Here is a 57671-nt window from a genome sequence, read left to right on the forward strand (position 1 = left end):
GTTGTATCTGTAAGTGAAATGAGTCCCAGTGTTGCAGTTGCTAAGCTGGTTACTAAAATTTTTTTTGATTTTTTCATCAAAAATCTCCTTTAAATTTTTATTGTTTACGGTTACATTATAACACAAATATGTATTAATATATACTAAAAGCTATTAATAGATAAAACTCACAACACTATCACTTCCAACTCATACAAGCCTCTGACTGCATTACAGCCATAGATAGTTTCCGCTTGGTTCAAGTCTGCCAAAGTCAAAACTTTTTCCTCTACCTGTCCTCTTTCTAGCAAATGTTGACGATAAATTCCTGGCAAAATTCCTAGACTGGTAGGCGGTGTGTAAAGTTTTCCAGCAATTTTCAGAACTAGATTCCCGATAGAGGTTTCTAATAGCTCTCCTGCCACATTATGGTAAATGATTTCCTGTTCCCCTAAGCTCAAGTGCGGTCTGTGAGTGGTTTTGAAGTAGGTAAATGGCGTTTGCAAATCTGCTTCCTGAAGGCAAAGTTTTGCTTTGCAGAAGCTTGGACTGAGGGGTGTTAAGATCTGGCGACTGAGTTCCATATCTCCAGACTTGCTGAGGCTAATACGCAAGCGGTAGTCTTGGTGGGAATCACAAGCTTGACACTCTTTCTCTATCTTTTGTTTCAATTTTTCTGGATCAAAAGGATAGGCAAAATAACGACTCGCTTTTGTCAATCTTTCCAGATGTTGATCTTCAAATAGCAGGCTCTTCTGACTGATTTTCCCAGTAGTAATCAGTTTGAAACGAGCTTGTTTACGATAGAGAACAGCCGCCTTTTGATGAACTTCTCGGTATTCAGATTCCCAAGTACTATCCCATGTAATCCCTCCGCCAACTCCATAGATGGCTTTCCCTTGATGCAGTTGGATAGTCCGAATGGCGACATTGAAAATTCGTCGCCCATTTGGAAGCAAAAGACCAATCGTTCCGCAATAGACTCCTCTGGGTTGTGGCTCCAAGTCCCTGATGATTTCCATCGTCGCTATCTTGGGTGCTCCTGTAATGGAGCCACATGGAAAGAGCGAACGGAAGATTTCAACTAGGTCAACATCTGGTCGTAACTGACTCTTGATAGTTGAAGTCATCTGCCAAACTGTAGAATACTGCTCTACTTGGCATAAACGCTCCACATGCTCACTACCAACCTCAGAAATACGGTTCATGTCATTGCGCAAGAGATCCACAATCATCATATTTTCAGAGCGATTTTTAGGATCCTGCTCCAACCAAGCCGCCTCTTTCAAATCTTCATCGTCAGTCAGACCACGTTTAGTTGTTCCCTTCATTGGACGAGTCGTTAATTCTCGGTCATTTTGCTCAAAAAAGAGCTCTGGGCTCATGGAAATCACTGCCATCTCATCATGTTCAACATAGGCATTGTAACCCGCCTCCTGTTCTACCACCATGCGATTGTAGATGGCAAAAGGATTGGCACTTAAGTCTTGCTTGAGTTGGACGGTGTAGTTGACCTGATAGGTGTCTCCCTGACGCAAATGATGGTGAATCTGAGCAATCGCCTTTTCATAGTCCTCTGCAGATGTTAGTTCAATCCAATTTGAAGGCAGATCTACTTCCTCATAAGTCAGAGGAATAGGGGATGTTTCCACCTTATCGTGAACGGTAAAGTAAAGCAAATACTCGCCTAGTGGAGAAGTCTTGTGAACTGCTAGTTTTTCCTCAAAAGCAGGTGCAGCCTCATAACTGACGTAGCCCACGACATAATATCCTTGCTCTTGGTAGCTTTCCACTTGCGCCAGCAAGTCTGCTACTTCTGCTAAATCTCTCGTTTTTAACTCTTTGATCGGCTGGGTAAAGGTGTATCTCTCCCCCAAAGCTCTAAAATCAATCACTGTTTTTCTATGCATATCTTAAGTATAGCACAAAAAAGCCGACCTAGAACAGCTAAATCCAGCTTTGTTTACTGATTTCTATAACGTAAAGTCTTTTCTAAGTTGCTTTTTCCTACTTTTGGCAATTCTCCATCAGATAGCATCCCTTCTTCTTTTAAAAACTGGTCTTATTTGGAGCACTTTACACAAAAATTCAACAAAAAAGAACAGAGGAAGTAATGGTTTCTATACCCTTACTCTCTCTGTCTTTTACTGTTCAGAAATTAAAAATTGATTTGAAGTTTTAATGATGCCTACCGTTTCTTTGACATCTAAATCATCCGTATACAGAAAATGACGTTTCTTACTATTCTTAGCTAAGAAGTCATTTCTCGCTTGGATTGATAAATCGCCTGTTCTCTCAATTTCTTTCCGAGAAGAATCCCTATCTTTCAAGGTTTCTTCTTCTGCTATTAGGACACAATATTTTAGCTTAATTTGTTTTTCTTTTAAGAAGGCTGCAATTTTCTTCAGTTGATCTTCAAATATGACATACTCTATCACGACAGTAATGCCACTGTTCAAGAAATTATTGGTCAGACTGATGATATTATCCCAGAACAAATCCATATAAAATCCATCATCTTCCCAAGGAGCTACGAGACCACTTTTTATCATTAAGTAAATCATATCCCCCTCTATAACTGCACTTTTGTCAAAAGAATAGGCCAACTCTTTGCTGACAGTACTCTTTCCAACACCTGGGGGACCCGAAATAATATAAACACAATTTTCCATATTTAACCTCTATATACTTGAACTATCTCTCTAACTTATGATCATTCTCCGCCCACTTATGACTTTCTTATGAAGTCTTCTGGATAATGCGCACGCGCACCTCCGATTAGTTTGGGACGACTTGCAAGAGCCGTTACATGGGCATGCCCAATTTCTCTCAAAAGAGGGCGAATCGGAACTTGAACATGCTTAACATGCATGCCAATCGCAGTATCTCCGATATCCAATCCAGCATGAGCCTTGATGAATTCCACTTCGACAGGGTCTGTCATAAACTTGAAGGCTGCCAACTGACCCGAACCTCCAGCATGAAGAGTCGGAAGTACACTGACGATTTCCAGACCAAACTGCTCTGCCACCTGACGTTCAACGACGAGGGCTCGATTGACATGTTCACAACCTTGAACAGCTAGATGAATTCCTTTATCCTCTAGGATATCTAGGATGGTTTTCACAATGATTTCCCCAATTTCTTGACTGGATTCCTTGCCAATCTGACCACCTATCACCTCACTAGAAGAAAGGCCCAAAACAAAGATAGCTCCTTGCTTCAAATTAGCCTTGTCTATTACATCTTCTACAATCTGGCTTGTTGCTCTTTGAATGTCTTTTTCCTTCATACTTGATACCTCTTTTGTCATTATCTATCATATCGTTTTTTCTACGTTTTAGCAAGATAGACAACCTAGAAAGCTTGCCCAATTACGCATAAAACTCCCAGAATTGACTGGGAGTTAGCTAGTTTCTATTCCATTTATGTATATTTCAACTGTCGTACCTTTTGAGGAAATAGAATCAATCTTCATTTGGTAATCTTCTCCAAAATGAAGTTTGAGCCGTTGGTCAACATTTTGAAGACCAACTCCCCCACGTTTGAGCTGACTTTGACTACTATCGCTAGTAGCTTGGAAACCAACACCATCATCCTCAATGCGGATGATTAGTCCTGAATCCTTTTTCTGGACGGAAACTTTAATATGTCCCTGTCCATCTTTCTCCTTGATGCCGTGATAAAGGGCATTTTCTACAAGGGGTTGTAGCACCAGTTTAGGCAAGACTAAATTATCAAAGTCAGGATCTTCAGCAATTTCATACTCCAACTTTTCCCCATAACGTTGTTTCTGGATAAAGAGGTACTGGCGAACATGATTGATTTCATCAGACAGGCAAATCAAGTCCTTGCCTTGATTGAGCGCCAAGCGGAAATAGGTTGCCAAGGACTTGGTCACCTGAACCACTCGCTGACTATCCTGAAATTCAGCCATCCAGATGATAGTGTCCAAAGTATTATAGAGAAAATGCGGATTAATCTGGCTCGATAAAGCTTGAAGTTCATACTGACGGGTCGTTTCTTCCTGCCTGCGAATAGCTGCCATCAACTGATCAATCTGATCCAACATAGCATTGAACTGGCGAGTCACTTCTCTCAGTTCATGGGCACCAGTTTCCTTGGCACGCAGATTCTGATCACCAGAAGCAATTTCCAGCATGGTTTCTCTCAAATCCTTCAAAGGAGCAATCCAGCGTTTGAGACTGAACCACACCAAGCAGAGACAGGCAAGAAGAGATGTAACACTAGCAGCAAGCAAGGTCCACATGAGTTGACTCCGAACCTGATCTAACTTCTCCAACGAAGACACGCCTATAACCGTCCAATCTGTTCCTGCAATCTGTTCCTGACTGACATAGGATTGGTGATCCAGCGTATAGCCCTGCCCCGTCTCAATGTAGGGTTTCATGGCCTCCATTTCGCTAGATGAGCTATAAACTGTGTGTTGCGGATGATAAACAAATTCATGCTTTTCATTGATAATAAAGGCAAAACCCTGCTGGCCCAACTGGAGTTGGTTGAGATAGGCTTCCAGCGTTTCATAAGAAATATCCAAGCGAAGCACGCCCAAATTAGCTCCCTTTGCATCAACCAGTTCTTGAGTGACAGAAATAACCCACTGACTATCCGATTTACGAGCTGGGGTTAAAACTGGCTTAGCCCCCTGATGAATGGCCTTTTGGTACCAATCCTCAGCCATCATATCTGAGGAAGTTTTCATCTGCACACTATCATCTGTAGAAATAACCTGACCGGATTTGGTGACCAGTGCCACCGTTTTCAAGTCCTGGTCTGCCTTTAAGATCGTCAAAAACAGATCTCGGATTCCCTTGACTTGGTCTTGGTTAGGATTCTCAGCATAGGCTAGGACATCCTTCTGCTGGGTCAAACTGGTAGAGGTGGTTTCTAATTTTTTGATATAAGACTGAATAAAGTGGCTAGTTTGGCTGATGGTCGTTTGACTATTGCCTTCAATGGTGGCCTCAATGGCTGAAGAACTAGATTGATAGTAGAAAGTCCCAACCACAGCTAGGAGAATGAGAAAGACCAGAAAGATAGAAATAACCATTCTAACTAGGAGAGAAGAACGTTTCATTGACCTTCTCCCTTCTTAAACTGACGAGGGGTCACACCTGCAATCTGTTTAAAACGTTGAGTAAAATAGTTCATATCTTCAAAACCAACCTTTTCGGCTATCTGGTAAATCTTTAAATCCGTTGTCAAGAGCAAGAGCTTGGCTTGTTTGACACGCTCTCGCACCAAATAATCCTGAAAAGGTAGGCCCAACTCTTTCTTAATCAAGGAGCTCAGATAAGTCGAACTAAAGCCCAATTCACTGGCCAAAGACTTTAAACTAAATTGGCTGTCAGCTAGATGAGACTGGATCTTCTGGGCTATGTTTCCTTCAAACTTATCGGTCAATAAATCTTGTAAATGCTCTTCTTTTTCTTCCTTGTCTAGTTTTTGCTTGATTTTCCCCAACATTTCCTCGATATCCTGACGAGAAAAGGGTTTGAGCAGGTAGTCATCCACACCGAGTTTGACAGCAGACAAGGCATAATCAAAATCATCGTAGCCCGTTAAAAATACCAAATGCACCTGTGGATAGGTTTCTCGGACCAGACTGGCCAACTGGATGCCATTTAGCTGAGGCATATTGATATCGGTTAAAATGATATCCGGCACTTGTTGTTGAATCAAATCCCAAGCCTGTCTTCCATTTTCAGCTTGACCGATGATTTCCATATCGTAGGCTGCTACATTAACCAGTTTGGTCAAGCCTTGTCTAACCAGATATTCATCTTCTACGATTAAGATTGTGTAGATCATGCTCTGCTCCTTTGTCACTTACTAGTATCAGTATAGCAAAATTCTCCTCTAACTGCTTAGGAAAGCCTTCTTAATCAACATAATCTAGTAAATAAGCATAACCTTTTTCTTCCATTTGGGCTTTAGGAATAAAGCGAATGGAAAGACTATTGATACAGTAGCGCAAGCCCCCCTTATCCTGTGGTCCATCCGTAAAGACATGGCCAAGGTGAGAATCTCCAACTCGACTTCTTACTTCCGTGCGTGTCATATTGTAAGACTTATCTTCCTTGTAAGTGGCAACATCTGGGCTGATAGGTTGAGTAAAACTAGGCCAGCCACAACCAGACTCAAACTTGTCCTTTGATGAAAAGAGGGGTTCTCCAGTTGCCACATCCACATAGATACCAGATTCAAATTTATCCCAGTAGCGGTTTGAAAAAGCTCGTTCTGTTTGATTTTTCTGGGTAACTGCATACTCCTCAGGTGACAAGGTCTTTTTCAATTCTTCATCGCTTGGTTTGGGATATTTACTGGCATCGATGACAGGGTAGGCAGCCTGATTGACATTGATATGACAGTAGCCATTTGGATTTTTCTTGAGGTAGTCTTGGTGGTAATCCTCAGCGACTACAAAATTCTTCAAGTTTTCCTTTTCAACTGCCAGAGGTTGGTCGTATTTCTTAGCAACTTCATCAAAGACTTGGTTGATTACTTCCAAATCCTTGTCATCTGTGTAATAAACGCCGGTACGATACTGAGTCCCCACATCATTTCCTTGTTTATTTTTGCTGGTTGGATTGATAATGCGGAAGTAATGAAGCAGGATTTCCTTGAGGGAAATTTGATTAGCATCATAGGTGACATGGACGGTTTCTGCATGTCCTGTTTGGTTAATCAATTCGTACTTGGTTGTTTCCCCTCTACCATTTGCATAGCCTGAAACGGCATCTGTCACTCCAGGAACGCGTGAGAAGTATTCCTCCACTCCCCAGAAACATCCCCCTGCTAGATAAATTTCGTGCAAGTCTGCGTCTTTACTCACTTCTGTTTTTTTCACTGTTTTTCCTCCTTGGCTAACTGATGCTTTCTCAATTTGCGAGCTATCTGTCTGCCCTGCATTTCGCATCAATAGAAAATAGAAACCAGTTATGGCTAGGAGAATGACCCCTGCCAAGACAAACAATTTTACTTTATCATTCATAGCCTTTCTCTACCCCATTTCTTTCAATTCTTTTAAAATCATTTCCTTATCCATAAAACCTGGTTGCGTTTTGACCAGCTTGCCTTCCTTGTCTATAAAGGCTTGAGTTGGGTAAGAACGGACACCATAACTTTCCAAAAGTTTGCCTGACGGATCAATTAAAACCGGTAAATTTTTATAATCTAATCCCTTGTACCAGTTCTTAAAGTCTGCTTCCGCTTGTTCTCCCTTGTGACCAGGAGACACCACTGTCAAGACCACATAGTCATCACCTGCATCCTTAGCAATTTCATCCGTATCTGGAAGACTGGCTAAACAGATAGAACACCAAGAAGCCCAGAATTTAAGATAGATTTTCTTGCCTTTGTAGTCAGATAAACGATAGGTCTTACCATCTACTCCTGTTAGTTCAAAATCAGCAACCGCCTGACCTTTAGTCGCAGTTTGTGAACTGACTTGTTCTGTTTTGGTTTGCTCCTTCATAGTAGCTTCGTCTGACATGTTTTTAGCCGAACAAGCTGCCAAGCAACAGACTGAGCCTACTCCAAGGAGACATGTTTGCCATTTTTTCATTTCTTCTTCCTCTCTATTCAAATAATCTTGTCAAAATAGACGCATTTCCCAACAGCACCAAGATTCCCATTACGATAATGAGGAAACCACCCACTTTTTTGAGGGTTCCGAGGTAAGGATGGAGTTTTCGGAAATGTTTCAAAACATAGCTGGAGGCGAGAGCTAGAACCAAAAATGGTAGCGCCAATCCCAGCGTGTAAACCAACATGAGACCAGCTCCCTGCCAAGCTCCTGAACCACCTGAAGCCGCTAAGGCTAAAACAGAGCCCAAAACCGGCCCTACACATGGAGTCCAAGCAAAACTAAAGGTCAACCCCAGTAAAAATGCCTGACTATAGCCGTTACCCTTTTGCCCTTGTCTCTTTAATTGTAGCCTTCTTTCCTTGTAGAGTCCCTGCAAATGTAAGACTTCCATCTGGTGCAAGCCCAAGAGAATGATAATCGCACCCGTCACATACTGAAACCAAGAAGCATACAGCAAATTACCTAAAAAACCAGCTCCATAGCCCAGTAAGATAAAGATAAAAGAAATCCCTGCTATAAAGGCCAAAGTTCGCAATAAACTAACAACTGAGATTGAAAATTTTCCACTAGAAGCCTGAGCATCATTCTTATCATCCAACAAGACCCCTGCATAGACTGGCAACAAGGGTAAGATACAAGGAGAAAAGAAGGAAAGAATTCCAGCAAGAAAAACACTGATAAAAAAGATTGCATTGTCCATTGCCTCCCTCCATTCTTTGATTTGATAGGACTATTATAGCTCCAAAACTCCAGAAAAAACAGGGACAATGATAGGGAAAAATAGGAATTTAATCAGTTTATTCAGAAATCTGGCACAAAAAAAGTCAGACAATGTCTGACTTTGATAGAAACAGAAAAGAAAATTACCGGTCTTCCCTACTCATCTGGTAATAAATAAGGTCCGCAACATAGTCTTTTCTCTCCACACCATTGGCAATGGTTTTTAGATAAGACATTCCCGCTTTTTCCATGACACGGCCTGAAGCTAGGTTGAGACTAGCGTAACGAGCTCTGACTTTTTGAAAGCCTGCTTGAGTAAAACAAAAGTCTAACACAGCTTTCAAGGCCTCCGTCATCATACCACGGCCCCAATAATTTTTTCCTAAAATATACCCAATTTCACAGCTAGAGTCAATCTCATCCATTTCAATGATACTGATATCTCCTATCACATAATCAGGATCTTCTTTGAGACAAATGGCCCATTTGTAATAGTTGGGATTGGGATAGGATGCAACCCAATTTCGAATCGAGTTCCGAGTAACCTCGACATCAGGATGGGGATCCCAAGTGACATAGACAAGATTCTCAGCAGATGAAGCCCAATTTTGAAACATGGCTTCCGCATCACTCTCCACAAATCTTCTCAAAATCAAACGTTCTGTCTGTAACATTTGCGTACCGATAGCTTTCATAATGTTACCTCGCTTTCTAAGCTTAAGGCTCAAACTAAAAAAGTCCCCCGGGCCTTCCTCGCTTTCTCATTTCTAGATTCAGGGTAAAAAGACTATACTCAGTAACAGCTAGAAAACAAGTTTTTCATCTAGTTACTTGACGCAGTCGCTGTCTGGTTTGAAATGCGCTTTACCAAGCTTTTTCAAACCTAGTCATCGTTGCGGGGGTGAGACAAGGAAAATCGAACTTTACGAGTTACCGATTTCTGTCTCACTCCCAAAAGTCATCAAATACGGTGATTGGTAGGTGGCGTTTGTGTTGGCCTTTGTGCCACCAGTTTTCGATGATTGCTTGGGCTTCTGGACTGATGGTTTTGCCTTCGAGGTAATCATCAATTTCATTGTAAGTGACTCCAAGTGCTACTTCGTCTGCAATACCTGGTTTTTCTTCTTCCAAATCTGCTGTTGGGATTTTTTCATAAAGTGCTGGGTCCGCACCAAGTTCCTTCAAAAGTTGCTTTCCTTGGCGTTTATTGAGGCGGTAAAGAGGGAGAATGTCTGCACCACCGTCACCAAACTTAGTAAAGAATCCTGTGATATTTTCCGCAGCGTGGTCTGTTCCAATGACCGCTCCGCTATGGGCACCAGCAAGGGCATATTGGGCAATCATACGACTACGAGCCTTGATATTTCCCTTGTTAAAGTCTGAAACAGGACTTCCTGCCGCTTCAACTGCAGCTGTCATGGCATCAGCTGATTCCTTGATATTTACAACCAAGCTGACATATGGCTGGATGAAAGCGAGAGCTTTTTGTGCATCTGCTTCATCAGCTTGCACGCCATATGGCAGGCGGACAGCGATAAATTTGTAGCTGTTATCTCCAGTTTCTGCTCGCATTTCTTCCATAGCTAATTGCGCCAAGCGCCCTGCTAAGGTTGAGTCTTGTCCTCCAGAAATCCCTAGTACAAAGGTTTTAAGAAAGGGGTGTTTTTTCAAGTATCTCTTTAAGAAGTCAATGGAACGACGAATTTCTTCCTGGGCATCAATCACTGGTTTGACGCCCAGTTGCTGGATAATGGTCTCTTGCAAACTCATTCTTCTTCTCCTTCACCAAGAGCTTCCTTGCGCATCTTATCAATCAAGTCCATCTTATCTTGCCAAATATCACGCGCCAAGTCTACTGGATAGTGCTGCGGATTGAGCACGCGCTTGTACTCATCCCATAGCTTGTCAAATTCCTTGCGAGCATAGGACTGAATCTCAGTCAAACTAGGCAAGTTGTAAACTAATGTTCCTTCTTTGAAAATATCCACCAAGAGAGGAACGGCATCAAAATTACGAACGGTCTTCTTGATGTAAGTATAGGTCGGATGAAACATTTTGATTTCTGTCAGGTCACTCACATCCACACCATCATAAGTAATGTAGTCACCTTCTGACTTGCCTTTTTCACGACTGGTAATGCGCCATACCTGCTTCTTACCTGGTGTCGACACTTTTTCAGCATTGCTTGAAAGCTTGATGGTATTGCGCATCTGACCAGTTTCATCTTCGATAGCTACAATCTTATAAACCGCTCCAAGAGCAGGCTGATCATAGGCTGTAATCAGCTTGGTACCCACCCCCCAAACATCAATCTTAGCGTGTTGCATTTTGAGGTTAAGGATGGTATTTTCATCGAGGTCATTGGAAGCGTAAATTTTGGCATCTGGATATCCAGCCTCGTCCAGTTGCTGACGGACTTTCTTGGAAATGTAGGCAATATCCCCTGAGTCAATACGAACGCCTTTAAAATTAATCTTGTCTCCCAACTCACGAGCAACCTGAATGGCAGCTGGCACACCGATGCGAAGCGTATCATATGTATCTACTAAAAAGACACAGTCACGATGGGTTGAAGCATAGGCCTTAAAGGCCTCATAGTCGTTTCCATAAACCTGTACCAAGGCATGGGCATGAGTACCCAAGACAGGAATGCCAAAGAGCTTCCCTGCTCGCACATTGCTAGTCCCGTTGGCTCCACCAATCACGGCTGCGCGTGTTCCCCAGATAGCTGCATCCATTTCTTGCGCACGACGTGTCCCGAATTCCATCAAAGGCTCATCTTCAATGACTGAACGAATACGTGCTGACTTGGTCGCTATCAAGGTTTGAAAGTTAACGATGTTTAAGAGAGCCGTTTCGACCAATTGACATTGGGCTAGAGGGCCTTCTACCTGCACAATCGGCTCATTAGCAAAAACCAAGTCCCCTTCCTGAGCAGAACGAACCGTTAGTTCTAACTTGAGATTTCGTAGGTAATCCAAGAATTCTCCATGATACCCAAGCGTCTCCAAGTAGGCAATATCGCTATCTGAAAAGCGTAAGTCTTCAAGATAATGTACAATTCTTTCCAAACCAGCAAAAACCGCATAGCCGTTATTAAACGGTTGCTGGCGGAAATAAACTTCAAAGACCGCCTTTTTATTGTGAATTCCTTGGTCAAAGTAAACTTGCATCATGTTAATCTGGTACAAGTCCGTGTGCAATGTCAAACTATCATCTGGATACATCTGTTTTCCTTCTTCCTACTTTACAAAGGTATGAACGTATTCTACCACTTTCACACCATCCGATAAATTAGTACTATTATAACACATTTTATCTGGATTGATAAAAAGCTAACAAGCTATTCTCCATTCTCCAGTTCATCCATATCTTGCTCAAACTTTTTTTGAGCCCATTCGCCATAACTTTTAAGACCGAGATTGCCGATAAAAACCCAAGGAAGGTAAATCAGATAAGTAATGACCCAAGCAGATAAGTATTTAACGTTCAAAGGATTGTGCTGATAAATTTCTATGTTAAATTGATAATTCTGCAACATCAAAAGAGTCGTAATAGCGAGAGTTACCAGCAAACACCCTAAAATTGTAAAATGAAAACGACTATAGTAGTTCACACCCAAATCTCGAGCACGGCCGAAAAAGTAAGAAGTTCCAATAATGATAATGATGAGAATCATTATCGGATTAAAAAGACTTGGTGCTAATACTGCAATCATATAAGATAAAAGCAAGAAAGCTATAGAGATATAGAAACTTTCAGCCCCCACTTTATTCATCAGTTGTTCTTCTCTTTCGTCTAATAATTGATAATAAAAAAACCTATTTTTCATCTTCTTCCTCCCAAAATAATTGATCTAAAGTTTTGCCTAAGCATCTGCAAATGGACTGGCAAAGCGAAAGACTAGGATTATATTTCCCAGCTTCTATCAAGCCTATAGTCTGCCTCGTAACACCCACAGCTTCTGCCAAATCACCCTGTGTCATATCAAGCTCCACACGAGCTAGTTTTAACTTTAAATTTTTAGCCACTTGCATCCTCCTTCTATTTTTTAAAAAGTTGCGCTTCTTTTAAAAACATTATACCATATATCTAACTTAATGCAATATATAAATGTCATTTTGTAAGATTTTATTAACAAAAAAACTCTCTATCATCTTACATGATAAAGAGTATTCGTTATTTTATGCCACTTAGCTAAGCCCCTCTTCAAAGGAAAGAAGTCTAGGTCACAAATCCTTTTGGTAATAGTATCTCTGTCCAGTGTAGGGATAGTCTTGCAAGGTAAAAACTTCCTTGTAGCCATGACTTAGATAAAAATCTGGTGCTTGAAACTGGTAAGTGTTCACAAAAGCAAAACGACAGTTTCGATTCTTGGCTTCATTTTCTGCTTGCTGCAGTAGTTGCGAACCAATTCCTTGTCCCCTTAATTCCTCTTTGACAAACAAATATTCGATTTCCAGCCAATTTCCGAAAGTCTCTGCTACTAAGCCCGCCATGAGATTGCCCTTTTCGTCTTCGACATAAAGATTCAGTGGCTCGCTCTCAGCCTCTTCTCTTTTGGAACGATTATAAGCACGAATCAAAGTCCCAATTTCTTGCGCTTTATGTGATTCCTTATTTTCCAATCTAAGGTACATCCAAACCTCCTAATAAACTGCTACAGCTTGATTATAATCTTATTTCGATGGACTGTCAAACTAGAAAAACTCACCAAACAGAGTTGATGAGTTCATGATTTATTTTCTAAATTTCCACTGACTATAAATCCCAAAAGCAAGGATCCAGATAGCAGAACCAACTGCCCCCATGAAAGTCGACTCTTGCAAAAAGAGAGTCACAAAAACAAAGACGAAAAAGAGAATGGTTAGGGGATTAAGCAAGCGATACTGAGGCATGAGGTAGCCATCAGCCATGAAGTCCTGTGACTTGCGGTATTTGAGATGAGCCGCCATAATCAAGATATAAATCGCGATATAAACACCTGATGAGGATGCTGTGATCAAAGCAAAAGCATCTGAAACACCTGGCAACACATTGATAAAGGCGGCGAGAGCAATCAAGATTGCTGAGGCAATGATGGCATTTTGTGGAACATTGTGGCGAGAAAGGGTATCGACCTTGATGGCCTTTAAGAAACGATTGGGCGAATCATGGGCAATCTGATATAAGTGTCTCCCTGTTGAGTAGAGAGTTGAGTTAAGAGCAGACGCTGCTGAGGTCAAGACAACAAAGTTGATTAGAGCCGCTGCCCACTTGATCCCCGCCAGTTCAAAAACCGTTACAAATGGAGAATCTGAAGAATTAAGATAGGACCAAGGAATAATGGCCATAATCGCAATAAGAGCTCCCCCATAGAAGAAGATAATTCTGAGAGGAATTTCCTTAACAGCTTTGGGCAAGACCTGACGAGGGTTCTTTGTTTCAGAAGTTGTCACCCCGATAAACTCAATCATCAGATAGGCAAAAAATACCATTTGAAAGGCCATGACAAAGTTCATAACTCCGTTTGGAAAAAGAGAGAACTGGTCGCTGATATTTGCCAAACTTGCAACACCATGAGGTGTCTTAAAGCCCGTCAAAACCATAAAGACCCCAGTGGCAATCATGGCTAAAATCGCCACAATCTTGACCATAGCAAACCAAAACTCGACTTCTCCAAAGAGCTTAACCGCAATCAAGTTGACCAAAGCCAAAATCGTTAAAAAGACAAGCTGAATCATCCAGCTAGGCCAGGTAGGGAACCAGAAGCGGACATAGTCTGAGATGGCAGTGATTTCTGCCATACCGATAAAGACAACAGACAACCAATAAGACCAAACTGAAAAATATCCCCAGCCTTTCCCCAAATGACGGGTGATAAAGTTGATAAAGGTATGCTGTTCTGGATCCTGATACAGCATCTCCCCAACAGCTCTCATCATCAAAAACATAAAGGCTCCTGTAATCATATAAATCAGGATGATCGAAGGTCCTGTAAGGCTGATAGAGCGACCAGCACCTAGGAAAAGTCCTGTTCCGATTGTTCCCGCAATGGCCATCACCTGAACATGGCGATTGGTTAATCCACGCTCCATTTTATTTTTCTTCTTGTATTCACTCATATAGTCCCCCATTTCATCTAAAAAACCAAAAAGGAGTTGAACGAGGCGAAAAGCCTCCCCTACTCCTTTTTATTCTCTTTAAGCTGTTTTTTCAACCTTCAAGATTTTTACTTGATAGCTACCCACTGGTGTCTCGATGGTTGCTGTATCTCCTGTCTTTTTACCAATCAAAGCTTGTCCAATCGGACTCTCATTTGATACTTTACCAGCAAAAGCATCTGCACCCGCAGAACCAACGATGATGTAAACTTCTTCGTCATCTTCTCCAATTTCTTGGATAGTTACAGTCTTACCAATCGCAACTTCATCCAGTGCAACTGCATCGCTGTTGACGATTTCAGCATAGCGAATCTTTGTTTCCAGACTAGAGATTTGTCCTTCAACAAAGGCTTGTTCATCTTTTGCTGCTTCATATTCACTGTTTTCTGAAAGGTCTCCGTATGAACGAGCGATTTTGATACGCTCTACAACTTCGGGACGACGAACGAGTTTCAATTCTTCTAATTCTTTTTCAAGTTTTTCCTTTTCTTCAAGGGTCATTGGATAAGTTTTTTCTGCCATTTTTCTCAACTTTCTTTTTCTATTAGGTTTTTAAAACAAAATTATGTGGAAAACCACATAATTTTAGTTTGAACTACTTGATTGGGGTAATTTGCTATTGATATGCTCTGCAACGTTTTGATCATGTTCTTCTTTTGTCGTTGCAAAGTATACTTTACCATCTTCTACATTGGCTACAAAGTACAAGTAGTCACTCTTTGTCTGATTTACACTTGCTTCAATCGCATCTAAACTTGGGCTATCAACCGGTCCAGGCATGAGGCCAAGATGCGTATAGACATTGTATGGTGAGTCGATATTTGTATCAATTGCAGCGTCATCAGCTAAACTAATCTTTTGACCAAGCTTGCCTTCAGCATACAAGATAGCAATGTTGCTTTGAAGTGGCATGCCGACATTCAAACGGTTATAGAAGACACCTGCGATTTTCTTGCGGTCTTCGGTCTTAGCACCTTCTTTTTCGACAAGAGAAGCAATGCTGAGCAATTCATTAACTGTCAGATTCTTTTCTTTGATCGTAGCGTAGTATGGTGACATGGCCTTGTCCATAGCAGCAACCATCTCATCAATCAAGCTTTCAACAGTTGTGCTGTCTTTGATAGTGTAGGTTGCTGGGAAAAGGTAGCCTTCAAGACGATAGCGAACGCCACTGTCTTTTGTTGGGAGGCTTCCAAGTAGGTTTGGATACTTAGCTACTAATTGGGAAATAAAGGTCTCATCCTGAGCTTTTGCCAAGAAGGCATCCGCTGTAAGAGGTTCTTTAAATTCCCCTTGAAGTTGTCCTACTGTTTGAGCGATTTGCTCTAGTGTATAACCTTCTGGAATTGTCAAGTTTGCAAGAACAGGTGCCTGAGCTTCAGGAGTCCCACCTTTTTCCAATTCTTGAATCAACTCATCCGTACTCATACTCTTCTTCAAGTTGTAATAACCTGACTTCAAGTTAGCATGGCTATAGTATTTAGCATAAAGACTAAAGATAAGTCCATGTTTAACCAAACCAGATTTTTCTAAGGTGCTTCCAATTTCTTGAACATTTGCACCATCTGGGATTTGAACCGTTACATATTCTTTAGAACTTGCATCAACTGGTTTCAAGGAATCTTGAACATAACCATAACCAAAATATCCACCAACTGCCACAAGAACTAGGAGAACTAGAACTGTTAATAGGCAACCTTTGGCTTTTGATTTTTTCTTAGCTGGTTTTGCACCTTGACGACGACTACGACGTGGAGCATCAGCTAATCCACTGCTAGAATCTGTAGAAACAGGCTCAACTCTTTCAGGCATTTCTGGAGTGATTTCCTCTTTCTTGTCTTCTGTTTTATAGGTTACGGCAACCTTTGTTGGAGTATCGTTAAATTCTTTTTCTTCGGGTTTAAGCTCAACTGGTTCTACCTTAGGTTGAACAGGTTCCACTACAGGTTCTTCAGCCATATGAATCGGCTCTACTAGAGGTTCTTCAGATTCTACAACTTCAATCTTGTCAATGATTGGCTGTCTAATCTCTTTCTCTTCTTGTCCATCCATTTTATCAGCTTCAGCACTCGAAAGTGGAGGAACACTCGGCGCATTCTTTAGAATTTTATCGACAACAGATAGGGAATCAGCCATCAACTCTTCTGTTGATGTTTCTGGTTCAGGGTCTGAAGGAGTTGTTGAACTAGCTTGAGATGATGAAGCCGTCAGATTTGGAATCTCTACTTCTTTCTCTCTTTTATCTTGTTCTTTTACTCTTTCTAAATCACGTAGAATCTGCTCTTTAAAACTTAATTTTTCTGTATCTCTTTGTTTTTCAGTCAAAAGCATTACCTCCTTGTTGACAATCCCTAATATTATATCTTAAAAGTCGCAGAAAAGCAACTAACTAGGGCATTCCCTAGCTAGTTTTCTTTATTTTCTGGCTGCCAAACCATATCATACCATGTTTCCCCAGCAAAGCTTGACTGGGATATTCCTTCATTAACAAAGCCGTGCTTTTCGTAATAGGAGATAAGGTAATCATGACACGTCAGATTAATGCCCTCTCGTTCATGTTCTAAAGCGACCTCTTTCAGAGTCTTTAATAGTCTTTTCCCGACTCCCAAAGCTTGTACTTCTTTAGCAATAGATAGACAGGTTACAGAGATATAACCTCCAGATTTGTGACTGTGGTCCGCTATTTCTTCTGTAAAGGACTGATCTTGGAGATGGCGGTGTGGAACGACTGGACCCTCAATGTAGCCAAGGACACGTCCTTCTTTTTCAGCGACGAGAAAGCTGGTCTGAATTTCACGTAAATGCGCCTCAAAGACCGAACGAGGAATGGCTTCTTCAAGGGAGAAATTCTCTAGCTCTATCTCTAAAATTCGGTCCAAATCCGAAAATCTTGCTTGTCTGATTTTCATACTTCCTCCTGATAAAAAGGATTGACCCAAGTCAGATTCCATTCCGAACCACTGTCATATTGACTCCCTGTCACTTCTTCTTCAACAAAGCCATTCATTTCAAAATAAGATAGTAGTTCATCAGGACTCTGCAAAAGAATACCTTGATAATCTAGTTCGACTGTCACCTGTTTCAAGGCTGCAAGAAGAAGAGTTCCCAAACCTTGTCCACGATGGTCTGGATGAATGGCTAAACACTTGATTTCAAGGTTTAGGAGTGCTTGAGTGTGTGTTTCTGACACTTCAGCCCCAAGAACATAGCCCACCAGCTGATTTTCATCCCTAGCTACAAGAAAGGTACCCGCAGACTTGCGGATACACTTTTCTAAGGATTGTCGACTCACTGCCTCTTCTGCTGAAAAATTAGCTTCTTCAATCGCCAACATTTCTTCTAAATCTGATAAGGTAGCTTGCCTTATAGTGATTGGAATTTCCATTTGTTTTTCCTATTGGACGTTGCTTGTCAAGTTTGACAAGAGACGTTCAAATGAGTACTCATAGGTTTGGATGTCTCCTGCTCCCATAAAGACGTAAACAGCATTGTCATGGTCAAGGAGTGGCGATACATTTTCAACGGTGATAACTTGGTTTTTCTTCGTGATCTTGCTTGCTAGGTCTTCTACCTTGACATCACCATTGTCCACCTCACGAGCAGATCCATAGATTTGAGCTAGGTAAACGGCATCTGCCTGATTCAAGGCTTGTGCAAAATCATCTAACAAGGCAATAGTTCGAGTGAAGGTGTGCGGTTGGAAGATTGCCACGATTTCCTTGCTTGGGTATTTCTGGCGAGCCGCATCCAAGGTCGCGATGATTTCTGTTGGATGGTGGGCAAAGTCATCAATGATTACCGTGTCATTAACGATTTTCTCAGTGAAACGACGCTTAACACCAGCAAAAGTTTTCAAGTGTTCACGAACCAAGTTCAAATCGAATCCTGCTGTGTAAAGCAAACCAATTACAGCTGTCGCGTTCATGATATTGTGACGGCCAAAGGTTGGAATGTGGAATTGCCCCAGCTCTTGTCCACGGAAATGAACAGTGAAGGTCGAACCAGTTGTTGATCGAAGGAGATCGCTAGCTACAAAGTCATTGCCCTCAGCTTCAAAACCATAGTAATAGATTGGAGCATTGGCTGTAATCTTACGCAACTCAGCATCCTCACCGTAGATAAACAAACCTTTCGTGATTTGTTTAGCATAGTCATTAAAGGCATTGAAAACATCTTCTAGACTAGTGAAGTAGTCTGGATGGTCAAAATCAATGTTGGTGATGATAGAGTATTCTGGATGATAAGGCATGAAATGGCGCTCGTATTCGTCTGATTCGAAGACAAAATATTTAGCATTTTCTGAACCACGACCTGTCCCGTCCCCAATCAAGAAGCTGGTATCTGTGATGTGAGACAAAACATGAGACAACATACCAGTTGTTGAGGTTTTCCCATGTGCTCCAGCAACTCCCATGCTGACAAAGTCACGCATAAAGCTCCCTAGAAATTCATGGTAACGTTTGTAGCTGAGGCCATTTTGATCCGCGTAGGCAACTTCAACATTATTATCTGGACGAAAGGCATTCCCGGCGATAATTTCTAGATCGCCTTGCAGATTCTTTTCATCAAACGGAAGAATGGTAATTCCTGCTTGCTCCAAACCACGTTGAGTAAAGTAGTACTTTTCAACGTCTGAACCTTGAACCTTATGCCCCATTTGGTGCAACATCAAGGCCAAGGCACTCATCCCTGATCCCTTGATTCCAATAAAATGATATGTTTTTGACATGCTTTTCTCCCCTATTCCGTGATTCTTGTCAGATTCAACTCTTGGGCAACCTGACGTTCCTGTTCTGATTGCTTATTCTTTTTATTATAAATCTGGCTCTTCTTCAGAAAATCATAGTTGTTCTTTTTAGCTTTTCCAGCTTGATTTTCTAAAGTCGGAGTCGCTACTTGTCCAGTTTCTTCAGCTAAAATATAGTGGGACTGGCTCAAGTTTTTGCTAAATTTGGCAAACTCACCTGGATTTTCCTTTTGAAATGGTGCGGTTGGTTGATTTCCCTGACGAACAAGTTTTGAACCATTGTGTCGTCTAGTATGACTAACGTCTTGGGTCAAATACTTGGCTGAACGTTTCTTTTTTAGATCCGCACGCGCCTCTTCTCGAGCCAACTCTGCATAAGTCTTTTCAACTTTTTTTACTTCTGGAGCTGGTTCTGGCTTTTTGCTTACCACAGGAGCAACTACACTAGCTTCCTCAACAATAGGTGACCATTCTAAATAGTTTTTATCTCGGTAATCGCCTTTGATATTGCTGATAAAGTCTGACTCATCGTACAAGTCCATGACTGGCATTTCGGTCAGCATGATCTCATCATCTGACACCAATGGAAATCGATCTTGTTTCATTTTGTATTTCCTTTCAACTCTTCATTATAGCGTATTGTCTTGATTTTTCAAGTGTTGGCTTCAGAAATCCCTAAAATTTCTCGAATTTCTGCCAGACTGAGGCTCGCACGCGACTCTGTACCATCTAAAACTTGGGAAACCAAATGTTTTTTCTGTTCTTGGAGTTCCTGAATTTTTTCTTCAATGGTTCCTTTTGTAATCAAGCGATAAACCTCTACCTTCTGGTCTTGTCCCATACGATGGGCACGTCCGATAGCTTGGGCTTCAACCGCAGGATTCCACCAGAGATCCACTAGGATGACGGTATCAGCACCCGTTAGATTAAGACCGACACCTCCTGCCTTCAGAGAGATGAGAAAGGCGTCTCTTTCTCCCTGATTAAAGGCTTTGGTCATCTCTTGTCTGTCTTGAGCAGGAGTTGAGCCTGTGATTTTGAAAGAAGTCAAACCCAAGTCTGGAAGTTCTTGCTCGATTTTTTCCAACATTCCTTTGAATTGTGAGAAAATCAAGACACGATGCCCACCATCAGCCACTTGTAGCAATAAATCTCGGAGACTATCGAGTTTACCGCTGGCACCTTGGTAATCGTCCATAAAGAGAGCTGGCGTATCGCAGATCTGGCGCAAACGCATGAGACCAGATAAGATTTCTACGCGACTTCTCTGGAATTCTTGATCTGTCACTTGCGCTAGACGCTCTCGCATCTGTTGCAACTGGGCCAAATAGATGGCCTTCTGCTGGTCTTCCAGTTCGTTTTTATAGACGACTTCAATCAAATCAGGCAGTTCTGTTAGAACTTCTTCTTTCTTACGCCTCATGACAAAGGGCTTGATAAACTGCACGACTCGGTCAGCCGGTAATTTCATAAACTCCTTTTTACTTGGTAAGAGCCCCGGAAGCACAATTTGAAAGATAGACCACAACTCTCCTAGGTGGTTTTCTATGGGCGTACCTGACAAGGCAAAGACTGCTGGCACCACAAACTGGCGCAAACTCTGAGCAATCTTGGTGTGAGCATTTTTCATGACCTGAGCCTCATCTAAAAAGAGAAAATCAAAAGACATCTCTTGATAGAGATCACTGTCTTGACGAAAACTCGCATAGCTAGTCACATAGATTTGATGATTTTGAGAAAGAATCACTTCTCGATTCGCTTTCAAACCATGAATAACAGCTAAATCCAATTGTGGTGCGAATTTCCTGAATTCATCTGCCCAGTTGTAGATCAAACCTGACGGCGCCAAAATCAAGACACGACTATCTTTTGTCACCTGACTAGTCAAAAAAGCAATGGTTTGCAGCGTTTTTCCCAGTCCCATATCGTCTGCCAAGATACCTCCAAAGCCATAGCGATGAAGCATCAGGAGCCAACGTACTCCCTTTTCTTGATAGTCTCTCAAACTCGCCTGCACCTGTACGTCTCCTAAAGGAAAGTCCTCAGGATGGGTCAAATCATGTGCTAAATGCTTAAATTCCTCCGAAAAGGAGATCCTGTCTTGACCTTCAAAAAGCTGGGACAGACTATAAGCTAAGGATTTTCGAGCCTGAAAACAACCATCTTTTAGCTCAACCCCCAGTTCCTGCAAATTTTGACGAATCTGCTTGGTTTCCTCATCAAAAAAGTACACTTGGTCAGAAGAACTGATATAGAAATCCTGATTGCTGGTCAGGGCTTTAAGAGCTTGATCAATCTCTTCTTGGGCAATCCCTTGGAAATCAAACTGAATCTCCAACAGTCCTCCCTTGGACTCAATCTGAACCTGAGGAGCTTGGACGCTGTAGAGCTGATTTATCTCATCAGACAAGAAAACTTGACCCAACTTCTCAAAAGTAGGAATCGTATGGTGAAAGAAAGAGTAAACTGCCTCAGGCTTTAAAGCCTGTCTCCAAGACTGAAAATCAGCCTCAAAACCAGCCCCTAAACTAACTTGAAATATCTGGCTTTCTAAGGCAGCATCGCTAGCGAAAGGTAACTCTTCCAGCTCTTGATGACTAGTCACCTGAATATCTCCATAATCAAACTCGATATCCAAACGGATACGACCATCCTTCTCCTTGTCAAAGTAAAAGATCGGTGAAAAGGGTCTGATTTGCAAACGCTCGGGGGCAGACACTGTTCCTAGCTGTCCAAACAAAGGCAAACAGGCGGCTAGGCGATCACGATCACTGTTGTCAAACTGGAGGCATTTTCTCCCTCTCTCCTCCTGAGGAAGTTCATTGATTTCCTTTAAAAGACTCATTTGTTTCGGATTTAAGAGATAAAGGTTTCCCTTACGAAAGAGAATCGCCCCTCCATAGAATACATTGACTCGCTCACTTTCAGAAATCTCCATCTCAAAATAATCTGGGAACTCCTGCACGGAAAAAGAGAAAAGTCCTGCATCAGGATCTAAATCATGAAAGAGAAGATTCTCATAGCTATCAAGCTGGTGGTCAAAATGAAAATCTTCCAAGTTCATCAATAATCCCACACCCTGCTCAAAAAAGGTCAGAGGAAAAAAGAGGTGACGACCTTGATTTGGGAAAAAGAGTTCCTGACTGAGCCCCTCCTCAATCAACCCCCGTAAAAAAGTAAGAACTTCTTGACTCGATTCGTCAAAAACCTCCCAAGACAAGTTATTCTCAAAGTGTTTCCCGATCATGTAAGATTTGCTTTGGGCCAAGACCTTTAAAAAGAGAGGAATGTCACGGATGACATAATATTTTTGACTCTCAACTAAACCGATTCGAAGAGTCCAAAGGAGGCGATTGGTTCCAGCTTCCACCTGGCCTAGAACCGACAAAGTGTAAGTCTCTTCTCGTTGTTGAGGTTGAACACGCTCCAAAAAACTTCCACCAAAACTAACCTTGGTTTCAACTTCTTCTTGCTCTTCATGTCCTTTTTCTAAGGTTTGTAAAATCAGCTGGCCTTCTTCATCATTTTTCAGATAATGCTCGAGCGCTGCTAGGTGAATACAGTAACCTCTTTTTTGGAAAAAATCGCAAGCGCAAAAAACAAGATCATCCTCTAAACTGTAGCGCAAGTCTTCTCCAGCTACACGTGTATAGAGGCGATTCCCTTTTTCCTTGATAATCTCAATCTTGCCCGTCTCATAGAGAGTGACTCCCTCCATGCGCAACTTCCCTGGAATCAATTTAGCCATAGTTACCCCTTTATCTTATCTCTTCATTATACCATATTATCCCCTATGAAAATAGCCTTCCAGGAAGACTTTTCTCCTAGAAGGCTCGATTCTTAAAGAGTAGCAAAAGTGGTCACGATGCGTTGGCAAACTTCTTCCAAAAGTGTTTTAGGCATGGCAACATTGAGACGGGCATGTAGCTTTCCTTCTTCCCCAAAGTCCAAACCTCGGTTCAAGATGACCTTGGCTTCATTCTTCAAAAGCTCTTGCAAGTGCTCATCCGTTAGGTTATAGGCAGAAAAATCCAGCCAGATCAAGTAGGTCCCTTGGGGTTTCATGACCTGAATCTTGGTTTTGTTGCCAAAAACATCCACTACATAGTTAATGTGGTCTTCGATAACTTCTTTTAACTCTCCTAGCCAGTCCTTACCATAACGGTAGGCAGCTTCTGTCGCCAAATACCCCAAACCTGAAATTTCATGCTGGTTATTGGCCAACTGGCGTTTTTGAAAAGCAACACGAAGCTTGGGATTTTCAATAACTGCATAGGAATTCTTGGTCCCAGCAATATTAAATGTCTTAGTGGCACTGCTCAAGATAAGGGCAAAGTCTTTAAAAGCTGGATCAATGGTATTGAATGACTGGTGTTTGTGACCAAAGAGGGCCACATCTTGATGAATCTCATCTGAAACCAACAAAACACCATGTGTTTGGCAGAGATGACCAATCTTTTCTAACACTTCCTTTTCCCAAACACGTCCACCAGGATTATGAGGATTGCAGAGGATATAAAGTTTCACATCCTCTTCCACCAATTGCTTCTCCAACTGGTCAAAGTCAATCTCAAACAACCCGTCCTTTTCCACCAAAGAATTGGTAATCAATCTGCGATTGTTGAGTTTGACACTGCGGGCAAACGGTGGATAGACCGGTGTGTTAATCAGAACAGCCTCTCCTTCTTTTGTAAAGGCTTGAATAGCTGTTGAAATAGCCGGTACCACTCCCTCGATAAAGACGAGGGCATCCTTGTCAAAGTGATAGCCGTGTTGACTGGCTTCCCAGTTCTGAACCGACTCAATCAAAGCATCACTAGCATAGGTATAGCCATAGACCAACCGATCTGCGTAGGCTTGTACGGCTTGTCGAACCTCAGGTAAAACCACAAAGTCCATATCTGCTATCCAGGCTGGTAGAACTTCTCGGTCAGCTTCTGCTTCTTTCCATTTATAGGTATGGTGCCCAAAACGATTGGGCAGGCTTGTAAAATCATATTTTCCCATATCTATCTTATCCTTCCAAAGCTTGGCGCAAGTCCGCAATCAAATCTCTAGCATCTTCAATCCCAATTGACAAGCGCAGGAGGTCATCTGTTAAGCCATAGGAATGGCGCACTTCTGCTGGAATATCCGCATGAGTCTGAGTTGTCGGATAGGTAATCAGACTCTCTACCCCACCCAAACTTTCTGCAAATGAGAAGACCTTTAAGCTATTTAAAATATGAGGAATACGCTTTTCATCCACTACTTTAAAGGAAATCATGCCTCCACGTCCAGTATAGAGCACTTCCTTAACTGCAGGTGAATCCTTCAAAAAGGCAACGACTTCTTGGGCATTGGCTGTAGAACGCTCCATACGAAGAGGTAGAGTTTTAAGACCACGAATCAACTGATAACTATCAAATGGTGACAAGACCGCACCAGTCGTATTCAAATTGTAGAACAGTTGTTCATATAGTTCTAAACTATTAGTCACAACCACCCCAGCCAAAACATCATTGTGCCCTGCTAGATACTTGGTTGCCGAATGAAGAACGATATCTGCACCATCTTCAATCGGACGTTGGTAAATTGGGCTGTAGAAGGTATTGTCCACCACGACCTTGGCACCCTTGGCATGAGCTAGTTTTGCAAGTTTTGCAATATCAAATTCTAACATCAAGGGATTGGTTGGCGTTTCGATATAGAGAACATCCACATCATTTTCCAGCTGAGCAATCAACTCTTCTTCTGCATTGGCATAAGTGAAATGAAAACGCCCTTCCTGCTCGACTTGGTTGAACCAACGGAAAGAACCACCATAAAGATCACGGACAGCCAAGACCTTACTTCCTACTGGAAAGACACTAAAAGCCAGTACAATCGCGGCCATACCTGAGCTTGTCGCTAGGGCATAGTCTGCTGATTCGATTGCCGCCAAGACTTCCTCCGCCTTACTGCGAGTTGGGTTTTTGGTACGAGTATAGTCAAATCCCGTAGACTGACCGAACTCCGGATGCTGATAAGTGGTTGAAAAATGAAGCGGTGTTACCAAGGCACCTGTAGCCTCATCTGACTTGATCCCAGCCTGGGCCAAAATTGTGTTGATGTGTAGTTCTTTGCTCATACAATACCTCCAAATCTATAGTAACTATTGTACCACTTATTTTTACTAACTCATTTTCTTGTTTTCAAGAGCTAGTTATAGTTTCAAACTATATAAAAACGATAGTTCCTTGAGAAACTATCGTTTTTCCTGTTGAATAGACTGGTTATTTAACGTGTTTTGCCAGTTCTTCTTGGGCTTTTTTATTTGATTCTTCTTTTTCTTTTAGCCATTTTTCTTTAGCTTTTTCATACTCATCAGCCGTTACAGTCTTATCTTGCAACTTGAGGTACTTGTATGATTCGACACCCTTATTTCCAGCTTGTGAGAATGGCGATGAGAATGGAACTGTCTTTCTCAAGGTCGGTGTTCCACCTTGAGAAACGTTTGGAATAGCAAGGGCGCTATCAACGAGCCAAGCTTGAACTTCAGCATATTTTTCATAACGTTTTGCTGGATCTTGCTCCTTGTTCGCTTCTTCTAGCATTTGAGTGTAAGTATCCAGACCAACTGCCTTAGCCTTGTCATTGACCTCACCTGGTTCTAGACCAATGTTTTGCAACATACCACCGTTATTGACATTTAAGATATCAAGATAACTTGATGGATCCAAGTAGTCCGCACTCCAACCACCATTATAGATATCAAAGTCTTTTTGAGCTGCAGTTTGAGCGAGGTAGCCAGAATTATCGTAGTCATCTGTTGATAATTGTTGGATATCGATAACCACATTCTCAGCTCCTAGAACAGATTCGATGGATTGTTTCAAAGAGCTCGCTTCAAGTACACCTTTTTTAGCTGATTGGTCAACTGTTACATCCAAGTGGATTGGGAATTGCACACCCTTAGCTTCCAATTCTTTCTTAGCTTCTGCAAATTTAGCTTTAGCTTTATCAGGATTGTAGTATGGGTCTTGTGCATCTGCAAAATTGATTCCTTGCCATTCTTGGCCATAGTTGACCATCTTTTCTGAAACAACATCGCCAAAGTCTTTTCCGTTGATACTTACAAATGTTGGAGGTACAACCAAGTTACGAATAATCTTTGTTGCTCCTTCTTCCCCTTGAGATTGTGCTCCATAGGCTGTACGGTTATAAGCATAGTTGAAGGCTTGACGGAAGTTTTTATTCAGAACTGCTTCTTGGGTTGATTTCTTTTCGATATCTGAAGATTTAGACGTGAAGTTATAAGACTTTCTGTCCAAGTTGAAGTTCAAGTAATAAGAAGTTGCGTTTTGCATACTATAGATGATGTTATCCTTGTTCTTCTCTTTAATGCCTTCAAAGCTTGAGCTATTTGGATAGAGACGCGCGTAGCTGTAGACTCCTTCTACAAAGTTACGTGCTAGTGCATCTTGGTCACTACCATCATAATAGGCCAATTTCACATCATCCACAAAGACATTTTTTTCATCCCAGTAGTTGGGATTTTTCTTGAATTCGATAACAGATTTTGAAACAAAAGATTTCATCAAGAAAGGTCCATTGTACAAAATACTAGAAGGGTCTACCTTACCAAAGTCATCCCCTTTTGATTTTAAGAAATCTGCATTGACAGGGAAGAGAATGGTTGAAGTTGTTTTAGAATTCCAATAAGATTCTGGACGTGTCAAAGTGTACTGAACTGTTTGGTCATCAATCGCCTTAACACCGACAGTTGAAAAGTCAGTTGTTTTCCCGTTGATATAGTCATCCAAACCTGCTACAGAGTCTTGAACAAGGTACAAGGCTTCGGATTTTTTATCAGCAGCATATTTCAAACCTGTCACAAAGTCTTGGGCCGTTACAGGGGCGTATTCTTCACCCTCATAAGTATACCATTTTGCATCCTTACGCAATTTGTAAGTATAGGTCAAACCGTCCTGAGAAACAGTCCAATCCTCTGCCAATGAGGGAACATAGTTACCATATTGGTCATTTTCCATCAAACCATCAACCAAATTGGTAACAATATCATTGGTTGTTGCACGGTTTTCAGCCAGATAGTTCAAACTAGATGGATCACTAGAGTAAACATAGTTGTATGTTTTAGATGAACTTGCTGAGTTCCCACATGCGCTTAGTAGGATACCTGCGCTTAACACGACACCTGCCAGTGTCAGATACTTGGCCTTAGACTTTTTCATTTCCAGAACCTCCTGTTTAAAAGTTTTGTCTTATTATACAGTTTTGGTTTTATTTAGTCAAGCTTTTTTTGAAGAAAAAGTCAAAAAACATATTTTTTTGCTACTAAATTTAGAAAAAGTTCTACTTTTTTTATATTTTGAACAATAAAACAACCTTTCTTTAATAGAAAGGTTGTAATTATAACTTTTATTTATAAATCATTTACGATATTTTCAATCGTGTCCGTAGTCGGTCTGCTTGAGCTTTGCCGATTATCTTGTCCAAGAGTCGTGTCCGTAGGCTCATCAAACCATAAAGACCTCCTCCAAGCCCTCCGATGAGAGCCACATAAAGGAAACTCCAAAAACGTCCACTTGGTTGGAAGACAAAACCGAGTAGCCACTGCAAGAAACCAACTAGGATAAACATGACGAGGGTCAAGATGGTAATCAAAATAGTCCGTTTCAAGATTATCTTTCGACGAGCACCCGTTACCTGGCAGATGTCACGGTACATCAAGACATTCGGAATAATCAAGCCGATAGTCGTTGAAATCAAGGGACCGTAGCTGTGGAAAATAGCAATGGTTGGCAATTGCAAGACGATCTTGGCAATGGAACCATAGATGAAGTAAAGAACTGCCTTGCGGTTTCGGAACATGGCCTGAAGCATAGGAGACAAGACCATATACAAGCCTAGGATAGTAGACTGCAAAACTGCAAAGACAAACAAGCCCATGGCCAGACTATCTGGCTTACCGTAAAAGACTGTATAAAGAGGCTCCCCTACCATGACCACTCCAACCGTTGCAGGTAGTAGAAATAAGAAGAGCATGGTAAGGCTATCTTGGACTAGGCGAGCCGCCGCTGGCAAGTCACCTTTTACATAGTTTTCCGTCAAAAGCGGCAAGCCGACACTACCAATGGAAACCCCTACAGAGATTAAAATCATGGTAATTTTATTAGGATTGGCAGAGAAATAAGAAAACATGACAACCAAGTCTTCATTGCTGTAGTTGGTAAACCACTTCATACTATTGATAAAGGTCATCTGGTCTAAAATCTGGAAGAGCTGGATGGCTGATCCTGTCAGGATAAAGGGAATGGCTTCCTTGATGGTATCGACTAAGAGTCGCTTACTATTGATTTTATCCCGTGTTTCAAAGACTCTTTTGAGCAAACCTTCTTGGACAAGGAAGTAGATCAAAACTGCAAAACTTGCTACCATCCCCACAAAGGCCGCAAAGGTCGATTGGGTAACGGCTGATAGGTAGTCACCAGAACCCATCTTCATAATGAAGAAGGTTGCCATCAACATCCAGATGACACGAATCACCTGCTCGGCGATTTGACTCATAGCATAGGGTTTCAGGTTATTCATCCCTTGGAAGAATCCTCGGATGACACTCATAGATGGGAAAATCAAGACTGCCCAAGCTAAGCTCTGCATGATGGGAATCAGGTCTTTCCCCACACCTGACAAATCTGCTAACCAGGGAGAAAAGAGATACAAGACCAAAGCAAAGACTAAGCCCAAGCCCGTCATAAAGCTTAGGAAACTCCGAATCAAGGCAAAGCTATGCTCTTCTTCTCGCATGGTATTGTACTTAGCTACTTGTTTGGCAACCGCAACAGGTATACCTGCTGTTGAAATCAGCAAGAACCAGGCGTAAATATTGTAGCCCATGGTAAAGAGTCCATTTGCCTTAGCAGCATAGGTCCCCATCCAGATATACCAGGGAATAATGTAGATAGCACCAAGGAGGCGACTAATAAAGTTACTAGCTGTTAGCCAAGCAGTCCCTCGCAACATCTGGGCTTGCTGGTGATTGTTTTCGTTAGACATAGCTTCCTCATTCAATTTTGATAACTAGGAAAAGTTCCTTATCTTCCATTATAAACTTTTCCTTGTTACTTGTAAAATTCGGGCTTGAAGTTTATAATAGAAAGTATGATTAAGATTGAAACCGTATTAGATATTTTAAAGAAAGATAGCCTTTTTCGCGAGATTATTGACCAAGGACATTACCACTACAACTACAGTGAAGTTGTTTTTGATAGCATCAGTTATGACAGCCGAAAAGTAAAAGAAGGCACTCTTTTTTTTGCAAAAGGCGCTGCTTTTAAAAAAGAATACCTCCTTTCTGCTATAAGTCAGGGCTTAACTTGGTATGTCGCAGAAAAGGACTACGAAGTCGGTATCCCCGTCATCGTTGTGAACGATATCAAGAAAGCCATGAGTTTGATCGCAATGGAATTTTATGGCAATCCACAAGAGAAACTCAAAATTCTCGCTTTCACAGGGACCAAAGGAAAGACAACAGCAGCTTACTTTGCTTACCACATCCTATCTCAACGCTACCCAACAGCTCTCTTGTCAACTATGAACACAACTTTGGATGGCGAGACCTTCTTTAAATCTTCCTTCTCAACGCCTGAAAATATCGATCTTTTCGACATGATGGCTCAGGCTGTTAAAAATGGAAGAACCCATCTTGTAATGGAAGTCTCTAGCCAAGCCTATCTTGTTCATCGAGTCTATGGTCTGACCTTTGATGTAGGTGTCTTTCTTAACATCACTCCTGACCATATCGGTCCGATTGAGCATCCAAGCTTTGAAGATTACTTCTACCACAAACGTCTCTTGATGAAAAATAGCCGAGCAGTTGTCATTAATAGCGACATGGACCACTTTTCTGTATTGAAAGAACAAGTAGAAGATCAAGAACATGACTTCTATGGTAGCCAGTCAAGTAACCAAATCGAGAACTCCAAAGCCTTTAGCTTTTCCGCTACAGGTAAACTCGCTGGTGATTATGATATCCAACTCATCGGCCACTTTAACCAAGAAAATGCCGTTGCTGCAGGACTTGCCTGTCTTCGTCTAGGTGCCAGTCTTGAAGATATCAAAAAAGGGATCGCTGCAACCCGCGTCCCTGGACGTATGGAAGTTCTCACTCAGAAAAATGGAGCCAAGGTCTTCATCGACTACGCCCACAATGGTGACAGTCTGAAAAAACTGATTTCTGTTGTTGAAACTCATCAAACTGGAAAGATTGCTCTGGTTCTCGGTTCGACTGGAAACAAGGGTGAAAGTCGTCGCAAAGACTTTGGACTCCTCCTCAATCAACACCCTGAGATTCATGTCTTTCTCACCGCTGATGACCCCAACTATGAGGATCCAATGGTCATTGCTGAAGAAATCAGTAGCTATATCAGTCATCCTGTTGAAAAGATTGCCGATCGTGAAGAAGCCATCAAGGCAGCGATGGCCATCACAAATCAAGAACTCGATGCTGTGATTATTGCAGGCAAGGGAGCTGATTGTTACCAAATCGTCCAAGGAAAGAAAGAAGACTATCCTGGAGACGCAGCTATCGCAGAACGTTATCTATAAAAAAAATCAAGGGAAACATTCCCTTGATTTTTTTAGTCTTCTTTTTTAAATGAATTTTTAAGACCTTCAACGGCACCTTCTACAGCACCTTTAGCATCTTCTACAACTTCTTTTGCTTTGGCAACTGTTTTTTCTACAGCACCTTCTGCTTCAGTTTTGCTATCACCAGTAACTTTCCCAAATCCTTCTTTGATAGCACCAGTTGCTTGTTCCAATTTATTTTCAAGTGACATAGCTCTGTCTCCTTTGCTTTTAATACGATAAACGTTATCGCTTACATTCAGTTTATGCTTATTCTTTAGTAAAGTCAAACAATCTGCTCAAAATGAAGCAATTAAGGTAAATAGAAAGTCAACCGTTCCTTGTCAAAATCAACAGCCAACTCATACTTCCCTTCTTCATTTTGAACAATATAGCCCAAGACGACTAGACTCTCAACGAAGATATCACGCCGTTTCTGCATAAGCTGGTCCTTTTTGAGGAACTTGAGCAAAAACGTCGTCATATACTTGAGAGCATACTCAGGATTGACATCTCCTAAAATGGCATAGAGTTCTTGCTGTTTTTCTGTCAAAGGATATTGATTCTTGACCTTGTAGAAATAGTTGGATAAAGTCATCTTTTCTCTTGCAAAGTCCGTACGTTCGACTAAAATGGCAGCATTGGTTTGATTGCGCAATTCTGTCTCAAAAGTCTTCTCCAGCAAGGCTTGATAGACTGGGCTGTCCTCTCTGATAAAAATCTCTTGGTCAAGGGATAGATTACCTATCGATTCTAGAAAAGGGAGATTAAGGGAATAACGTTTGTTTTCCCTTAGGATCAAGCCTGCCTTGATAAACTCTTCCATGAGCTTATCAACTGCTACATCTGGAAACTGAGCCTTAATTTCTCGGAGGATCACATCATCATGCTGGTCCAGATAGTCCACCAAATCTATAAAAAATGGCTGTCGAGTCAAACGAGATGGGTTAAAAATCTGAATCATGAAGATTCCTTTCTTTACATTCTAAAAGAGGGGATGCTGCTAGTTGACTAGGATTGGTCCCTGGCTGATTCAGAGGCACAGGAAATTTGAGTTTCCTGTAATATTCCCTCCAAAAATCACTAATCTCCTGCTCCCCATCACCAAATTTCATGGGAATAGTTTCAAAAATCGGTAGGATTTCAGCGATATACTGGGAGCAATAAAAGCCATTCCCATCCGGATAAAAAGAGGCATTATAGGGTGCACCCAAATGTTTGCTAGCTCTCTCCTTTACCAAGTCAGCTTCCAGCTCTGGATAGACATAAAGATCGTAGAGATGAGTTGGTTCAAAAAATTCAGCCGGTTCTTGACAAATGACACCAGCTTGTCCACTAGCATGGTAAATGAAACCGTCCAAAAAGATGGCTACATGACTATAGTTCCCAGTAGAATCCTGGATAGCCTGACCCATATCTGAAAGGTCCTTCACAAAAATCAAATCGCCATTTTCTAACATCTTTCTCTCCTAGAAAAAAAGGAGCCGAAACCCCTTTAGCTATATGGAAAACACCGTTTTCTCGTGTCAATCTCCAGTCAAATAATTACCATTTAAATAATTCATTAACTATATTATAAGAATCACTCTAGCTGAAAATAATAAAGCAGACCCAAACTTCCAAAAGACAGAGCTAAGTATAGGATTCCTATTTGCAATCCATACAAATGCCAAAAACTACCACTAACTAAAATAAAAATCGATGTTTCAGCAACGAGGCGATGCCATTTTTTAAAAGCATGTGGAGATTTTGGTGCCATATATCGCGCCCAAAATAAGATTAATAGAACTGCTAGAAGAAAAAATAGGAATTTTTCCAGCCAAGAAATTTGTATCACAGATACGGAGAAAAGACCAAGGATTGCCACAACCTCAACCAAAAAGCGCAGTCCTTCAATCAATCGCATCATGCTATCACCTTCTATAAATAGTCAAATTAACAGTTCCAAATATTCCTTAAAAATTACCCATTAAAGCTTTCAGTCAACTGAGGCACCACTTGTTTCTTACGTGAAACAGCACCTGGAAGGAATGCGTGGTTGTTTTCAAGTTTGAAGTTGAAAGCTGCTTCTACCTTGTCCATGTTTGATCCAAGAGCCAAAATTTCAGAGTTTGAGTTGACGATATCTGTAATCATCAAAACAAAGTCAGAGTAGCCGTTTGCTGCATTAGCCACTTGCATTGCTGCTTCGATTTCTGCTTGACGTTCCAAGACTTCAGCAATATCAACTGTATTGACTTGGGCAACACGAACCTTATTTCCGTTGAGTTCAAAAGTCTTAGCATCGATGTCAATCAATTCTTCAGCAGATTTGCTAGCCAAGTTTGTACCAGCTTTCAGCATAGCAAGACCGTACTCTTCCAAGTTGACACCAGCCAATTCAGCCAATTCAGGAGCAATGACTTTATCAGATGGGTGAGTTGTTGGAGATTTCAAAAGAAGGGTATCTGAAATCAAACCTGAAAGCATCAAACCTGCGATTTCTTTAGGAACTGCTACACCATGTTCTTTGAACATGCGGTAAACGATAGATGAAGCTGATCCAACTGGTTCCAAACGCATGTAAAGCGGACTTGCAGTTTCAAAGTTAGCCACACGGTGGTGATCCACTACTCCGTATACTTCTACTTCAGCGATATCTGACACTGATTGTTGGAATTCATTGTGGTCAGTCAAGATGACTTGCTCTGCACCTTCTGCTTTAGCAGATGTGATGACGCGTGGTGCTTCTAGACCAAAATAGTTCAAAACGAAGGCTGTTTCTTCATTAGGAGTTCCAAGTGCTACTGCTTCTGTGTCCAATCCATAAGCCTCTTTTGCAAGATAGTCAAAGGCTACAGATGACCCGATGGCATCTGAGTCTGGATTTTGGTGACCAAATACTAGAATCTTAGACATGATAATACCTCTTTAAATTTATTCATCTTATTGTAGCACTTTTTTCCTCTTTTGACAAAAGTAAGAGGAGTCAAAAGACTCCTCGTTAGATATCAATATGGTTGACTAGATTTTTCTCTTGATTTTCGGATAAAAATCGTTCTTTCTGTGGACGTTTCTTTCTTTTGAGGAGAGCTTCGGCAGACATGGCTTCTTCCTTACTAGCAAACCCCTCTACATAGATGAGTTTGACTGGCAAGCGAGCTCGGGTATACTTGGCTCCCTTACCACTATTATGAACGGCAAGACGCCTCTTCACATCCGTTGTATAGCCCGTATAGTAAGAACCGTCGCGACACTCCACCACATACATAAAGGCTTTATGATCCATAGTAAATCTCTTGAATTTCTGGTGTATAGGAACCATCATCATTGTGAACGATGAGAGGTGGCAAGACCTTAAAGCCACTCGTCGAGCCATCCTTGATAGCTTCGATTAAGAGCATATTAGCCTCCTTCTCTCGTTTAGGATAGACAAATTGCAGGCGCTTAGGTGCCAAATTGTGGCGTTGAAGCATGTCCAAGATATCCAAGAGCCGATCAGGACGATGGACCATGGCCAAACGGCCATTAGACTTGAGAATACTCTGAGCACTTCGGCAGATTTCTTCTAGGTTAGTCGTAATTTCGTGTCTGGCCAGAAGGTAGTGCTCACTCTCGTTCAGATTAGAATGCGGATCCACCTTAAAATAAGGCGGATTGCACAAAATCATATCCACCTTACTTCCCTGAATGTGGGCAGGCATATTTTTCAAATCATCACAGATGACCTGCATCTGCTCTTCCAAGCCATTCAACTGAACCGAACGCTCTGCCATATCCGCCAAACGCTCCTGAATTTCTACAGAGAGAATTTTTGCCTTGGTACGACTACTTGCAAAAAGTCCAACTGCACCATTTCCAGCACAAAAGTCCACAATTAACCCCCGTTTAGGGAAGCGAGGAAAGCGTGATAAAAGAACACTATCCACCGAATAGCTAAACACCTCTCTATTTTGAATAATCTTGATATCTGTCGAAAAGAGCTGGTTGATTCGCTCTCCTGGTTTTAATAATTGTTCTTCTTTCATACTTTCATTATATCAAATTATGTTAATAGCACAAATGATTTAGATAATCGTATTTATGGCTTCTTCTTTAAATGCTCCAGTGCCTCACGCGTCCAAACAGGCATCATTCGGGCAAGTGGTGCAAAACCGTGCTTGATCCGATCATTTGAAAAACGTCTCCGTCTTGGCAATTGATGTTTTTCCTCTTCCAGAGTACGGATAGAAAGACTAGCCTTCCCAGTGTATTCGTCAAAATCCACCACCTGAACTTGGACTTCATCGCCAATTTTTAAAATGTCATAGATATTTTCAATAAATCCCGTCCGAATCTCCGAGATGTGAATCAGCCCTGTCACCCCTGTCTCTAACTCGACAAAGGCACCATAGGGCTGAATTCCTGTAATACGCCCAGTTAGCTTATCACCAATTTTCATTCTAGTCCTCAATTTCAATCGTTTCAATTACTACATCTTCAACTGGTTTGTCCATTGCACCAGTCTCAACAGCTGCAATGGCATCCAAGACCACAAACGATTCTGCATCTACCAACTGCCCAAAAACAGTATGGCGGCGGTCAAGGTGAGGAGTTCCACCTTGTTCTGCATAGATCTCAGCGATTGGTTCAGGCCAGCCACCACGCGCAATCTCTTTCTTAGAGTACGGCAAGTGTTGGTTTTGCACGATAAAGAACTGGCTACCATTGGTATTTGGACCCGCATTGGCCATAGAAAGAGCGCCACGAATATTATAAAGTTCTTCAGAAAATTCATCTTCAAAAGCTTGGCCATAAATCGACTCTCCGCCCATACCAGTACCAGTTGGGTCTCCACCTTGAATCATAAAGTCCTTGATAATACGGTGGAAAATCACACCATCATAGTAACCGTCTTTTGAAAGCGCAACAAAGTTGGCTACTGTTTTGGGAGCCTGTTCAGGGAAGAGCTTGATACGCAAGTCTCCGTGATTTGTCTTAATGGTCGCGAGAGGACCTTCTACTGTTTCAATGTCTACTTGTGGGAAATGCAATTCTTTTTCTACCATACCAAATCCTTCTAAGGCATCAAAAATGCCATCTTCTTCTACTGTTTTTGTAATATAATCTGCTTTTTCTTTGATTTTTTCATGGGAAATTCCCATGGCAATGCTAATTCCTGCATAATCAAAGAGTTCCAAGTCATTCAGACCGTCTCCAAAGACCATGACATTCTCTGGTTTCAAGCCTAAATGCTCTACCACCTTGGCTACACCTGTGGCTTTTGAACCTGAAATAGGCACGATATCAGATGAATGTTCATGCCAACGCACCATGCGAAGTTTACCAGAGAGACTATCTGGCAAGTGCAGGTCATCTCCTTTATCCTCAAAGGTCCACATCTGATAAATCTCTACTTTTTCATGAAAATCTGGATCCACATCCAAGTTTGGATAAATCGGATCAATTGCCTCACTGATCAGTTCTGTTCGAGTGGAGAGTTTGGCGTCATGACTGCCAACCAAGCCGTATTCAATCCCCTCTTGTTTTGTCCAAGCGATGTATTCTTCCACATCTTCTTTAACAATCTGATGCTGATAAATGATTTGATCTTTTTTATCTTCTATATAGGCCCCATTCAGGGTCACAAAAAAGTCTGGCTTGAGGTCTCTAATCTCTGGAACAACACCGAAAATACCGCGCCCAGAGGCAATACCTGTTAAAATCCCTTTCTCTCGCAACTGCTTAAAAACAGTGGGAATTGTCGCCGGAATAAAGCCCGTCTTTGACGTACGCAAGGTATCATCAATATCAAAAAAGACGATTTTAATCTTCTTTGCCTTATATTTTAATTTTGCATCCATCTCTCTACCTCTTTTCCATCACTCTTTCCATTATACCATAAAGTAGAGAAATCCCCTATCTTCAAAAAAATTCGCTATCTCTTATTCGAACTTCTTGGATAGGTACAGAACTAAATCATCATTATTTTGAATAGTTGCATTCATTTCCAAGGGCTGATTTCGATACCAAACACCTGAACCATCTGGAATATAGCCCCGTCTGATATACAATCTCTGGGCAGGTCCATAGCCTGAGTGCAAACCTACACCCAACGTCACTTTGTCTGAAAAAAGCTTTACTCGTCTTTCTGCCTCTTCCATCAAGAGGTTTCCAATTCCTTGATTTTGAAAAGGCTCAAAGACATTAAAATCTGAAAGTTCCGGAGCCCTTCCAGCAAAGGGACCCTGCTTAGCATCGGGTAAAATACTAATGTAGCCCGCTACAGTACTAGTAAGGTCAGCAATTAACACTTCCCTCTCTCCACTTTCCTGCTCTTTAAAATATCGAGTTAAAATCTCCTCTCTACTTGGCCAACCTTGTCTGATAAATCCTCGAGATAGATCTTTAATGTCAGATTCTTGCATTTTTCTAATTGAACATGTCGTCTTCATAAGTTGCTCCTTTAAAGCTTTCTCCTACCATTATAGCACGATAATAAAGATTAAAAGAAAAAACCTAGTAAGACAAAAAAATCTTGCTCGGTCAAAAGGGACTCCATTCTAACAGAGTCCTGGAAAAGTCTAAAAAAGGGCCACTGGACCGAAGTCGCCTTCTCGTTTCAAAGCTCGTGAAAAAAAGACCCGTTGGGGTCTTAATTCGCTTTCTAGTTTTCAAGCTCATGAAAAAGAGGTCCACTGGACCTCTTTTTTAATCTTCGTTTACGAAAGGCATCAAAGCCATTACGCGAGCGCGTTTGATAGCTGTTGTTACTTTACGTTGGTTTTTAGCTGAAGTTCCTGTTACACGACGAGGAAGGATTTTCCCACGTTCTGAAACGAAACGGCTAAGAAGCTCAGTATCTTTGTAATCAACATATTCAATTTTGTTTGCTGCGATGTAATCAACTTTTTTACGGCGTTTGAATCCGCCACGACGTTGTTGAGCCATGTTTTTTCTCCTTTATAGTATTAATTGTCCATTAGAATGGTAAATCATCATCTGAAATATCCAATGGATTTGTTGCTCCAAATGGATTTTCAGAACGTGAAAAGTCTGGTACTGGGTTTGCAGGTGCTGATTGACCAGCAGTTGGGGCAGAATAAGCTCCACCTGTATGTCCTTCGCGCACTCCGCGGCTTTCCAACATTTGGAAATTCTCAGCCACGACTTCTGTTACGTAGACACGTTGTCCTTGCTGGTTATCGTAACTACGAGTCTGGATACGACCTGTGATCCCGATAAGAGAGCCTTTTTTAGCCCAGTTAGCAAGATTTTCAGCCTGTTGGCGCCACATAACGACATTGATGAAATCAGCCTCACGTTCGCCATTTTGACTCTTAAATGTACGGTTTACTGCAAGAGTAAAAGTCGCAACTGCTACATTTGATGGGGTATAACGTAACTCAGCGTCACGTGTCATACGCCCTACAAGTACAACATTGTTAATCATAATTTACCTTCTTACGCGTCAAGTTTGACGATCATGTGACGAAGAATGTCAGCGTTGATTTTTGAAAGACGGTCAAACTCTTTAAGAGCTGCGTCGTCGTTTGCTTCAACGTTAACGATGTGGTAAAGTCCTTCACGGAAATCTTGGATTTCGTATGCAAGACGACGTTTTTCCCATGATTTTGATTCAACAACAGTTGCACCGTTGTCAGTCAAGATAGAGTCAAAACGTGCTACCAAAGCGTTTTTCGCTTCTTCTTCAATGTTTGGACGAATGATATAAAGAATTTCGTATTTAGCCATTGATATGTTCCTCCTTTTGGTCTAATGACCCCTAGTCTTTGCAAGGGGTAAGTGAGGTTTGCTCACAATAAACTATTATACTAGAAAAACTGATAGATAGCAAGATAAAAGTGAAAAAAGAAGATGAAATTATCTTCTTTTTACTAATTTATGGTTTGATACGGTGCAACATACGTGGGAATGGAATGGCTTCACGGATGTGTTTGGTTCCAGCTGCGAAAGTTACCATACGCTCGATACCGATACCAAATCCACCGTGTGGTACTGTACCGTATTTACGAAGGTCAAGGTAGAATTCGTACTCTGTACGATCCATACCAAGTGATTCCATCTTAGCGACAAGGGCATCGTAGTCTTCCTCACGCATGGAACCACCGATGATTTCTCCGTAACCTTCTGGCGCAAGCAAGTCTGCACAAAGCACGCGATCTGGGTTTCCAGGGACTGGTTTCATGTAGAAGGCCTTGATAGCTGCTGGATAGTTGATAACGAAAGTTGGCACACCAAAGTGGTTTGAAATCCAAGTTTCATGCGGTGAACCGAAGTCATCTCCATGTTCCAAATGCTCGTAGTCTGCATCTTCATCGTTTTCATGCTCTTGCAAGAGGTCAATGGCTTGATCGTAAGTGATGCGTTTGAAAGGCTCTGCAATGTAGCGTTTCAAGAGCTCTGTATCACGTTCCAAGGTTTCCAAGGCTTGAGGAGCACGGTCTAGAACACCTTGAAGAAGGGCTTTAACATAAGCTTCTTGCAAGTCAAGTGACTCATCATGTGTCAAGTAGGAGTACTCAGCATCCATCATCCAGAACTCAGTCAAGTGACGACGCGTTTTTGATTTCTCCGCACGGAATACTGGACCAAAGTCAAAGACACGGCCAAGGGCCATAGCACCTGCCTCTAAGTAAAGCTGACCTGATTGGCTCAAGTAGGCTGGCGTTCCGAAGTAGTCTGTTTCAAAGAGTTCAGTTGAATCTTCTGCCGCATTTCCTGAAAGGATTGGGCTATCAAACTTCATGAAGCCGTTCTTGTCGAAGAACTCATAAGTTGCATAGATAATAGCGTTACGGATTTGCATCACCGCTACTTGCTTACGAGAACGGAGCCACAAGTGACGGTTGTCCATCAAGAAGTCTGTTCCGTGTTCTTTTGGAGTGATTGGGTAGTCTTGAGATTCACCGATCACTTCGATGTCTGTGATATCGAGCTCATAGCCAAACTTAGAACGCTCATCTTCTTTGACAATTCCTGTCACATAAACAGAAGTCTCTTGACTCAAGTGTTTGATCGTTTCAAATTTTTCAAGACCAACTTCTTCGCCGAACTTTTCAATAAAGTTTGGTTTAAAGGCTACACCTTGGAAGAAGGCTGTTCCATCACGCAATTGCAAGAAGGCAATTTTCCCTTTTCCTGATTTGTTGGCAACCCAGGCTCCAATGGTCACTTCTTGACCAACGTAGTCTTTTACTTCGATAATTGTTACACGTTTTGTCATGTTTTATCTTCCTTTTCTTTAACTTGTCCGAAGACGTCATTACTCATTATTTTACCACAAATAGACTCTGATAGCTAGGTTCGACTAGAGAAAATTCGCGAGATTTTCGTTACAAAAAATCTTCGCCAAAAAGGCGAAGATTTTGAGTTTTATTTTTCCATAAATTGATGCAAACGACGAATAGCTTCTTTCAAAGTATCCAAGTCTGTGGCATAGCTGAGACGAACATTTTCTGGTGCTCCAAATCCAGCTCCTGTAATCAAGGCGAGACCAACTTCTTCAAGAATAGCTGTTGTAAACTCCGTCACATCGGTATAGCCCTTCATCTCCATCGCTTTTTTAACATTTGGGAAAAGATAGAAAGCTCCTTGGGGCTTGACTACTTCAAATCCTGGCACTTGGCACAAAAGAGGATAGATGGTATTCAACCGTTCCTCAAATGCTTGGCGCATGGTTTCGACAGAGTCTTGTGGTCCAGTTAGGGCTTCAATGGTAGCATATTGTGATACAGCAGTTAGGTTTGAGGTTGTTTGTCCTGTCAATTTGCTCATAGCAGCGATAATTTCAGGATTTCCTACAGCATAACCTACCCGCCAACCGGTCATGGCATAGGCCTTAGATACACCGTTGATCACGATGGTTTGCTTGCGAATCGCTTCTGACAGACTAGAAATTGGAACAAATTCATTTCCATTATAAACTAGGCGACCATAGATATCATCTGCTAGGATGAGGACATCATGTTCAACCGCCCAATTTCCGATAGCCATCAATTCCTCACGAGTGTAAATCATACCGGTCGGATTCGATGGCGAATTGAGAACCAAGACCTTGGTCTTATCTGTTCGGGCCGCTTCTAGCTGCTCGACCGTTACTTTAAAGTGATTGTCTTCCTTGGCTTGGACAAAGACCGGCACACCTTCTGCCATCTTGACTTGGTCCCCATAACTGACCCAGTATGGTGTAGGGATGATGACCTCATCACCTGGATTGACCACAGCCATAAAAAAGGTATAGAGAGAGAACTTAGCACCTGTAGCAAAAGTAATCTCGTTGGTTGCTACAGAATAGCCATAATAGCGTTCAAAGTAGGTATTAACCGCAGCCTTTAAGTCTAGCAGACCTGAAGCAACTGTATAAAATGAAGCTCGTCCATCACGAATCGCTTCCACCGCCGCATCCTGAATATTTTCAGGAGTATGAAAATCAGGCTGTCCCAAGGTTAAGAAAAGAACATCTTTTCCTTGAGCTTTTAAAGCTTTGGCTCTTGCATCACTGGCTAGGGTGACGCTTTCTTCCATTTCTAGTACACGTTTGGATAGTTTCATATGCCCTCCTTATTGGATCACTACTCCTGTTTCAAAGTCCACCAGATAGTAGTGGTTTCCTGATTTAACTTCCCAAATCGGCTTGTCCTGATAACGACCAAAAGTAATCTTGTCAATGTCGCTAGCTCCTTTTTCCCTCGAAATCGTCGCTGCCTTGTCTTGAGAAATCCCCTTATCAAGCTGGTAAACATAAATCTTGTGATCATTCTTTTCAATCAGTACGGCAATGGCCTCTTGCTTTTTATTATGTCCTAAAACGCTATAATAACCTTCTAGTCCATTATAAAAATCAACCTGATCTGCCTGTTCCAATTCTGCATACTGCTTGGCCAGCTTTTCTCCCTCAACCCTAGCATCTTGATAGGGTTTCATGCTGAGTGATATCAGATAAAGGAAGGAAGTCGTCATGACTAGCAGTACCAGAGAAATACCGATTCCATACTGTAAAAGTAGCTTGTTTTTTGCTTTTTTCTGTCTTTGTTTCACTCGTCTATTTTACCATCTCTCTTCCTTTATTACAAGTGAATATAGGAACTTTCTGAGATAATTTCCCTATGAAATCCATGCCTATTGTATTTCTATTTATTTATTGATAGAATACCCTTATGAAACAATATTTGAAAAAGAAAATTTCCGATAATCAACTAGACTTAAAAACGGCTATCGTTATCAATAAAGCCATACGAACTTTTAAACCTTATGAAACCAAGGCTGCCAAAGAACACGGACTAACCCCTACTCAATTTTCCGTTCTGGAAACTCTCTATAGCAAGGGAGAACTGCGCATTCAGGATTTGATTGAAAAAATGTTGGCCACTTCTGGAAACATGACTGTTGTTATTCGAAATATGGTTCGAGATGGGTGGATTTCTAAAACTTGTGATCCCAAAGACCGTCGTTCTTTTTTCCTGAAATTAACACCTGCAGGATGTAGAAAAATCGAAGAGGTTCTTCCTGACCATATCGATTCTATCGTAGAAGCACTCAGCATCTTGGAAGATAGCGAAAAGGAAGACTTAATCCACGTTTTAAAAAAATTTAAAAATTTGTGAGCAAAATTATTGCTAATTAGTATTTTTTGTTGTAACATAGATGGTAACAAAAGGGTTCGCTCTTTGAATTTTAAACTAAAGGAGACATATCATGTCTAAAAAAGTATTATTTATCGTCGGTTCACTTCGCCAAGGTTCTTTCAACCACCAAATTGCCCTCGAAGCTGAAAAAGCACTTGCTGGAAAAGCAGAAGTTAGCTATCTTGATTACTCAGCTGTTCCTCTCTTCAGCCAAGATTTGGAAGTTCCAACTCATCCAGCTGTAGCTGCTGCTCGTGAAGCAGTCCTTGCTGCGGATGCTATCTGGATCTTCTCTCCAGTCTACAACTTCTCTATCCCTGGAACAGTGAAAAACTTGCTTGACTGGCTCTCTCGCGCCATTGACTTGTCTGATACACGTGGTGCTTCTGCCCTCCAAGACAAGTTTGTTACTGTCTCATCTGTAGCCAATGCTGGTCACGATCAACTCTTTGCTATTTACAAAGACCTCTTGCCATTTATCCGTACACAAGTCGTTGGTGATTTTACAGCTGCTCGTGTCAATGACTCTGCTTGGGCAGACGGAAAATTGGTGTTAGAAGAAGCAACTGCTTCATCACTTGCAAAACAAGCGGACGACCTTCTTGTAGCCATCAACTAATCTAGCAAAAACCAGCTCGAATGAGCTGGTTTTATGCTTGTTTCACAAAGACGAGTTCTAAATCACTTGATAAATCAGGTCGGTAGTCAAAGCCGGCAAAGCGGAGCTTGCGAGCTTGTTCGACTGTATGGACTTGCCCCTCTATCAAGGCGGTTAAAAAGGCACCACGGGCTTTTTTTGAAATGGTTGAGTGGATTTTCAGCTGGCCTGCCTTGTCCTCCATAAATTTGAAGGTCACCATCTTTTCTCTAATTTCCTTCGAAAATACGGTTTCAAACTCTGATGATAGGAGTGAGAATATCAAATCCTCATCCTCTAGTGCCTCATCGTAGGCTGACTTCCAATGACTCTTTAAAGTCTTCCCAGCAACTTTTAACTTCATCAAGAAGTCCAAACGGTGAGGAGCCATTGGCGACAAGGCGGGGACAACACCGTATAAAGCCGAGGTAATTAGGACATGATTTTCAAGATAGGTTTGTTCAGCCTTGGTTAACTCATCTCGTTTGATGTGACGATACATGAGACCATCGAAAAGTTTCAAGGCTGGATAATGTTTAGCCCTGTGATCTTTTAAAGCTTGAATATGAGCGTACTCTTCTTCTGCTTTCTCGGCAGATACCTTATAAAAAGTCTCTAATTCACTGGCTGAGTAGTGCGCCAGTGAGTCAAGGACTACCTGACTTTCTTCCCTCAAGGGGAGCGCTTCGATACAAGGATGGTCTGTGTTCATTTCTTTTGCTGTTGGGATTAAAATTTTCATATTGTTAGTGTAGCATATTTTTCAACCACGACCAAGAATTTCATCTTAAAAACCTCGGTTCACACCGAGGTTTCTCTGTTTATTTTGGCCATCCTAACCAGATAGCCACGAGAACAAGGGCTGTGCCAGCTAAGCTTGTTAAGATAGATAAGAATTTATCTTTTTTCTCCTTGAACTGAGAAAACCTATTTTTATACTCAATGAAAATCAAAGAGCAAACTAGGAAGCTAGCCGCAGGCAGTACTTGAGTACGGCAAGGCGACGCTGACGTAGTTTGAATTTGATTTTCGAAGAGTATTATTGTACTTTAAAGGTCTTGAGATAATTATCTTTTCCAACTTGACCTTCAAAGGATTGCCCATTTTCAAGGTAAGGAAGGTCGTCTGACACGGAAGCCTTGACTTTATAAATCTTGCCATCAACTTTGAAGAAGTAGACGGTGTCACCCTTGATAACAGCTGATTTAAGGTCTGAAACCACTCCCTTGATGTTTTCTACCGTTTCATTATCCAGCTCGAGGTCATTTTTATTGGCATATTTGCTGAGGAGTTCATCTACCGTAGCTGCTACGATGACGTTTTGGTACTCCACTGCATCAACCAAGGCATACTCCTTGACCAAGCCTGCATTGTCCTTCAAGCCCATGATATAGAGTGGTTTATCATTGAGATTGACAAGGATAGGGAAGGTCGCCTTGTAGGCCTTCTCCTGCACTGCTCCTTCTGCGGAAGCACGGGCAGATTCTTCGGTTGCTGATGCTAGATTGTACTTGGTGATTTCACCAGTGCGCATGTTTTCAAGGATAAATCCTAAATTACTTTCGTCAGCATTTGCTGAAGTCACACCTGTGTAGAGATAAATGTCATTTCCGATAGAAAGATAGTTATAGCCCTCTGTCGTTTGGGTAACATTTTTCTTAGAAATCAAGGCATTCCAGAAGCCGTCTTTGTACTTGCCGTTGTAGTTGATTTGTTCGATGGTTTCTTCGGCTGGATAGACACGGTCCACCCATTCTGGCACTTCTTCCAAGCTGTATTCCTTGGTTTCGCCATTGGTAGCATCCAAGATAATAACAGATGAAGGACGAGGAACTCCTAGACCAAACCGCTTTTGATAAACGGTTGCTACATAGAAAGGATTGCCTTCATCATCCACCTCAAAGGATGGCTTTTTAAAAATCTTGGTTGGGTACTTAATCCGAAGATGACGTTTGACATCGCGGTTAAAATACTCAGAGTCTGAATACTTCATCGGTGTTTTTAAATCTACCAATTCCGCATTTCCTGTCACCATATCAACCTTGATATACTCGCCAATCCCCTTGGTTTGATTGTTAAACCATTTGATGGGATCAGCATACTCCAAAGGAGTTACCCGATAAGGTTTGCCATCAACCGTTAGTTGCGTATAGGTATCTGCTGCGACGTACTGGGATACCTTATCCGTCAGAGAGCCCAGATAACGGTCCCCAATTTTTTCTGCAGTGCTCCGATCCAAGATCGGAACCTTACTGGTATCACTCTTAGGAAAATCTTTAAAGTCTTTTTCGGTGATAGAAACCACATTAGCATAGTTTTTTGCTTGGAAAAAGCTTGATGTCACTAAGCTTACCAGACCAGCAAGGGCAAAGATAAGGCCTGCAGCCAGCAACAATCCTCTACTGAGTTTGGTAAAATGAAGTCCTTCTAGATTGAGCTCATTGGCAGGCTTGCCATGACGCACATGAACCGTTTTGAGGAGATTGGAATCCTTGCGGAAACTAAACAAAATCCCCATCACCACCAGATGCCCACAAAGAAAGAAGATGAATTCCCAGCTAGTAAGATTGAAGGGAGGCAAAAAGATATACCAGGTCGTTGCAATAAAAACAAGTTCAAATAGTATGCGTTTCATCTGAGTTCCTCCTAAATAATTCGTCCTTCCAAATGATCCAGTTCATGTTGGCATATCTGAGCTGGAAAACCTGTTAGCGTAATAGTCTGTTCCTGCCACTTGCTATCGCGATAGGAAACCGTAATCGTTTCATAACGAGTCGTCGGTCGAACCCCAGTCAAAGACAAACAACCTTCCTCTGTCTCATAAGGCCCTTTATAGGAAAGGAGAATGGGATTAAACATAACCATGGGAACTAGGCCGAGATTAAAGATAATCACGCGCTTCTGCTCCCCAATCATATTGGCCGCCAAACCGACACAGGTCTCGCGATTAGCCAGCAGGGTATCCTGCAAATCCTTAGCCAGATAAAGGTCTTCTTGACTTGCAGGTTTCGAGACCTGCGACAAGAATAGGACATCTCGAACAATTTTCTTTTCCATTCTCTTACGCTCCTTACAACTTTACTTTATTATAGCACAAAAGAGGGCAACTTCTAGTCCTTTCCCTCAAATGCAAAAAAAGCCATCCGAAGATGACTTTCTTTTTAAATTGCGTTCTTATCAAGACCAAGTTTACGTTGAACAAACTTAACGATTTCTACGATAAGTATCATTGAGAAGCTTCCAGCCAGAACAATGGCCCATTGTGACAAGTCTAGTTTGGTTACGTGGAAGATACCTTCAAGCGGTTCTACAACGATGGTTGCCATAAGAAGAATGAAAGATACCAAGATTGACCAGTTGAAGGTCTTAGACTTGAATGGTCCAACTGTCAAGATGGATTGGTAAACAGACTTAACGTTGTAGGCATGGAAGAGCTGAATCAAACCGAGTGTTGCAAAGGCCATGGTAAGGGCATCTGCGTGAATAGCTTGATTGTCTCCTACATGGACTGGATAGGTAAGAGCAAGGCCATAAACGGTCAAGACCAGTGCCCCTTGGAGTACACCTTGATAGATGATAGAACTCAAGACCCCACCTGAGAAGAAACTTGACTTACGTCCACGAGGTTTGTGGGTCATAACACCTGGCTCAGCAGGTTCAACACCAAGAGCGATAGCTGGGAAGGTATCGGTTACCAAATTGATCCACAAAAGATGAACTGGTTGCAAAACATCCCATCCAAAGAGGGTTGCTAGGAAGATGGTCAAAACTTCAGCCGTATTGGCAGAAAGTAGGTACTGAATGGTCTTTTGAATGTTTGAGAAGACCTTACGTCCTTCTTCAACTGCGACGATAATGGTCGCAAAGTTATCATCCGCAAGAATCATATCAGAAGCACCCTTAGAAACCTCTGTACCAGTGATTCCCATACCGATACCAATATCGGCTGTTTTCAGAGCTGGTGCATCATTCACACCGTCACCTGTCATAGCAACGACCTTACCTTGGTTTTGCCAAGCTTTGACGATACGAACCTTGTGCTCTGGAGATACACGCGCATAAACAGAGTATTGACCAACTACTTTTTCAAATTCTTCATCAGAGAGTTCGTTGAGCTCAGCACCAGTCAAGACATGGTCTTCCGAGTCATTTTCATCGATGATTCCCAAACGTTTGGCAATGGCTTCTGCTGTGTCTTGGTGGTCACCCGTAATCATGATTGGACGGATTCCCGCTTCCTTAGCGACACGAACAGCTTCTGCCGCTTCTGCACGCTCAGGGTCAATCATCCCAATCAAACCAGTAAAGATCAAGTTGTTTTCAAGCTCTTCAGAAGTAAGATTTTCTGGAATACTATCGATAATCTTATAAGCACCTGCAAGGACACGCAGAGCTTGGTGAGCCATTTCAGAGTTGTTTGTATGGATTAATTCAGTAACTTTCTCATCAATCGGAGCGGCATCTCCAGCCTTATCACGAGCAACACAACGTTTCAAAAGTTGATCTGGAGCCCCCTTGACCGCCACAAGGAATTTCCCATCTGGCAATGGATGAATCGTTGACATAAGTTTACGATCTGAGTCAAACGGCAATTCAGCTACACGAGGATATTTCTCTAAGAACCCTTTAACATCGTAGCCCTTGTCCAAGGCATACTGGATGAAGGCCGTTTCCGTTGGATCCCCGATCAGGTTTCCTTCTGCATCAATCTTAGTATCATTAGCCAAAACAACAGAACGAAGAAGAGGCATTTCAAGACCTAGTTCAATGTCATCAGCAGAGTCATGTAAGACTGCATCATAGAAGACTTTTTCGACTGTCATTTTGTTCATGGTAAGCGTACCAGTCTTATCAGAAGCGATGATTTCAGTTGAACCAAGTGTTTCTACTGCTGGCAACTTACGAACGATAGAGTTTCGTTTTGCCAAAACTTGAGTACCAAGGGCAAGAACGATGGTCACGATAGCAGGAAGTCCTTCTGGGATGGCTGCAACAGCAAGCGCAACAGAGGTCATCAACTCACCAAGTGGATTTTTACCTTGAATGAAGACTCCGACTACAAAAGTAACAAGCGCAATGACCAAAATTGCATAGGTCAAGACCTTAGAAAGGTTGTTCAAGTTTTGTTTGAGTGGTGTATCCGTCTCATCCGCATCTTGGAGCATGCCAGCGATATGACCAACTTCCGTGTACATACCTGTATTGACAACAACACCAAGACCACGACCATAAGTCACGTTTGAGTTTTGGAAGGCCATATTGACACGGTCACCAATACCAGCATCTGCAGCAAGCTCGACGGTCAAGTCTTTTTCGACTGGCACAGACTCACCTGTAAGAGCTGCTTCTTCAATTTTAAGAGAGTTGGCTTCTAGCAAACGTAGGTCTGCTGGCACCACGTCACCTGCTTCGAGGGCAACAATATCACCTGGTACCAATTCTTTAGAATCAATCTCAGCCATGTGCCCATCACGAAGAACACGAGCAGCTGGACTAGACATGGATTTGAGAGCTTCGATCGCTTCTTCTGCTTTTCCTTCTTGGTAAACACCAAAGGCTGCGTTGATGATAACAACGGCTAGAATAATGATGGCATCTGCAATATCTTCCCCACCAGAAGTTATGACAGACAAGATGGCTGCAGCAACCAAAATAATAATCATCAAATCCTTAAACTGTTCGATGAATTTAACCAAGAGAGATTTTTTCTCACCCTCTTCGAGTTCATTGCGCCCATATTCAGCTAGGCGTTTCTGCGCTTCGCTTGACGAAAGGCCTTGCTCAGTTGCTTCAACCGACTTCAAGACTTCTTCGGGACTTTGAGTATAAAACGCTTGGCGTTTTTGTTCTTTTGACATGTGTCTCCTCCTTGACTTTGTGTGCAAAACAAGCTCTCTTTTGGTTTTATGACAAACAAAAAGAGACCTGTTAATCATAACAAGTCTCGCTGTTTAAGATAGCGCCGGAAAACATACTTTGCAGTATAAAATTCGGAATGACGACACTATCACAGGTTTCTGCCAGCTACTCCCTTGAGTAGTACTATTATATCAAAATTTAAACAATTTTCAAGAATTAAAATCCGATGAAACAAGACTAAATTTGAATTTTCCTTTGAAAACCAGTATAATGAAAACAGAATCTCAGCACTAGAAAGGAAGTCCGATGAATCAATCCATATCAAATCTCAAGTTGGCGGAACGTGGTGCCATTATCAGCATTTCGACCTACCTCCTCTTATCTACGGCAAAATTAGCGACTGGCCACCTCCTACAGTCCTCCAGTTTGGTAGCGGATGGTTTCAACAACGTATCCGATATTATCGGAAATGTTGCTCTTCTGATCGGTATTCGGATGGCACGCCAGCCTGCAGACCGTGACCATCGTTTCGGTCACTGGAAGATTGAAGATTTGGCTAGTTTGATTACTTCCATCATCATGTTCTACGTTGGCTTTGATGTTCTTCGGGACACTATTCAAAAAATTCTCAGTCGGGAACAGACGGTTATCGACCCTCTGGGTGCAACTCTCGGAGTCATCTCTGCGGCAGTCATGTTCGCAGTTTATCTCTATAATACTCGCCTCAGTAAGAGATCCAAGTCCAAGGCACTAAAGGCTGCCGCCAAGGACAATCTTTCCGATGCTGTCACCTCGCTTGGGACTTCCATTGCCATCCTAGCCAGCAGTTTTAATTATCCAATCGTGGATAAATTGGTCGCTATCATCATCACCTTCTTTATCTTAAAGACAGCCTATGATATCTTTATCGAGTCTTCCTTCAGTCTTTCAGATGGTTTTGATGACCGTCTGCTGGAGGACTACCAAAAGGCCATCATGGAGATTCCAAAGATTAGTAAGGTTAAGTCCCAAAGAGGGCGCACCTACGGTAGCAATATCTACCTTGATATCACGCTGGAGATGAATCCTGACCTATCAGTCTATGAAAGTCACGAAATAGCAGACCAGGTCGAATCCATGCTAGAAGAGCGTTTTGGAGTCTTTGACACCGATGTTCATATCGAACCTGCTCCTATACCTGAAGACGAAATTTTGGACAATGTCTATAAAAAACTACTCATGCGCGAGCAATTGATTGACCAAGGAAATCAATTAGAAGAACTCCTTGCTGAGGACTTTCTCTATATCCGTCAAGATGGAGAGCAGATGGACAAGGGCGCTTATAAAGTTGCAAAAGAACTACCTACTACAATCAAGGACATTCAGATTACTTCCATTAGTCAAAAAACCAAACTCATTTGCTATGAGCTAGATGGCATCGTCCACACTAGTATATGGCGTCGCCATGAGACTTGGCAAAATATTTTCCACCAGGAAACTAAAAAAGAAGATAAACAATGACCCTATCCAGTGGATAGGGCCTTTTTTGATTGATTTTCTTTAAACTAAACGGGCTTATAGCTATTTGGAAGATCTGGTTTTCGAAGCTTGTTTTGTCTGTTTTCTTGCTTGACGATTTTGTTCGATACGCCATTCTCTTTCATAGTACTTCATGGTCTCGTATACCCTTTCAGGAAGACCTACATCTAGTAGAAAGATAGGGATGATCAAATCTGCTGACGGATGAAAAGGGAAACACCTTCTCTTCAGTAGGACTATAAGTGATTGGGATTTCGCATTTTCCTTGTTTTTAAAATCAACTTCAATCCGGTAGGAATCCCTATACTTCCCTCGAATCCGAGAGAAGGAAAATTCCTCTACATCAGCCCAAGCGTAGAAATGACTGGGTTTCTTTGGATTCGGTTTGTAGTAAAACCCCTTAACTGTACATCTCAAATATTCCTTATCGGAACTTAACAGTCTGTATGTCTGATAAATGACTACTCCAGCACAAAAAAGTACAAACAGCATCAACAAAAGACTTACCGTATGAAGTCCCGTCCCCTTTTGCGAATACGAATGGAGATAATAGAGAGGTAACAAGAAGAAAAGCACCGAAGCTAGGCCAAACAAGGCATTCCAAATGATTTTCTTGGGACTACATTTAATGATTTTTTCTTCCATCATGCCAACTCACTTAGGTATTCATAGCGTTCGTATTTTTCAAGGAGTGCTTCGTTTTTCTCGTCTAGCTCTTTTTGAAGAGTCGCTAGTTTACCAAAGTCGGAGCCATTTGCCTGCATCTCCTCTTCAATAGCAGCAATACGGTTTTCCAAGGCTTCAATATCACCTTCAATGCTTGCCCACTCCTGCTTTTCTTGGTAGCTCATGCGTTTCTTGTCTTCACGGACCTTGACCACTTTCTCCTTTTCAGCCTTTTGCACTTGATTGACCATATCAGTTTCAAAGGCTTTTTCATCAAGGTAGTCGGTGTAATGACCAAAGAAAGTACGAATCTTGCCATTCTCAAAAGCGAGAATCTTGGTCGCTACCTTATCCAAGAAATAACGGTCATGGCTAACTGTCAAGACAGGACCTGCAAAGCTCTGCAAGAAATTCTCTAAGACTGTCAAAGTCGCAATATCCAAATCATTGGTCGGCTCGTCCAAAAGAAGAACATTTGGTTTTTCCAAAAGCAATTTGAGGAGATAAAGGCGTTTTTTCTCTCCACCAGACAATTTCTCAATCAGGGTTCCATGCGTCGAACGTGGGAAGAGGAACTGCTCCAGCAACTCAGCGATGGAAGTCGTAGAACCACCACTGGTCTTTACCTCTTCTGCTACTTCCTGCAGGTAATTGATAACGCGCTTGCTCTCGTCTAAGCCTTCGATTTGTTGAGAGAAATAGGCAATGCGAACCGTCTCACCGATGATAACTTGACCTTTAGTCGGCTCAAGACTCCCTGCAATGAGATTAAGCAGAGTTGACTTCCCCACACCATTATCCCCAACGATTCCGATACGGTCTTTGGCTTGCACCAAGAGATTAAAATCTTGCAAAATTGGCTTGTTTTCATAGGCAAAGGAAACATCCTGAAACTCGATGACTTTTTTCCCAATCCGACTGGTTTCAAAGTTCATGGTTAAGTCTGTTTCAGCAACGCCACCTGAAACTTCTTTTTTCAAATCGTGGAAACGATTGATACGGGCCTGTTGCTTGGTCGCACGTGCCTGTGGTTGTCTGCGCATCCAGGCTAATTCTTGTTTATAGAGTTGTTCTTTTTTGTGGTGAAGTGCTGCATCACGCTCATCTTGTTCAGCCTTGAGACGAACATAATCCTGATAATTTCCCTGATACTCGGTCAAGCCTGCTCGGTCCAACTCGAAAATTCGTGTTGATAGTGCATCTAGGAAATAACGATCATGGGTGATAAAGAGAACTGTCTTCTTAGAATTTTTCAAAAAGAGGGTCAGCCACTCAATGGTCGCAATGTCCAGATGGTTGGTCGGCTCGTCCAGAAGCAAGAGGTCGTGGTTTCCTAGAAGAACTTGCGCCAACTGAACCCGTCTTCTTAGACCACCTGACAATTCACCAACTGGAGTCGACAAGTCCTGAATACCCAGCTTGCTGAGGACCGTCTTGACCTGGCTTTCAATTTCCCAGGCTTGGAGAGAGTCCATCTCTGCCATGACCCGTTCCAAACGAGCTTGCTTGTCCTCACTGTAGTTAAGCATGATTAACTCATACTCACGAATGAGCTGGATTTCCTTGAGGTCGCTGGACAGAACCGTGTCCAAAACTGTCTTGCTATCATCAAAATCCGGATCCTGGGTCAAGTAGCCAATCTTATAGTCATTCTTAGCAGAAAAAGGACTGACATCCCCGTCAAAGCCAGAAACACCAGAAAGGACATCTAACAGAGTGGTCTTACCCGTTCCATTGACACCAATGAGACCGATTCTGTCCAAATCATGGATGATAAAAGAAATATCCTTAAAAACGGTCTTGTCACCAACGGATTTACTTAGTTTTTCAACGATAAAATCACTCATTTTTTCTCCCTCAGGTAAGTATGAATGGCATCACGGTCATTCTCCAAGTCACCATCGACAATGGCAAACTCAATCTCAGTTAAAATATCTCCCAAATCTGGACCTGGCTGATAACCATATTCCTTGATTAAAATACCACCGTTAATCTGGATTTCTTTCTTGTCATGAATGGTCAAACTTTGGTAAGTTTCTGTGATAGCTTGTGAATTGACTTCTTTCCCTTGGGCTTGACGAAGACGTTCAGCTTGTAGAAGGGAATCCAAGTCAAAGCGGTAACAATCACGCTTGCTCAACTCTCCTTCTTCTCGTAGAGCCAAAATAGTCAGCAAATCCTGAACCTGCTTTGCAAATTGGCGTGAGGTCTTCCAATGCTTCAAAAATGGTTGAGCATCCTCAATTTCCAGTACCCACAAGAGAGCCGCCCAAGCTTGTTCAGAAGACTCAAAGGTGAAATCCGCCTCTAAATCAAACAATTTTTGAAGCTTTTCTCGACTGTCTGCCATATCAGGGAGGTAATCATAAGCTTGACTCTCAATCATGGAAAACAAGCCAACACGCCAAAAAGGTGCAAGCAAGAGTTTGTCAAATTCAACAAAGGTACGTTCCACAGAAATCTTCTCCAAGAGCGAAGTCAAGGATTTCATAGCTTCGAAAGTTTCTCGCTCAAGTTCAAAACCAAGACTGGCCTGAAAACGAAAACCACGCATGATACGCAAAGCATCTTCATTGAAACGCTCACTAGCCACTCCAACTGCTCGCAAGACTTGATTTTTCAAATCTTCTAAACCATGGAACAAGTCGATGATTTCACCTGTCTCATCCAAGGCAAAAGCGTTGACTGTGAAATCACGGCGCTTGAGGTCTTCTTCTAGTGAACGCACGAAGGAAACCGCACTGGGTCTGCGATAGTCCACATAGACATCTTCGGTCCGAAAGGTGGTTACCTCATACTCCTCGTCCCCATCTAAAACCAAGACCGTTCCATGCTCAATTCCGATATCGGCTGTGCGAGAGAATATCTGCTTGGTTTCCTCTGGATAAGAAGAAGTCGCAATATCCACATCATGGATGGGACGATTGAGGATAGCATCTCGAACAGAGCCCCCAACAAAATAGGCTTCAAAACCTGCTTCTTTAATTTTTTCTAATACTGGTAAAGCCTTCTGAAATTCAGAAGGCATTTGTGTTAATCTCATAATAAGTGTTCTAATCCATAGACAAGCTCATGACGCTTGACAACTTCTTTGATTCCCAAATTGACCCCTGTCATGAAGGAGCTGCGATCATAGGAGTCATGACGGAGTGTCAATCCCTCTCCCTGATTGCCGAAGATGACTTCCTGATGGGCAACCAAGCCTGGTAGACGGACTGAATGGATTCGCATACCATCAAAATTAGCACCACGGGCACCTGCAATCAATTCTTCCTCATCAGGCGCACCTTGCTGAATAGACTCCCGAACTTCAGCCATCAACTCAGCTGTTTTAATGGCTGTTCCACTCGGAGCATCTTTTTTCTTGTCATGATGAAGCTCGATAATCTCCACATTTGGGAAATATTTGGCAGCCTGGGACGCAAATTGCATCAGCAAGACAGCTCCCAAGGCAAAGTTAGGGGCAATCAAGCCACCCAAATCTTGTTCACGGGAAAATGCTTTTAGTTCTGCAATTTCTTTACTAGTGAAGCCTGTTGTTCCTACGACAGGAGCAAAGCCATTTTCAAGGGCAAAGCGCGTATTTTCGTAGGCAACAGCTGGTGTGGTGAAATCCACCCAGACATCCGCTTCAAAACCAGCCAAGGCAGCCTTATCATTGAAGACAGGAATTCCCTGCCACTCTGACTCAGACTCAAACGGATCCAAAACTGCGACCAAGTCCACGTTAGGATCAGCCAAGACCATCTGACAAGCGGCCTGACCCATCTTTCCCTTAAAACCGGCAATAATTACTCGAATACTCATCTCTACTCCTGTCTAAGATACAAAGGACGTTAGCTGCCCAGAACATTCTAGACAACTGGCGTATAGCTCAAGGCAATACTGCCTTCTCCAAGGTGGGTCCCAATGACACTACCAAAGCTGACAATTGGAATCTCAGAATTCACACCACTCTCAATCAAGAGTTGGCGCAAATCTGCCGCCTTTTGAGGTGCATTACCATGAATGACTGTAATACGATAGTCCCCATCTTTTGTCAACTCTTTGATGATTTCCACCAAACGTTTGGTTGCTTTTTTCTCTGTACGAACTTTTTCGTAAACTTCAATCACACCTTGGTCATTGAAGTAAAGAACGGGCTTGATACTGAGAAGATTTCCTAAGATGGCAGCCCCATTTGATAGACGTCCTCCCTTAACCAAGTGATCAAGGTCATCTACTATGATAAAGGCTGAATTATCAGCGATTTGGATAGCCAATTTCTCCTGAATCTGAGCAAAATCATCGCCCTGTTCTGCCCATTCAAAGGCACTCTCTACCATAAATCCTAGAGGAGCACTTGTGATATGGGTATCAGGAAAGGCAATGGTCAAATCTTCATACTCGTCTAACATATATTGGATATTCTGATAAAAACCTGAAATCCCTGACGAAAGAAAGAGCCCCAAGACATGGCTATAGCCCTCTTCTTTCAAGGAACTTAGAATCTCATCCAATTTAGCAATACTTGGTTGACTGGTCTTAGGCAATTCAGCAGACTGAGCCATTTTTTGATAAAATTCCTCAGCAGTCAGATTGACACCTTCGACATACTCTTCTCCATCAATATTGACAGGAATATCCAAGATAAATAGATTCTCTCTTTGCAGCGTCTTCTCCTCTAAATAGGCGGAAGAATCTGTAATGACAGCTAATTTCATGACTAAAACTCCAAATTGATCCCTGGAAGATCCAAGGCGATTTCTGTTACTTCATACGTCAAACGATTGAGCATGTTCAAACATGGACGTGCCAGAGTTTCAACTTCTTCTTGGTTAAATTCGCTTGGTTCATTAACAATACGACCTTCCACATGGTTGACTTGGGAAATTGTTCCGCTGATGACAAATTTGTCAAAGACAATCATAAAGCTCAAGATAACAACTAGCGAAGTCACTTGGTTTTCTTGGTCGTGTTGGAGTAACTGAAAGTTCACGTCTACCTTGGTTTCAGGGGCTCCATTCTCATTTTCCCATTCAAAGTTACGAGCATCAAAGTGATACTGGCTAACAAATTCTTGTTCTCTTTTAAGATTCATTTTTCTCTCCCTTTGCTACAATTTACTATGCAATTGTACCACATTTTTATCATTTCATCTAGTTTTCTAGGCTTTAGTCAATTCCGATTTCATCTTTAACAACAGCAGCAATCGTATCTACATAGTAGTTGACTTCTTCTGTTGTTGGTGCTTCTGCCATGACACGCAAGAGGGGTTCTGTTCCACTTGGGCGGACAAGGATACGGCCGTTGCCTGCCATCTCTTCTTCCATCTTTTCGATGATAGCTTTAATGGCTGGTACTTCCATGGCATTTTCTTTCATGGCATTTTCCACTCGGATATTGACCAGTTTTTGTGGGTAAATTGTCACTTCTGATGCTAGTTGAGACAAGCTCTTACCTGTTTCTTTCATGATTTTAGTCAATTGGACAGCTGATAATTGACCATCACCAGTTGTATTGTAATCCATCAAGATAACGTGACCAGACTGTTCACCACCAAGGTTGTAGCCTGATTTTCTCATTTCTTCAACGACATAGCGGTCACCAACAGCAGTCACTGCCTTGTTAATGCCAGCACTCTCCAAGGCCTTATGGAAGCCGAGGTTAGACATAACCGTTGTCACAATGGTGTTTTGAGCCAACTGGCCTTTTTCAGAAAGGTATTTACCGATGATATACATGATCTTATCACCATCGACGATGTCACCATTTTCATCAACAGCAATCAAACGGTCACTGTCTCCGTCAAAGGCCAAACCAATAGCTGACTGGCTTTCTTTGACCACTTCTTGAAGAGCTTCTGGATGTGTAGAACCCACATTCAAGTTGATGTTAAGACCATCTGGTGTCTCACCGATAACAGTTATTTGAGCCCCAAGGTCTGCAAAGATTTGACGAGCACTTGTAGATGCTGCACCGTTTGCAGTGTCCAAGGCCACTTTCATTCCTTCAAGAGGAGTTCCAGTTGAAACAAGGTAGCCTTCATACTTACGTAAACCTTCTGGATAGTCCACTAAGGTTCCCAAGCCTTCAGCACTTGGACGAGGAAGAGTGTCTTCTGTAGCATCAAGCAAGGCTTCGATTTCTGCTTCTTTTTCGTCATCAAGTTTGAAACCATCCCCACCAAAGAACTTAATTCCATTATCAAGGGCTGGGTTGTGACTCGCTGAAATCATGACACCCGCACTAGCTCCCTCAGTTTTAACCAAATAAGCTACTGCTGGTGTTGCAAGGACACCGAGTTTGTAGACGTGAATCCCTACTGATAGAAGACCTGCCACCAAGGCAGATTCTAGCATTTCTCCTGAAATACGTGTATCACGTCCTACAAAGACTTTAGGGGCTTCCGTTTCATGTTGACTAAGAACATAACCACCAAAACGTCCTAATTTAAAGGCCAATTCTGGCGTCAGTTCTACGTTTGCTTCTCCACGGACTCCATCGGTCCCAAAATATTTACCCATTTTGTTAATCATCCTTTTCTACTTTTTTATTTATTCTTGTTTAGACGAGTCTGGTTTTGTTTCTGAAC

Annotated in this window: 59 protein-coding genes (1 of these 59 running past the window's edge); 4 read left to right on the forward strand and 55 right to left on the reverse strand. The window is 42.0% G+C overall.

The genetic code is table 11. The features are described 5' to 3' along the window. Positions 1-167: 167 nt before the first annotated feature. From pabB to ACVC7S_RS05640, 26 genes are all read right to left on the reverse strand, one after another. A complete protein-coding gene (gene pabB / locus ACVC7S_RS05515) occupies positions 168-1889 on the reverse strand; it encodes an aminodeoxychorismate synthase component I (protein WP_447266464.1) in 1722 nt (573 codons plus the stop codon). A 234-nt stretch (positions 1890-2123) separates the two neighbouring features. Next, complete coding sequence (locus ACVC7S_RS05520) at positions 2124-2651, reverse strand: AAA family ATPase (protein WP_235081051.1); 528 nt, start codon at positions 2649-2651, stop codon at positions 2124-2126. A gap of 56 nt (positions 2652-2707) precedes the next feature. Beyond that, the gene (locus tag ACVC7S_RS05525; RefSeq protein ID WP_447266465.1) at positions 2708-3271 is read right to left on the reverse strand and encodes a TIGR01440 family protein; all 564 of its coding nucleotides are present in this window, start codon (positions 3269-3271) and stop codon (positions 2708-2710) included. A 114-nt stretch (positions 3272-3385) separates the two neighbouring features. Continuing rightward, the gene (locus tag ACVC7S_RS05530; RefSeq protein ID WP_447266466.1) at positions 3386-5077 is read right to left on the reverse strand and encodes a cache domain-containing sensor histidine kinase; all 1692 of its coding nucleotides are present in this window, start codon (positions 5075-5077) and stop codon (positions 3386-3388) included. Further along, positions 5074-5811, reverse strand: a complete 738-nt coding sequence (locus ACVC7S_RS05535) for a response regulator transcription factor (RefSeq protein WP_447266467.1) — start codon at positions 5809-5811, stop codon at positions 5074-5076. Before ACVC7S_RS05535 ends, ACVC7S_RS05530 begins: the two co-directional genes overlap by 4 nt. Before the next feature lie 70 nt (positions 5812-5881). Next, on the reverse strand, positions 5882-6994 hold the full coding sequence (gene msrB / locus ACVC7S_RS05540; protein WP_447266468.1) for a peptide-methionine (R)-S-oxide reductase MsrB: 1113 nt from the start codon (positions 6992-6994) through the stop codon (positions 5882-5884). A gap of 9 nt (positions 6995-7003) precedes the next feature. Beyond that, the gene (locus ACVC7S_RS05545; RefSeq protein WP_447266469.1) at positions 7004-7567 is read right to left on the reverse strand and encodes a redoxin family protein; all 564 of its coding nucleotides are present in this window, start codon (positions 7565-7567) and stop codon (positions 7004-7006) included. Between the two features lie 13 nt (positions 7568-7580). Beyond that, positions 7581-8291, reverse strand: a complete 711-nt coding sequence (gene ccdA2 / locus ACVC7S_RS05550; RefSeq protein ID WP_447266470.1) for a thiol-disulfide oxidoreductase-associated membrane protein CcdA2 — start codon at positions 8289-8291, stop codon at positions 7581-7583. Positions 8292-8454: 163 nt separating this feature from the next. Continuing rightward, complete coding sequence (locus ACVC7S_RS05555) at positions 8455-9006, reverse strand: GNAT family N-acetyltransferase (RefSeq protein ID WP_447266471.1); 552 nt, start codon at positions 9004-9006, stop codon at positions 8455-8457. 250 nt (positions 9007-9256) lie between these two features. Further along, on the reverse strand, positions 9257-10081 hold the full coding sequence (gene nadE, locus ACVC7S_RS05560) for an ammonia-dependent NAD(+) synthetase (RefSeq protein WP_447266472.1): 825 nt from the start codon (positions 10079-10081) through the stop codon (positions 9257-9259). Further along, complete coding sequence (locus ACVC7S_RS05565) at positions 10078-11538, reverse strand: nicotinate phosphoribosyltransferase (RefSeq protein ID WP_447266473.1); 1461 nt, start codon at positions 11536-11538, stop codon at positions 10078-10080. Before ACVC7S_RS05565 ends, nadE begins: the two co-directional genes overlap by 4 nt. Positions 11539-11654: 116 nt before the next feature. After that, complete coding sequence (locus ACVC7S_RS05570; RefSeq protein ID WP_061852506.1) at positions 11655-12143, reverse strand: DUF6773 family protein; 489 nt, start codon at positions 12141-12143, stop codon at positions 11655-11657. Continuing rightward, on the reverse strand, positions 12133-12342 hold the full coding sequence (locus ACVC7S_RS05575) for a helix-turn-helix transcriptional regulator (RefSeq protein WP_001107501.1): 210 nt from the start codon (positions 12340-12342) through the stop codon (positions 12133-12135). Before ACVC7S_RS05575 ends, ACVC7S_RS05570 begins: the two co-directional genes overlap by 11 nt. A 198-nt stretch (positions 12343-12540) precedes the next feature. Further along, on the reverse strand, positions 12541-12951 hold the full coding sequence (locus tag ACVC7S_RS05580) for a GNAT family N-acetyltransferase (protein ID WP_447266474.1): 411 nt from the start codon (positions 12949-12951) through the stop codon (positions 12541-12543). Between the two features lie 99 nt (positions 12952-13050). Next, the gene (locus tag ACVC7S_RS05585) at positions 13051-14415 is read right to left on the reverse strand and encodes an amino acid permease (RefSeq protein ID WP_447266475.1); all 1365 of its coding nucleotides are present in this window, start codon (positions 14413-14415) and stop codon (positions 13051-13053) included. 78 nt (positions 14416-14493) lie between these two features. Next, the gene (gene greA / locus ACVC7S_RS05590) at positions 14494-14976 is read right to left on the reverse strand and encodes a transcription elongation factor GreA (protein WP_096406487.1); all 483 of its coding nucleotides are present in this window, start codon (positions 14974-14976) and stop codon (positions 14494-14496) included. 63 nt (positions 14977-15039) lie between these two features. Then, a complete protein-coding gene (gene mltG, locus ACVC7S_RS05595) occupies positions 15040-16785 on the reverse strand; it encodes an endolytic transglycosylase MltG (protein ID WP_447266476.1) in 1746 nt (581 codons plus the stop codon). A gap of 74 nt (positions 16786-16859) precedes the next feature. Beyond that, positions 16860-17363: an N-acetyltransferase family protein gene (locus ACVC7S_RS05600; RefSeq protein ID WP_447266477.1), complete on the reverse strand. Its 504-nt coding sequence runs from the start codon at positions 17361-17363 to the stop codon at positions 16860-16862. After that, positions 17360-17839 (reverse strand): GNAT family N-acetyltransferase, encoded by a 480-nt coding sequence (locus tag ACVC7S_RS05605; RefSeq protein ID WP_447266478.1) that lies wholly within the window; start codon positions 17837-17839, stop codon positions 17360-17362. The genes ACVC7S_RS05600 and ACVC7S_RS05605 overlap by 4 nt, the downstream gene beginning before the upstream one ends. Positions 17840-17848: 9 nt before the next feature. Next, on the reverse strand, positions 17849-19183 hold the full coding sequence (gene murC / locus ACVC7S_RS05610; RefSeq protein ID WP_096406476.1) for a UDP-N-acetylmuramate--L-alanine ligase: 1335 nt from the start codon (positions 19181-19183) through the stop codon (positions 17849-17851). 11 nt (positions 19184-19194) lie between these two features. Next, positions 19195-19806 carry a cystathionine gamma-synthase gene (locus tag ACVC7S_RS05615; RefSeq protein ID WP_447266479.1) on the reverse strand — a complete coding sequence of 204 codons (612 nt, stop codon included), beginning with the start codon at positions 19804-19806 and terminating at the stop codon, positions 19195-19197. Between the two features lie 47 nt (positions 19807-19853). Then, entirely contained in the window at positions 19854-22949 is a 3096-nt protein-coding gene (locus tag ACVC7S_RS05620; RefSeq protein ID WP_447266480.1) for a DEAD/DEAH box helicase, read from the reverse strand. Positions 22950-23041: 92 nt separating this feature from the next. Beyond that, positions 23042-24208 (reverse strand): MalY/PatB family protein, encoded by a 1167-nt coding sequence (locus ACVC7S_RS05625; protein WP_447266481.1) that lies wholly within the window; start codon positions 24206-24208, stop codon positions 23042-23044. A gap of 7 nt (positions 24209-24215) precedes the next feature. Next, positions 24216-25310: a cystathionine gamma-synthase gene (locus ACVC7S_RS05630; protein ID WP_447266482.1), complete on the reverse strand. Its 1095-nt coding sequence runs from the start codon at positions 25308-25310 to the stop codon at positions 24216-24218. Between the two features lie 145 nt (positions 25311-25455). After that, complete coding sequence (locus tag ACVC7S_RS05635; RefSeq protein ID WP_447266483.1) at positions 25456-27414, reverse strand: peptide ABC transporter substrate-binding protein; 1959 nt, start codon at positions 27412-27414, stop codon at positions 25456-25458. A 202-nt stretch (positions 27415-27616) separates the two neighbouring features. Then, entirely contained in the window at positions 27617-29239 is a 1623-nt protein-coding gene (locus ACVC7S_RS05640) for a putative polysaccharide biosynthesis protein (protein ID WP_084944191.1), read from the reverse strand. 105 nt (positions 29240-29344) lie between these two features. On the opposite strand from ACVC7S_RS05640, the gene ACVC7S_RS05645 reads away from it, so the two are divergent. After that, the gene (locus tag ACVC7S_RS05645; protein ID WP_447266484.1) at positions 29345-30790 is read left to right on the forward strand and encodes a UDP-N-acetylmuramoyl-L-alanyl-D-glutamate--L-lysine ligase; all 1446 of its coding nucleotides are present in this window, start codon (positions 29345-29347) and stop codon (positions 30788-30790) included. A gap of 32 nt (positions 30791-30822) precedes the next feature. Here the strand turns inward: ACVC7S_RS05645 and ACVC7S_RS05650 are convergent, their stop codons facing one another. The 16 genes from ACVC7S_RS05650 to ACVC7S_RS05725 all read right to left on the reverse strand — a co-directional run bounded on the left by ACVC7S_RS05650 (position 30823) and on the right by ACVC7S_RS05725 (position 41830). Further along, positions 30823-31023: a CsbD family protein gene (locus ACVC7S_RS05650; RefSeq protein WP_000051185.1), complete on the reverse strand. Its 201-nt coding sequence runs from the start codon at positions 31021-31023 to the stop codon at positions 30823-30825. 101 nt (positions 31024-31124) lie between these two features. Further along, positions 31125-31775: a DUF1803 domain-containing protein gene (locus ACVC7S_RS05655; protein ID WP_447266485.1), complete on the reverse strand. Its 651-nt coding sequence runs from the start codon at positions 31773-31775 to the stop codon at positions 31125-31127. Beyond that, positions 31759-32271, reverse strand: a complete 513-nt coding sequence (locus ACVC7S_RS05660; protein WP_000892233.1) for a YiiX/YebB-like N1pC/P60 family cysteine hydrolase — start codon at positions 32269-32271, stop codon at positions 31759-31761. The genes ACVC7S_RS05655 and ACVC7S_RS05660 overlap by 17 nt, the downstream gene beginning before the upstream one ends. Before the next feature lie 122 nt (positions 32272-32393). Further along, a complete protein-coding gene (locus tag ACVC7S_RS05665; protein ID WP_000985025.1) occupies positions 32394-32720 on the reverse strand; it encodes a DUF2568 domain-containing protein in 327 nt (108 codons plus the stop codon). A 53-nt stretch (positions 32721-32773) separates the two neighbouring features. Then, positions 32774-33709 (reverse strand): manganese-dependent inorganic pyrophosphatase, encoded by a 936-nt coding sequence (locus ACVC7S_RS05670; RefSeq protein ID WP_447266486.1) that lies wholly within the window; start codon positions 33707-33709, stop codon positions 32774-32776. 85 nt (positions 33710-33794) lie between these two features. Further along, positions 33795-34079, reverse strand: a complete 285-nt coding sequence (locus ACVC7S_RS05675; protein ID WP_447266487.1) for a GIY-YIG nuclease family protein — start codon at positions 34077-34079, stop codon at positions 33795-33797. Continuing rightward, positions 34069-34818 carry a tRNA1(Val) (adenine(37)-N6)-methyltransferase gene (locus ACVC7S_RS05680; RefSeq protein ID WP_447266488.1) on the reverse strand — a complete coding sequence of 250 codons (750 nt, stop codon included), beginning with the start codon at positions 34816-34818 and terminating at the stop codon, positions 34069-34071. Before ACVC7S_RS05680 ends, ACVC7S_RS05675 begins: the two co-directional genes overlap by 11 nt. 53 nt (positions 34819-34871) lie before the next feature. After that, positions 34872-35231, reverse strand: a complete 360-nt coding sequence (locus ACVC7S_RS05685) for a S1 RNA-binding domain-containing protein (RefSeq protein ID WP_000689618.1) — start codon at positions 35229-35231, stop codon at positions 34872-34874. Position 35232: 1 nt separating this feature from the next. Then, on the reverse strand, positions 35233-36633 hold the full coding sequence (locus ACVC7S_RS05690) for a bifunctional Cof-type HAD-IIB family hydrolase/peptidylprolyl isomerase (RefSeq protein ID WP_447266489.1): 1401 nt from the start codon (positions 36631-36633) through the stop codon (positions 35233-35235). Between the two features lie 81 nt (positions 36634-36714). Further along, the gene (locus ACVC7S_RS05695; RefSeq protein ID WP_447266490.1) at positions 36715-37224 is read right to left on the reverse strand and encodes a GNAT family N-acetyltransferase; all 510 of its coding nucleotides are present in this window, start codon (positions 37222-37224) and stop codon (positions 36715-36717) included. Positions 37225-37480: 256 nt separating this feature from the next. Then, a complete protein-coding gene (rpsR, locus tag ACVC7S_RS05700) occupies positions 37481-37720 on the reverse strand; it encodes a 30S ribosomal protein S18 (protein WP_000068664.1) in 240 nt (79 codons plus the stop codon). A 31-nt stretch (positions 37721-37751) separates the two neighbouring features. After that, positions 37752-38222: a single-stranded DNA-binding protein SsbA gene (gene ssbA, locus ACVC7S_RS05705; protein WP_000609596.1), complete on the reverse strand. Its 471-nt coding sequence runs from the start codon at positions 38220-38222 to the stop codon at positions 37752-37754. Positions 38223-38233: 11 nt separating this feature from the next. Then, positions 38234-38524 carry a 30S ribosomal protein S6 gene (gene rpsF, locus ACVC7S_RS05710; RefSeq protein ID WP_001151782.1) on the reverse strand — a complete coding sequence of 97 codons (291 nt, stop codon included), beginning with the start codon at positions 38522-38524 and terminating at the stop codon, positions 38234-38236. Between the two features lie 148 nt (positions 38525-38672). Beyond that, complete coding sequence (asnS, locus tag ACVC7S_RS05715; protein WP_447266491.1) at positions 38673-40016, reverse strand: asparagine--tRNA ligase; 1344 nt, start codon at positions 40014-40016, stop codon at positions 38673-38675. Between the two features lie 149 nt (positions 40017-40165). Beyond that, entirely contained in the window at positions 40166-41344 is a 1179-nt protein-coding gene (locus tag ACVC7S_RS05720) for a pyridoxal phosphate-dependent aminotransferase (RefSeq protein WP_447266492.1), read from the reverse strand. A 9-nt stretch (positions 41345-41353) separates the two neighbouring features. Further along, positions 41354-41830: a cell wall elongation regulator TseB-like domain-containing protein gene (locus ACVC7S_RS05725; protein ID WP_447266493.1), complete on the reverse strand. Its 477-nt coding sequence runs from the start codon at positions 41828-41830 to the stop codon at positions 41354-41356. 119 nt (positions 41831-41949) lie between these two features. Here ACVC7S_RS05725 and ACVC7S_RS05730 point away from each other — a divergent pair, with 119 nt between their 5' ends. Together ACVC7S_RS05730 and ACVC7S_RS05735 are read left to right on the forward strand one after the other, a co-directional pair. Further along, positions 41950-42396, forward strand: a complete 447-nt coding sequence (locus tag ACVC7S_RS05730; RefSeq protein WP_447266494.1) for a MarR family winged helix-turn-helix transcriptional regulator — start codon at positions 41950-41952, stop codon at positions 42394-42396. 91 nt (positions 42397-42487) lie between these two features. After that, positions 42488-43036 carry an NADPH-dependent FMN reductase gene (locus ACVC7S_RS05735; protein ID WP_447266495.1) on the forward strand — a complete coding sequence of 183 codons (549 nt, stop codon included), beginning with the start codon at positions 42488-42490 and terminating at the stop codon, positions 43034-43036. 31 nt (positions 43037-43067) lie between these two features. Here ACVC7S_RS05735 and yaaA read toward each other — a convergent pair whose 3' ends face one another. The 5 genes from yaaA to ACVC7S_RS05760 form a co-directional block, all read right to left on the reverse strand. After that, positions 43068-43796 (reverse strand): peroxide stress protein YaaA, encoded by a 729-nt coding sequence (gene yaaA, locus ACVC7S_RS05740; RefSeq protein ID WP_000697764.1) that lies wholly within the window; start codon positions 43794-43796, stop codon positions 43068-43070. A 79-nt stretch (positions 43797-43875) separates the two neighbouring features. Then, entirely contained in the window at positions 43876-44007 is a 132-nt protein-coding gene (locus ACVC7S_RS05745) for a DUF3953 domain-containing protein (RefSeq protein WP_002874755.1), read from the reverse strand. 86 nt (positions 44008-44093) lie between these two features. Further along, positions 44094-45689: a hypothetical protein gene (locus ACVC7S_RS05750; RefSeq protein WP_447266496.1), complete on the reverse strand. Its 1596-nt coding sequence runs from the start codon at positions 45687-45689 to the stop codon at positions 44094-44096. Between the two features lie 11 nt (positions 45690-45700). Next, a complete protein-coding gene (locus ACVC7S_RS05755) occupies positions 45701-46111 on the reverse strand; it encodes a peptide deformylase (protein WP_447266497.1) in 411 nt (136 codons plus the stop codon). 104 nt (positions 46112-46215) lie between these two features. Beyond that, positions 46216-48912: a cation-translocating P-type ATPase gene (locus tag ACVC7S_RS05760; protein ID WP_447266498.1), complete on the reverse strand. Its 2697-nt coding sequence runs from the start codon at positions 48910-48912 to the stop codon at positions 46216-46218. Positions 48913-49219: 307 nt separating this feature from the next. On the opposite strand from ACVC7S_RS05760, the gene ACVC7S_RS05765 reads away from it, so the two are divergent. Further along, a complete protein-coding gene (locus ACVC7S_RS05765) occupies positions 49220-50413 on the forward strand; it encodes a cation diffusion facilitator family transporter (RefSeq protein ID WP_447266499.1) in 1194 nt (397 codons plus the stop codon). Between the two features lie 60 nt (positions 50414-50473). Here ACVC7S_RS05765 and ACVC7S_RS05770 read toward each other — a convergent pair whose 3' ends face one another. The 8 genes from ACVC7S_RS05770 to ACVC7S_RS05805 all read right to left on the reverse strand — a co-directional run. Beyond that, on the reverse strand, positions 50474-51079 hold the full coding sequence (locus ACVC7S_RS05770; protein WP_447266500.1) for a hypothetical protein: 606 nt from the start codon (positions 51077-51079) through the stop codon (positions 50474-50476). Then, positions 51076-52944, reverse strand: a complete 1869-nt coding sequence (locus tag ACVC7S_RS05775; RefSeq protein WP_447266501.1) for an ABC-F family ATP-binding cassette domain-containing protein — start codon at positions 52942-52944, stop codon at positions 51076-51078. The genes ACVC7S_RS05770 and ACVC7S_RS05775 overlap by 4 nt, the downstream gene beginning before the upstream one ends. Further along, positions 52941-54140: a CCA tRNA nucleotidyltransferase gene (locus tag ACVC7S_RS05780; protein ID WP_447266502.1), complete on the reverse strand. Its 1200-nt coding sequence runs from the start codon at positions 54138-54140 to the stop codon at positions 52941-52943. Before ACVC7S_RS05780 ends, ACVC7S_RS05775 begins: the two co-directional genes overlap by 4 nt. Next, complete coding sequence (gene dapB, locus ACVC7S_RS05785; protein ID WP_447266503.1) at positions 54137-54904, reverse strand: 4-hydroxy-tetrahydrodipicolinate reductase; 768 nt, start codon at positions 54902-54904, stop codon at positions 54137-54139. Before dapB ends, ACVC7S_RS05780 begins: the two co-directional genes overlap by 4 nt. 47 nt (positions 54905-54951) lie before the next feature. Next, positions 54952-55800, reverse strand: a complete 849-nt coding sequence (locus tag ACVC7S_RS05790) for a DegV family protein (RefSeq protein ID WP_447266504.1) — start codon at positions 55798-55800, stop codon at positions 54952-54954. Positions 55801-55802: 2 nt separating this feature from the next. Continuing rightward, positions 55803-56177, reverse strand: coding sequence for a DUF1149 family protein (locus ACVC7S_RS05795; RefSeq protein ID WP_001050092.1), 375 nt, complete (start codon positions 56175-56177; stop codon positions 55803-55805). Positions 56178-56250: 73 nt separating this feature from the next. Next, positions 56251-57603, reverse strand: coding sequence for a phosphoglucosamine mutase (glmM, locus tag ACVC7S_RS05800; RefSeq protein WP_447266588.1), 1353 nt, complete (start codon positions 57601-57603; stop codon positions 56251-56253). A 30-nt stretch (positions 57604-57633) separates the two neighbouring features. After that, on the reverse strand, positions 57634-57671 hold the 3' portion of the coding sequence (locus ACVC7S_RS05805; RefSeq protein ID WP_447266505.1) for a CdaR family protein. It continues 760 nt past the right edge of the window; the window shows 38 of its 798 coding nt (coding positions 761-798); its start codon lies beyond the right edge, outside the window — the gene reads right to left on this strand; the stop codon is at positions 57634-57636.

Source organism: Streptococcus sp. Z556 (assembly GCF_053010225.1).

Bases quoted from the DNA above. Each gene is read 5' to 3' on its own strand.
- pabB (WP_447266464.1), bottom strand. From the start codon at position 1,889: ATGCATAGAAAAACAGTGATTGATTTTAGAGCTTTGGGGGAGAGATAC.
- ACVC7S_RS05520 (WP_235081051.1), bottom strand. From the start codon at position 2,651: ATGGAAAATTGTGTTTATATTATTTCGGGTCCCCCAGGTGTTGGAAAG.
- ACVC7S_RS05525 (WP_447266465.1), bottom strand. From the start codon at position 3,271: ATGAAGGAAAAAGACATTCAAAGAGCAACAAGCCAGATTGTAGAAGAT.
- ACVC7S_RS05530 (WP_447266466.1), bottom strand. From the start codon at position 5,077: ATGAAACGTTCTTCTCTCCTAGTTAGAATGGTTATTTCTATCTTTCTG.
- ACVC7S_RS05535 (WP_447266467.1), bottom strand. From the start codon at position 5,811: ATGATCTACACAATCTTAATCGTAGAAGATGAATATCTGGTTAGACAA.
- msrB (WP_447266468.1), bottom strand. From the start codon at position 6,994: ATGAATGATAAAGTAAAATTGTTTGTCTTGGCAGGGGTCATTCTCCTA.
- ACVC7S_RS05545 (WP_447266469.1), bottom strand. From the start codon at position 7,567: ATGAAAAAATGGCAAACATGTCTCCTTGGAGTAGGCTCAGTCTGTTGC.
- ccdA2 (WP_447266470.1), bottom strand. From the start codon at position 8,291: ATGGACAATGCAATCTTTTTTATCAGTGTTTTTCTTGCTGGAATTCTT.
- ACVC7S_RS05555 (WP_447266471.1), bottom strand. From the start codon at position 9,006: ATGAAAGCTATCGGTACGCAAATGTTACAGACAGAACGTTTGATTTTG.
- nadE (WP_447266472.1), bottom strand. From the start codon at position 10,081: ATGAGTTTGCAAGAGACCATTATCCAGCAACTGGGCGTCAAACCAGTG.
- ACVC7S_RS05565 (WP_447266473.1), bottom strand. From the start codon at position 11,538: ATGTATCCAGATGATAGTTTGACATTGCACACGGACTTGTACCAGATT.
- ACVC7S_RS05570 (WP_061852506.1), bottom strand. From the start codon at position 12,143: ATGAAAAATAGGTTTTTTTATTATCAATTATTAGACGAAAGAGAAGAA.
- ACVC7S_RS05580 (WP_447266474.1), bottom strand. From the start codon at position 12,951: ATGTACCTTAGATTGGAAAATAAGGAATCACATAAAGCGCAAGAAATT.
- ACVC7S_RS05585 (WP_447266475.1), bottom strand. From the start codon at position 14,415: ATGAGTGAATACAAGAAGAAAAATAAAATGGAGCGTGGATTAACCAAT.
- greA (WP_096406487.1), bottom strand. From the start codon at position 14,976: ATGGCAGAAAAAACTTATCCAATGACCCTTGAAGAAAAGGAAAAACTT.
- mltG (WP_447266476.1), bottom strand. From the start codon at position 16,785: ATGCTTTTGACTGAAAAACAAAGAGATACAGAAAAATTAAGTTTTAAA.
- ACVC7S_RS05600 (WP_447266477.1), bottom strand. From the start codon at position 17,363: ATGAAAATCAGACAAGCAAGATTTTCGGATTTGGACCGAATTTTAGAG.
- ACVC7S_RS05605 (WP_447266478.1), bottom strand. From the start codon at position 17,839: ATGGAAATTCCAATCACTATAAGGCAAGCTACCTTATCAGATTTAGAA.
- murC (WP_096406476.1), bottom strand. From the start codon at position 19,183: ATGTCAAAAACATATCATTTTATTGGAATCAAGGGATCAGGGATGAGT.
- ACVC7S_RS05615 (WP_447266479.1), bottom strand. From the start codon at position 19,806: ATGAAACAAGATCGATTTCCATTGGTGTCAGATGATGAGATCATGCTG.
- ACVC7S_RS05620 (WP_447266480.1), bottom strand. From the start codon at position 22,949: ATGGCTAAATTGATTCCAGGGAAGTTGCGCATGGAGGGAGTCACTCTC.
- ACVC7S_RS05625 (WP_447266481.1), bottom strand. From the start codon at position 24,208: ATGGGAAAATATGATTTTACAAGCCTGCCCAATCGTTTTGGGCACCAT.
- ACVC7S_RS05630 (WP_447266482.1), bottom strand. From the start codon at position 25,310: ATGAGCAAAGAACTACACATCAACACAATTTTGGCCCAGGCTGGGATC.
- ACVC7S_RS05635 (WP_447266483.1), bottom strand. From the start codon at position 27,414: ATGAAAAAGTCTAAGGCCAAGTATCTGACACTGGCAGGTGTCGTGTTA.
- ACVC7S_RS05640 (WP_084944191.1), bottom strand. From the start codon at position 29,239: ATGTCTAACGAAAACAATCACCAGCAAGCCCAGATGTTGCGAGGGACT.
- ACVC7S_RS05645 (WP_447266484.1), top strand. From the start codon at position 29,345: ATGATTAAGATTGAAACCGTATTAGATATTTTAAAGAAAGATAGCCTT.
- ACVC7S_RS05650 (WP_000051185.1), bottom strand. From the start codon at position 31,023: ATGTCACTTGAAAATAAATTGGAACAAGCAACTGGTGCTATCAAAGAA.
- ACVC7S_RS05655 (WP_447266485.1), bottom strand. From the start codon at position 31,775: ATGATTCAGATTTTTAACCCATCTCGTTTGACTCGACAGCCATTTTTT.
- ACVC7S_RS05660 (WP_000892233.1), bottom strand. From the start codon at position 32,271: ATGTTAGAAAATGGCGATTTGATTTTTGTGAAGGACCTTTCAGATATG.
- ACVC7S_RS05665 (WP_000985025.1), bottom strand. From the start codon at position 32,720: ATGATGCGATTGATTGAAGGACTGCGCTTTTTGGTTGAGGTTGTGGCA.
- ACVC7S_RS05670 (WP_447266486.1), bottom strand. From the start codon at position 33,709: ATGTCTAAGATTCTAGTATTTGGTCACCAAAATCCAGACTCAGATGCC.
- ACVC7S_RS05675 (WP_447266487.1), bottom strand. From the start codon at position 34,079: ATGGATCATAAAGCCTTTATGTATGTGGTGGAGTGTCGCGACGGTTCT.
- ACVC7S_RS05680 (WP_447266488.1), bottom strand. From the start codon at position 34,818: ATGAAAGAAGAACAATTATTAAAACCAGGAGAGCGAATCAACCAGCTC.
- ACVC7S_RS05685 (WP_000689618.1), bottom strand. From the start codon at position 35,231: ATGAAAATTGGTGATAAGCTAACTGGGCGTATTACAGGAATTCAGCCC.
- ACVC7S_RS05690 (WP_447266489.1), bottom strand. From the start codon at position 36,633: ATGGATGCAAAATTAAAATATAAGGCAAAGAAGATTAAAATCGTCTTT.
- ACVC7S_RS05695 (WP_447266490.1), bottom strand. From the start codon at position 37,224: ATGAAGACGACATGTTCAATTAGAAAAATGCAAGAATCTGACATTAAA.
- rpsR (WP_000068664.1), bottom strand. From the start codon at position 37,720: ATGGCTCAACAACGTCGTGGCGGATTCAAACGCCGTAAAAAAGTTGAT.
- ssbA (WP_000609596.1), bottom strand. From the start codon at position 38,222: ATGATTAACAATGTTGTACTTGTAGGGCGTATGACACGTGACGCTGAG.
- rpsF (WP_001151782.1), bottom strand. From the start codon at position 38,524: ATGGCTAAATACGAAATTCTTTATATCATTCGTCCAAACATTGAAGAA.
- asnS (WP_447266491.1), bottom strand. From the start codon at position 40,016: ATGACAAAACGTGTAACAATTATCGAAGTAAAAGACTACGTTGGTCAA.
- ACVC7S_RS05720 (WP_447266492.1), bottom strand. From the start codon at position 41,344: ATGAAACTATCCAAACGTGTACTAGAAATGGAAGAAAGCGTCACCCTA.
- ACVC7S_RS05730 (WP_447266494.1), top strand. From the start codon at position 41,950: ATGAAACAATATTTGAAAAAGAAAATTTCCGATAATCAACTAGACTTA.
- ACVC7S_RS05735 (WP_447266495.1), top strand. From the start codon at position 42,488: ATGTCTAAAAAAGTATTATTTATCGTCGGTTCACTTCGCCAAGGTTCT.
- yaaA (WP_000697764.1), bottom strand. From the start codon at position 43,796: ATGAAAATTTTAATCCCAACAGCAAAAGAAATGAACACAGACCATCCT.
- ACVC7S_RS05750 (WP_447266496.1), bottom strand. From the start codon at position 45,689: ATGAAACGCATACTATTTGAACTTGTTTTTATTGCAACGACCTGGTAT.
- ACVC7S_RS05755 (WP_447266497.1), bottom strand. From the start codon at position 46,111: ATGGAAAAGAAAATTGTTCGAGATGTCCTATTCTTGTCGCAGGTCTCG.
- ACVC7S_RS05760 (WP_447266498.1), bottom strand. From the start codon at position 48,912: ATGTCAAAAGAACAAAAACGCCAAGCGTTTTATACTCAAAGTCCCGAA.
- ACVC7S_RS05765 (WP_447266499.1), top strand. From the start codon at position 49,220: ATGAATCAATCCATATCAAATCTCAAGTTGGCGGAACGTGGTGCCATT.
- ACVC7S_RS05770 (WP_447266500.1), bottom strand. From the start codon at position 51,079: ATGATGGAAGAAAAAATCATTAAATGTAGTCCCAAGAAAATCATTTGG.
- ACVC7S_RS05775 (WP_447266501.1), bottom strand. From the start codon at position 52,944: ATGAGTGATTTTATCGTTGAAAAACTAAGTAAATCCGTTGGTGACAAG.
- ACVC7S_RS05780 (WP_447266502.1), bottom strand. From the start codon at position 54,140: ATGAGATTAACACAAATGCCTTCTGAATTTCAGAAGGCTTTACCAGTA.
- dapB (WP_447266503.1), bottom strand. From the start codon at position 54,904: ATGAGTATTCGAGTAATTATTGCCGGTTTTAAGGGAAAGATGGGTCAG.
- ACVC7S_RS05790 (WP_447266504.1), bottom strand. From the start codon at position 55,800: ATGAAATTAGCTGTCATTACAGATTCTTCCGCCTATTTAGAGGAGAAG.
- ACVC7S_RS05795 (WP_001050092.1), bottom strand. From the start codon at position 56,177: ATGAATCTTAAAAGAGAACAAGAATTTGTTAGCCAGTATCACTTTGAT.
- glmM (WP_447266588.1), bottom strand. From the start codon at position 57,603: ATGGGTAAATATTTTGGGACCGATGGAGTCCGTGGAGAAGCAAACGTA.